The sequence below is a fragment of the Flavobacterium sp. BFFFF1 genome (assembly GCF_002256285.1).
Classification (GTDB): domain Bacteria; phylum Bacteroidota; class Bacteroidia; order Flavobacteriales; family Flavobacteriaceae; genus Flavobacterium.
Genome location: NZ_NKJE01000019.1, coordinates 1 through 57,671 on the forward strand (window position 1 = coordinate 1; position 57,671 = coordinate 57,671).

The 57,671-nt window shown below is 44.3% G+C and carries 44 protein-coding genes (1 of these 44 running past the window's edge); 26 read left to right on the top strand and 18 right to left on the bottom strand.

Features of this window, described 5'->3' with window-relative positions:
• Positions 1 to 845 (top strand): serine hydrolase (locus CFE23_RS11870; protein WP_291088289.1); only part of this gene is annotated, 845 nt, incomplete at its 5' end.
• A 99-nt stretch (positions 846 to 944) separates the two neighbouring features.
• Here CFE23_RS11870 and sufD read toward each other — a convergent pair.
• The 4 genes from sufD to CFE23_RS11890 form a co-directional block, all read right to left on the bottom strand.
• Positions 945 to 2,261: a Fe-S cluster assembly protein SufD gene (gene sufD / locus CFE23_RS11875; protein ID WP_291088291.1), complete on the bottom strand. Its 1,317-nt coding sequence runs from the start codon at positions 2,259 to 2,261 to the stop codon at positions 945 to 947.
• Positions 2,261 to 3,004, bottom strand: coding sequence for a Fe-S cluster assembly ATPase SufC (sufC, locus tag CFE23_RS11880; RefSeq protein WP_291088293.1), 744 nt, complete (start codon positions 3,002 to 3,004; stop codon positions 2,261 to 2,263). The genes sufD and sufC overlap by 1 nt, the downstream gene beginning before the upstream one ends.
• Positions 3,005 to 3,042: 38 nt before the next feature.
• Complete coding sequence (gene sufB, locus CFE23_RS11885; RefSeq protein WP_291088295.1) at positions 3,043 to 4,491, bottom strand: Fe-S cluster assembly protein SufB; 1,449 nt, start codon at positions 4,489 to 4,491, stop codon at positions 3,043 to 3,045.
• A gap of 142 nt (positions 4,492 to 4,633) precedes the next feature.
• The gene (locus CFE23_RS11890; RefSeq protein ID WP_291088297.1) at positions 4,634 to 4,963 is read right to left on the bottom strand and encodes an iron-sulfur cluster assembly accessory protein; all 330 of its coding nucleotides are present in this window, start codon (positions 4,961 to 4,963) and stop codon (positions 4,634 to 4,636) included.
• 186 nt (positions 4,964 to 5,149) lie between these two features.
• Between CFE23_RS11890 and CFE23_RS11895 the strand changes: the two genes are divergently transcribed.
• The 5 genes from CFE23_RS11895 to CFE23_RS11915 all read left to right on the top strand — a co-directional run bounded on the left by CFE23_RS11895 (position 5,150) and on the right by CFE23_RS11915 (position 13,081).
• Positions 5,150 to 6,007: an MBL fold metallo-hydrolase gene (locus CFE23_RS11895; protein ID WP_291088299.1), complete on the top strand. Its 858-nt coding sequence runs from the start codon at positions 5,150 to 5,152 to the stop codon at positions 6,005 to 6,007.
• 220 nt (positions 6,008 to 6,227) lie between these two features.
• Positions 6,228 to 7,817, top strand: a complete 1,590-nt coding sequence (locus tag CFE23_RS11900) for a S8 family peptidase (RefSeq protein WP_291088301.1) — start codon at positions 6,228 to 6,230, stop codon at positions 7,815 to 7,817.
• Positions 7,818 to 7,901: 84 nt separating this feature from the next.
• On the top strand, positions 7,902 to 9,776 hold the full coding sequence (locus CFE23_RS11905; RefSeq protein WP_291088303.1) for a M1 family metallopeptidase: 1,875 nt from the start codon (positions 7,902 to 7,904) through the stop codon (positions 9,774 to 9,776).
• Between the two features lie 315 nt (positions 9,777 to 10,091).
• Positions 10,092 to 12,557, top strand: a complete 2,466-nt coding sequence (locus CFE23_RS11910) for a glycoside hydrolase family 3 protein (RefSeq protein WP_291088305.1) — start codon at positions 10,092 to 10,094, stop codon at positions 12,555 to 12,557.
• Between the two features lie 113 nt (positions 12,558 to 12,670).
• Positions 12,671 to 13,081 (top strand): hypothetical protein, encoded by a 411-nt coding sequence (locus CFE23_RS11915; protein WP_291088307.1) that lies wholly within the window; start codon positions 12,671 to 12,673, stop codon positions 13,079 to 13,081.
• Here the strand turns inward: CFE23_RS11915 and CFE23_RS11920 are convergent, their stop codons facing one another.
• Positions 13,082 to 13,618 (bottom strand): acyloxyacyl hydrolase, encoded by a 537-nt coding sequence (locus CFE23_RS11920; RefSeq protein ID WP_291088309.1) that lies wholly within the window; start codon positions 13,616 to 13,618, stop codon positions 13,082 to 13,084.
• A gap of 175 nt (positions 13,619 to 13,793) precedes the next feature.
• On the opposite strand from CFE23_RS11920, the gene CFE23_RS11925 reads away from it, so the two are divergent.
• From CFE23_RS11925 to CFE23_RS11940, 4 genes are all read left to right on the top strand, one after another.
• Positions 13,794 to 14,195 carry a ribonuclease P protein component gene (locus tag CFE23_RS11925; protein WP_291088311.1) on the top strand — a complete coding sequence of 134 codons (402 nt, stop codon included), beginning with the start codon at positions 13,794 to 13,796 and terminating at the stop codon, positions 14,193 to 14,195.
• A gap of 139 nt (positions 14,196 to 14,334) precedes the next feature.
• On the top strand, positions 14,335 to 15,972 hold the full coding sequence (locus CFE23_RS11930) for a S41 family peptidase (protein ID WP_291088313.1): 1,638 nt from the start codon (positions 14,335 to 14,337) through the stop codon (positions 15,970 to 15,972).
• Positions 15,972 to 16,787, top strand: a complete 816-nt coding sequence (locus CFE23_RS11935) for an OmpA family protein (protein WP_291088315.1) — start codon at positions 15,972 to 15,974, stop codon at positions 16,785 to 16,787. Before CFE23_RS11930 ends, CFE23_RS11935 begins: the two co-directional genes overlap by 1 nt.
• Entirely contained in the window at positions 16,787 to 17,626 is an 840-nt protein-coding gene (locus tag CFE23_RS11940; RefSeq protein WP_291088317.1) for an OmpA family protein, read from the top strand. Before CFE23_RS11935 ends, CFE23_RS11940 begins: the two co-directional genes overlap by 1 nt.
• On the opposite strand, the gene CFE23_RS11945 is transcribed toward CFE23_RS11940, so the two are convergent.
• From CFE23_RS11945 to CFE23_RS11970, 6 genes are all read right to left on the bottom strand, one after another.
• On the bottom strand, positions 17,623 to 18,069 hold the full coding sequence (locus tag CFE23_RS11945; protein WP_291088319.1) for a GNAT family N-acetyltransferase: 447 nt from the start codon (positions 18,067 to 18,069) through the stop codon (positions 17,623 to 17,625). The two genes, CFE23_RS11940 and CFE23_RS11945, sit on opposite strands and share 4 nt — an antisense overlap.
• A gap of 72 nt (positions 18,070 to 18,141) precedes the next feature.
• Complete coding sequence (locus tag CFE23_RS11950) at positions 18,142 to 20,145, bottom strand: LysM peptidoglycan-binding domain-containing protein (RefSeq protein ID WP_291088321.1); 2,004 nt, start codon at positions 20,143 to 20,145, stop codon at positions 18,142 to 18,144.
• A gap of 204 nt (positions 20,146 to 20,349) precedes the next feature.
• Positions 20,350 to 21,537, bottom strand: coding sequence for a phosphoglycerate kinase (locus CFE23_RS11955; protein ID WP_291088323.1), 1,188 nt, complete (start codon positions 21,535 to 21,537; stop codon positions 20,350 to 20,352).
• Between the two features lie 530 nt (positions 21,538 to 22,067).
• Positions 22,068 to 23,360, bottom strand: a complete 1,293-nt coding sequence (locus CFE23_RS11960) for an aminopeptidase P family protein (protein ID WP_291088325.1) — start codon at positions 23,358 to 23,360, stop codon at positions 22,068 to 22,070.
• 90 nt (positions 23,361 to 23,450) lie between these two features.
• Positions 23,451 to 24,047, bottom strand: coding sequence for a Crp/Fnr family transcriptional regulator (locus CFE23_RS11965; protein WP_291088327.1), 597 nt, complete (start codon positions 24,045 to 24,047; stop codon positions 23,451 to 23,453).
• A gap of 25 nt (positions 24,048 to 24,072) precedes the next feature.
• Entirely contained in the window at positions 24,073 to 25,407 is a 1,335-nt protein-coding gene (locus tag CFE23_RS11970) for a hydroxymethylglutaryl-CoA synthase (RefSeq protein WP_291088329.1), read from the bottom strand.
• Positions 25,408 to 25,589: 182 nt separating this feature from the next.
• Between CFE23_RS11970 and CFE23_RS11975 the strand changes: the two genes are divergently transcribed.
• The 6 genes from CFE23_RS11975 to CFE23_RS12000 all read left to right on the top strand — a co-directional run bounded on the left by CFE23_RS11975 (position 25,590) and on the right by CFE23_RS12000 (position 33,941).
• On the top strand, positions 25,590 to 26,441 hold the full coding sequence (locus CFE23_RS11975) for a ChaN family lipoprotein (protein WP_291088331.1): 852 nt from the start codon (positions 25,590 to 25,592) through the stop codon (positions 26,439 to 26,441).
• Between the two features lie 101 nt (positions 26,442 to 26,542).
• On the top strand, positions 26,543 to 27,208 hold the full coding sequence (locus CFE23_RS11980) for a succinate dehydrogenase cytochrome b subunit (RefSeq protein WP_291088333.1): 666 nt from the start codon (positions 26,543 to 26,545) through the stop codon (positions 27,206 to 27,208).
• Positions 27,209 to 27,220: 12 nt separating this feature from the next.
• Positions 27,221 to 29,221: a fumarate reductase/succinate dehydrogenase flavoprotein subunit gene (locus CFE23_RS11985; protein WP_291088335.1), complete on the top strand. Its 2,001-nt coding sequence runs from the start codon at positions 27,221 to 27,223 to the stop codon at positions 29,219 to 29,221.
• An 89-nt stretch (positions 29,222 to 29,310) separates the two neighbouring features.
• Positions 29,311 to 30,057: a succinate dehydrogenase/fumarate reductase iron-sulfur subunit gene (locus tag CFE23_RS11990; RefSeq protein WP_291088336.1), complete on the top strand. Its 747-nt coding sequence runs from the start codon at positions 29,311 to 29,313 to the stop codon at positions 30,055 to 30,057.
• A gap of 237 nt (positions 30,058 to 30,294) precedes the next feature.
• The gene (locus CFE23_RS11995) at positions 30,295 to 33,111 is read left to right on the top strand and encodes a GH92 family glycosyl hydrolase (RefSeq protein WP_291088337.1); all 2,817 of its coding nucleotides are present in this window, start codon (positions 30,295 to 30,297) and stop codon (positions 33,109 to 33,111) included.
• A 65-nt stretch (positions 33,112 to 33,176) separates the two neighbouring features.
• Complete coding sequence (locus CFE23_RS12000; RefSeq protein WP_291088338.1) at positions 33,177 to 33,941, top strand: amidohydrolase; 765 nt, start codon at positions 33,177 to 33,179, stop codon at positions 33,939 to 33,941.
• On the opposite strand, the gene CFE23_RS12005 is transcribed toward CFE23_RS12000, so the two are convergent.
• Positions 33,942 to 35,537 (bottom strand): Ig-like domain-containing protein, encoded by a 1,596-nt coding sequence (locus CFE23_RS12005; RefSeq protein ID WP_291088339.1) that lies wholly within the window; start codon positions 35,535 to 35,537, stop codon positions 33,942 to 33,944.
• Between the two features lie 75 nt (positions 35,538 to 35,612).
• Entirely contained in the window at positions 35,613 to 36,296 is a 684-nt protein-coding gene (locus tag CFE23_RS12010) for a phosphoribosyltransferase family protein (RefSeq protein WP_291088340.1), read from the bottom strand.
• A gap of 176 nt (positions 36,297 to 36,472) precedes the next feature.
• On the opposite strand from CFE23_RS12010, the gene CFE23_RS12015 reads away from it, so the two are divergent.
• The 4 genes from CFE23_RS12015 to CFE23_RS12030 are packed head-to-tail and all read left to right on the top strand — an operon-like array spanning position 36,473 to position 42,438.
• Positions 36,473 to 38,017, top strand: a complete 1,545-nt coding sequence (locus tag CFE23_RS12015) for a glycine--tRNA ligase (protein WP_291088341.1) — start codon at positions 36,473 to 36,475, stop codon at positions 38,015 to 38,017.
• A gap of 27 nt (positions 38,018 to 38,044) precedes the next feature.
• Entirely contained in the window at positions 38,045 to 39,340 is a 1,296-nt protein-coding gene (locus tag CFE23_RS12020) for a M48 family metalloprotease (protein WP_291088342.1), read from the top strand.
• Positions 39,337 to 40,884, top strand: coding sequence for a DUF6770 family protein (locus CFE23_RS12025; protein WP_291088343.1), 1,548 nt, complete (start codon positions 39,337 to 39,339; stop codon positions 40,882 to 40,884). Before CFE23_RS12020 ends, CFE23_RS12025 begins: the two co-directional genes overlap by 4 nt.
• A gap of 18 nt (positions 40,885 to 40,902) precedes the next feature.
• A complete protein-coding gene (locus tag CFE23_RS12030; RefSeq protein ID WP_291088344.1) occupies positions 40,903 to 42,438 on the top strand; it encodes a DUF6770 family protein in 1,536 nt (511 codons plus the stop codon).
• A gap of 556 nt (positions 42,439 to 42,994) precedes the next feature.
• On the opposite strand, the gene galA is transcribed toward CFE23_RS12030, so the two are convergent.
• The 3 genes from galA to CFE23_RS12045 form a co-directional block, all read right to left on the bottom strand.
• The gene (gene galA, locus CFE23_RS12035) at positions 42,995 to 46,423 is read right to left on the bottom strand and encodes a beta-galactosidase GalA (RefSeq protein WP_291088345.1); all 3,429 of its coding nucleotides are present in this window, start codon (positions 46,421 to 46,423) and stop codon (positions 42,995 to 42,997) included.
• Between the two features lie 78 nt (positions 46,424 to 46,501).
• Positions 46,502 to 47,029: a hypothetical protein gene (locus CFE23_RS12040; RefSeq protein ID WP_291088346.1), complete on the bottom strand. Its 528-nt coding sequence runs from the start codon at positions 47,027 to 47,029 to the stop codon at positions 46,502 to 46,504.
• Between the two features lie 43 nt (positions 47,030 to 47,072).
• Complete coding sequence (locus CFE23_RS12045) at positions 47,073 to 47,663, bottom strand: riboflavin synthase (protein ID WP_291088347.1); 591 nt, start codon at positions 47,661 to 47,663, stop codon at positions 47,073 to 47,075.
• 50 nt (positions 47,664 to 47,713) lie between these two features.
• On the opposite strand from CFE23_RS12045, the gene pdxA reads away from it, so the two are divergent.
• The 6 genes from pdxA (at position 47,714) to accC (ending at position 52,725) form a co-directional block, all read left to right on the top strand.
• On the top strand, positions 47,714 to 48,760 hold the full coding sequence (gene pdxA, locus CFE23_RS12050) for a 4-hydroxythreonine-4-phosphate dehydrogenase PdxA (RefSeq protein ID WP_291088348.1): 1,047 nt from the start codon (positions 47,714 to 47,716) through the stop codon (positions 48,758 to 48,760).
• 95 nt (positions 48,761 to 48,855) lie between these two features.
• The gene (locus CFE23_RS12055) at positions 48,856 to 49,401 is read left to right on the top strand and encodes a DUF177 domain-containing protein (protein WP_291088349.1); all 546 of its coding nucleotides are present in this window, start codon (positions 48,856 to 48,858) and stop codon (positions 49,399 to 49,401) included.
• 9 nt (positions 49,402 to 49,410) lie between these two features.
• Positions 49,411 to 49,605: a 50S ribosomal protein L32 gene (gene rpmF, locus CFE23_RS12060; protein ID WP_108902930.1), complete on the top strand. Its 195-nt coding sequence runs from the start codon at positions 49,411 to 49,413 to the stop codon at positions 49,603 to 49,605.
• 161 nt (positions 49,606 to 49,766) lie between these two features.
• Complete coding sequence (locus CFE23_RS12065) at positions 49,767 to 50,756, top strand: beta-ketoacyl-ACP synthase III (protein ID WP_291088350.1); 990 nt, start codon at positions 49,767 to 49,769, stop codon at positions 50,754 to 50,756.
• Positions 50,757 to 50,786: 30 nt separating this feature from the next.
• The gene (gene accB, locus CFE23_RS12070; protein ID WP_291088352.1) at positions 50,787 to 51,281 is read left to right on the top strand and encodes an acetyl-CoA carboxylase biotin carboxyl carrier protein; all 495 of its coding nucleotides are present in this window, start codon (positions 50,787 to 50,789) and stop codon (positions 51,279 to 51,281) included.
• Positions 51,282 to 51,378: 97 nt separating this feature from the next.
• Positions 51,379 to 52,725 carry an acetyl-CoA carboxylase biotin carboxylase subunit gene (accC, locus tag CFE23_RS12075; RefSeq protein WP_291088354.1) on the top strand — a complete coding sequence of 449 codons (1,347 nt, stop codon included), beginning with the start codon at positions 51,379 to 51,381 and terminating at the stop codon, positions 52,723 to 52,725.
• A 349-nt stretch (positions 52,726 to 53,074) separates the two neighbouring features.
• On the opposite strand, the gene CFE23_RS12080 is transcribed toward accC, so the two are convergent.
• A complete protein-coding gene (locus tag CFE23_RS12080) occupies positions 53,075 to 54,979 on the bottom strand; it encodes a S9 family peptidase (RefSeq protein WP_291088356.1) in 1,905 nt (634 codons plus the stop codon).
• Positions 54,980 to 55,070: 91 nt separating this feature from the next.
• On the bottom strand, positions 55,071 to 57,671 hold the 3' portion of the coding sequence (locus CFE23_RS12085) for a GEVED domain-containing protein (protein ID WP_291088358.1). Its footprint extends 1,344 nt past the window's final position; only the last 2,601 of its 3,945 coding nucleotides appear in the window; its start codon lies off the right edge, out of view; its stop codon occupies positions 55,071 to 55,073.

The following is a 57,671-nucleotide window of genomic DNA, read 5'->3' on the forward strand; positions in this document are numbered from 1 at the left end:
ATCATATCGTTGCCGAAAAATACGTTACCGGCTTCAATAAAGATTCCAAAATCCTGGGCTGGTCCATGACCAAAAGCATCACTGCCACGATGTTCGGGGTGCTGCAAAAACAAGGCAAAATGGACATTAATAAGCCGGCGCCCATCGCCGACTGGCAACAGGACAAACGCGCCAAAATCACGATTAACGATTTACTGCACATGAACAGCGGCCTGGAATGGGAAGAAAATTATGAGAAAATCTGCGACGCCACTCCCATGCTTTTCCAGGCTGAAGACATGGGAAAGGTACAGCTGGAAAAGCCAGCGATTTTTGAACCGAACGCCCATTGGAACTACTCCTCGGGAACTACGAATCTGCTGTCGCGTATTTTGCGAAACCAGTTCAAAACCCATCAAGAATACTTAGATTTCTGGTATGGTGCCTTTATTGATAAAATCGGAATGAACTCTATGATTGTCGAAAGCGATATGGCCGGTAATTTCGTCGGATCTTCGTATGGCTGGGCAACGACAAGGGACTGGGCGAAATTTGGTTTGCTTTACCTGCACAAAGGAAACTGGAACGGCGAACAGCTTTTTGACAAAAGCTGGGCCAAATATGTAGCCACGCCAACCCGTGATTCTCATGGCCGATATGGTGCGCATTTCTGGCTGAATGCCGGCGGGAAATATCCTGACGCGCCGAAGGATTTGTATTCCTGCAATGGATTTCAGGGGCAGATGATTTTTATCATTCCGTCAAAAGACCTGGTGATTGTCCGGATGGGTTTAACCGACGATAATACGTTTGATTTTAATAATTTCCTGAAAGGGATTTTGGGGAGTTTTACGACAAATCCCTAGCCCCGCCCCGAAGCGTCGGGAGCAGCGGGCATCCTTTTCCTGCTTCTTTAGCATGAAAAAGATACAGCATACAGCGGGATTAAACTCCTGAAAAAAAAATTACAAATCAAATCCCAGGTTTACGCCCAGCTTTGTCGCGATAATCTTGTTGATGCGCTGCTTCAGTTCCGGGATGCGGACACTTTCAATGACTTCATTCGAAAACGCATACATCAACAATGCCTTGGCTTCTTTCTTTGGGATGCCGCGCGCCTGCATGTAAAACATCGCGTTTTCGTCGAGCTGGCCAATCGTGCAGCCATGCGAACATTTTACATCATCGGCGAAAATCTCGAGTTGCGGTTTGGCGTTGATTGTTGCTTTGTCGCTCAGTAAAATGTTGTTGTTCTGCTGGAACGCATCGGTTTTCTGGGCTTCTTTCTCTACGAAAATCTTACCGTTAAAAACACCTGTCGCGCTGTCATTGAGGATGCATTTGTAATTCTGGTGGCTTTCACAATGCGGTGTCGCGTGGTTGACCAACGTATAATGATCGACCAGTTGCTTGCCGCCGATAATCGTAATGCCCTTTAATGTGCTGTCTATGCCTTCGCCGAAGTGGTAGAAATTCAGGTTATTTCGTGTAATGTTTCCGCCGAAAGAAAACGTATGGACAGCAACGCGCGTCGACCGTTGTTGTGAAATATAGGTATTGTCAATCAGGTTCGCCGACATCAGGTCGTTCTGGATCTTGTAATAATCGACATTGGCATTTGGTTCTGCGAAAATCTCCGTCACTGAATTTGTCAACACCGGATTCTCATACAAGCTTTGGTGCCTTTCGATGATTTGCACCTGCGCATTTTCGCCGACCACAATCAGGTTTCTCGGCTGAACCATTAACGCATTTTCTTTTCCTGTTGAAAAATAAATAATCTCAATCGGTTTTTCAACGACTTTGCTTTTAGGGATGTTGACATATGCGCCCTCGTTGGCGAAAGCCGTGTTCAACGATGTTAACGATTCCTCTCTATTGGCAATTTTATTGAAATATTTTTCGATAACTTCCTTGTATTTCGGCTTATTCAATGCTGATGACATCAAACAAACATCCAGTCCGTCATGGGTCGTGGATGACAAGAACGAGCTGAAAACGCCGTCTACAAAAATGACTTTATAAGTGTCGATTTCGTGCAGGAAATATTTTTTCACCTCACTGAATTCGATTGCATTTTCGCTTTTCGGGAAGACCGAGAAATCATTTTTCAGGATGGAATTCAGCGACGTATATTTCCAGGCTTCCTCTTTTTTGGTCGGGAAACCTTTGTGTTCAAAATTCTTAATGGCCGAAGTGCGGATGTCATGCAGCGCTGAATGCACATCAATCCTTTCTTCGAAGGCCATGAAGGACGATATGAGTTTTTCTTTTAGTTCCATTACGCCTCGATTTCCTGTTTAATCCAATCATACCCTTTTTCCTCGAGTTCGTACGCGAGTTCTTTTCCGCCTGATTTTACGATTTTTCCATCGTATAAAACGTGTACAAAATCAGGAACGATATAATCCAGAAGCCTTTGGTAGTGTGTAATTACAATCACAGCATTGTCGGCACTTTTTAATTTGTTCACCCCGTTGGCAACAATCCTTAATGCATCAATGTCCAGTCCTGAATCGGTTTCATCGAGTATCGCTAATTTTGGCTCCAACATCGCCATTTGGAAAATCTCGTTACGCTTCTTCTCTCCGCCGGAAAATCCTTCGTTTAAAGACCTGGACAAAAATTTGCGGTCGATTTCAAGCAATTCTGATTTCTCACGGATCAGTTTCAACATTTCATTCGCCGGCATTTCGTCTTTGCCGTTCGCTTTACGCGTTTCGTTGATGGCCGTTTTCATGAAATTGGTTACGGACACACCCGGAATTTCAACAGGATACTGAAACACACCTTTGTGCGCGCGCGCTTCCGGAGCCAATTCTGAAATATCTTCGCCATCGAGTAAAATCTGCCCGTCGGTTACTTCGTAATCTTCCTTTCCGGCAATGATTGATGCGAGCGTACTTTTCCCGGCGCCATTCGGCCCCATAATCGCATGCACCTCACCGGCATTGACGGTTAAATTAATTCCTTTTAATATGTCTTTGTCTTCTATTGAAGCTTGGAGGTTTTTGATTTGTAACATGGAAATTTGAAAATTTGAAAAATGAGAGAATTTGAAAATTATCCGACCGAGCCTTCTAATGAAATCTCAAGCAGTTTTTGCGCTTCAACGGCAAATTCCATTGGTAATTTATTGAGAACGTCTTTACTGAAACCATTCACAATCAGCGCGATGGCTTTTTCAGTAGGAATACCGCGCTGGTTGCAATAGAAAACCTGGTCTTCCCCGATTTTGCTGGTTGTAGCCTCGTGCTCTATTTTCGCTGTCGTATTTTTGCTTTCGATATATGGGAAAGTATGTGCGCCGCAGCTGTTACCCATCAATAAGGAATCACATTGTGAAAAGTTCCTGGCATTATCAGCACGTGCGCCAATCTGAACGAGTCCGCGATAGCTGTTCTGGGATTTTCCGGCAGATATTCCTTTGGAGATAATGGTCGATTTGGTGTTTTTACCAAGGTGAATCATCTTTGTACCTGTATCCGCCTGCTGGTAGTTGTTGGTTACCGCAATGGAATAAAATTCACCTACCGAATTGTCGCCTTTCAGCACGCAGGAAGGATATTTCCAGGTTACAGCAGAACCGGTCTCCACTTGCGTCCAGGAGATTTTGGCGTTTTTTTCACACAAGCCACGTTTGGTAACAAAGTTGAACACGCCGCCTTTACCTTCCTTGTTTCCGGGATACCAGTTTTGGACCGTAGAATATTTGATTTCGGCATCATCGAGTGCTATAAGTTCAACAACTGCAGCGTGCAATTGGTTTTCATCACGGCTTGGTGCGGTGCAGCCTTCAAGATAAGAAACATAACTTCCGGCATCAGCGATCACCAAAGTCCGCTCGAACTGTCCTGTTCCGGCCTGATTAATACGGAAATAGGTAGAAAGTTCCATCGGGCAGCGAACGCCTTTTGGAATATAACAGAAAGAACCGTCAGAAAAAACCGCCGAATTCAACGCGGCGTAAAAATTGTCTTTCTGCGGAACGATGGTGCCAAGATATTTTTGCACCAATTCCGGGTGTTCTTTAATCGCCTCCGAAATAGGGCAGAAAATAATGCCTTTTTCAGCTAAAGTCTTTTTGAATGTTGTCGCTACCGAAACCGAATCTACGACAATATCCATAGCGACATTGTTCATCATTTTCTGTTCGTCGATTGAAATCCCTAACTTTTTGTACATCGCCAGCAGTTCAGGATCAACGTCGTCAAGCGTTTTGGAAGGGTCGACTTGTTTTGGCGCGGAATAATATGAAATCGCCTGAAAATCCGGCTTTTCATAATGCACGTTTGCCCATGTTGGCTCCGTCATTTCAACCCAGGCACGGAAGGCCTCAATGCGCCAATCGGTCATCCATTGTGGTTCGTCTTTCTTTTTGGAAATGGCACGAACGATGTCTTCATTCAGCCCAATGGGAAACGTCTCGGATTCTAAGTCTGTGTAAAATCCGTATTCGTACTCTTTATTTTCGAGTTCAATTTTTAAATCGTCCTCTGTGTATTTTGACATATTTTAGTCGAAAGTTGAAAGTCAAAAGTCGAAAGTGGTGACCACTTTGTAATTTAACTTTCTGAATTATTAGTTAACATTTGCCAATCTTTTTGACTTTAGCTCCGTTCGGCTGCGTCGGGGATTTTCTTTATACGTTAGACTAGAGCGAAAACGATTCTCCGCAACCACAAGTCCTGCTGGCGTTTGGGTTATTGAAAACGAAACCTTTGCCATTCAATCCGCCTGAAAACTCTAGAACAGTTCCTGCCAGATAAAGAAACGACTTTTTCTCCACTGCGATGCGTACCTGGTTGTCTTCAAATACCTTATCCGTTTCACCAAGTTCCTTGTCAAATTTCAATTCATAAGACAAACCGCTGCAACCGCCGCTTTTCACGCCTACCCTGACATAATCTTTCGCCGCATCAAAACCATCGTCTTTCATCATCTCAACGATTTTTCTGCTGGCAGAGTCTGATACTTTTATCATCGCTAATTATATTTTGTCTAAATTAATGTGCAAAGATATTACATTTAAAACTTTTTGCCCTATCGGCTAACATTTTTATAACGAATACAAGCATAGAATTTGGTTATGCTTTCGCAATTGAAATATAGATTTACTAAATTGCGGGGGTCTTTTGAGACTTTAGAAAACTTTAAACTTTAAACCAAAATGAAGTTATATCCAATCGAAGCCGGAAATTTTAAACTTGATGGCGGCGCGATGTTTGGCGTAGTGCCAAAAACCATCTGGAACAAAACCAATCCAGCGGATACAAACAACCTGATAGATATTGCGGCGCGCTGTTTACTTATCGAAGACGGCGACCGTTTGATCCTGATTGACACCGGAATGGGCGAGAAGCAATCGGAGAAATTTTTTGGCTATTATTCGCTTTGGGGCACCCATTCATTAGACAAATCATTGGCGAAATATGGCTTCCATCGCGACGATATTACCGATGTTTTCATGACACACCTTCATTTTGACCATTGTGGCGGTAGTGTCCAATGGAATAAAGACCGGAGCGGCTATGAACCGGCTTTCAAAAATGCAAAGTTCTGGTCAAACGAAAACCACTGGCAATGGGCCACGAAACCAAATCCCCGGGAAAAGGCTTCGTTTTTACCTGAAAACATCTTGCCGATGCAGGAAAGCGGGCAGCTGCACTTCATTCAAAAGCCGGAAAATGATTTCGTAGCCGACTCGGAATTGGGGTTTGGGATATTTTTTGCGGATGGCCACACTGAAAAAATGATGCTTCCGCAGATAAAATACAACGGTATTACAATTTGCTTTCCAGCTGATTTGTTGCCTACTGCGGGGCACATTCCGCTTCCTTATGTAATGGGTTATGATACCCGGCCTTTAATGACCATGCCTGAAAAAGAAAAATTTCTGAAAACAGCCGCCGACAATCATTACTATCTATTTCTTGAACACGATGCCCATAACGAGATTATTACTGTTGAAAACACGGAAAAAGGCGTCCGGCTGAAAGAAGTTTTTAAATGCGATGATTTGCTGTAACCTATTTAGTTTGCACATGCTATTATAGCTGGTACGCTTGAAGACCTATTGATTTCCCCGAAAAGAAACAATTCCTGAAAACGCTTTTCTGAGGACGCGACCGCAGAGGCCTTGCGGGTCATCGTAAAACAACTAAACCTTCGCTAAAAGAAAGTTAATTGTTAATCGGAAATGCTATTCTTGAATTACTTTTGAGCCGTTTCAAAAAATTATTTTCCATATGAAAACATTGAAGTCATTCTGGCTTTTAGCCTTTTCGCTCGCGCTGGCACTACCTGCGTCAGCACAAACTCCGACAAAATACTTTGGTAAAAAAAGTCCGCTTGCTGAAACGGAGCTGCAAAGATGGAGCCATCTTGATCTCGTTAAAGATAGTGTGCCGGGAATGAGTGTTGACCGGGCTTACGCGCAACTTTTAAAAAATAAAAAAGGAAAGCCCGTAATTGTAGGCATCGTTGATTCAGGAGTCGATATCGAACACAACGACCTGAAAAATGTCATCTGGACAAACAAAAAGGAAATACCGGGAAACGGAATTGACGATGATAAAAATGGTTATGTCGATGATATCCATGGCTGGAATTTCCTTGGAAATGCCGTCAACGAGAATCTCGAAATGACCCGAATTGTACGTGCTGGTGACGATGGGTCTCAGACCTATAAAGATGCAAAAGCGGAATTGGATGGAAAAATAAAAAAGGCAAACGCGCTAAAACCTACCGCCGACATGCTTTATGCCGCCCACAAGATCGTGAGCGAATACCTGAAGAAAGACAATTACACGATTGACGACCTCAAAAGCATTCAGACTACAGACCCCGCGTTGAACAGAAGTATCAGAACAATGATTGGCATGGCGCGTCAGTCGGGACCTGGATTTGTTAGTGAGGTCACCGAATATAGAAAATACGTATATGACCAGCTTGACTATAACCTGAATACCAATTTCGACGGAAGAAAAGTAGTTGGAGATGACCCAAACAACATAAAAGAAAAGTCATATGGGAACAACATTGTTTATGGTCCCGACAAGGAAGAAGCACTGCACGGAACCCATGTTGCCGGCATTATCGCGCAGGAACGGGGCAATGGATTAGGCGGTGATGGCATTGCTAATAATGTTCAGATCATGGCAGTACGCGCGGTTCCTAATGGTGACGAATATGACAAAGACATCGCCCTTGCGATTCGCTACGCTGTTGACAACGGCGCGAAGGTGATCAACGGCAGTTTCGGAAAAAGCTATTCTCCGCACAAAGAATGGGTTTACGACGCGATAAGATATGCTGAGAAAAAAGATGTGCTGATTGTCCACGCCGCCGGAAATGATTCTGAAGACATCGATGTAGAAAGCAACTTTCCGAATGATTCTAAAGACAACAAAACCGAATATGCTGACAATGTCCTGACAATCGGGGCAATCGACGTAACCTATGGCGATAAACTTGTAGCTGACTTTTCGAATTACGGAAAGACAAACGTCGATGTGTTCGCACCTGGAGTTCAAATTTATGCGACCGTGCCAAACAACAAGTTCAAATTCGAACAGGGGACGTCAATGGCTGCTCCAAATGTTGCGGGAGTTGCAGCGCTAATCCGTTCTTACTACCCTGGACTCTCTGCGAAACAGGTAAAACACATCATCATGGATTCCGGAACAGCAATCGATGAGGACGTAAATGTTGGTACAGACGGGGATAAAAAGCCATTTTCTTCTTTGTCGAAATCCGGAAAGATCGTAAACGCATATAACGCGCTGATCATGGCAGCAAAATTATCAAAAGGAAAGGCTAAAAAGCTAAATGGCTAGACGGCAACTAATGTAACCATGAGGAAGCCTGCAAATATTTTTTATATATTGGCAGGCTTATTCGTTTTATCTAATTCGCAGCTAATGAAAAAAGAAATCATTTTCGCCATCTTATGGCTCACCGTAATTAATACCTACGCACAAAAAAATTCGGGCTACTGGCAACAGCACGTCAATTACAAGATGGACGTATTCATGGACGTTTCCAATTACAATTACAAAGGTTCGCAAAAACTGGTGTATACCAACAACTCGCCAGACACCCTAAAACGCGTATTTTTCCATTTGTATCCTAATGCTTTCCAACCGGGCAGCGAAATGGACGCACGCATTCAGAACATCAAGGACCCCGATGGCCGTATGGTGATCAAAACTAAGGTCGACGGCAACGAAATAAAAACGAGCCGCATTAAGAACCTGAAGTCGGATGAAATCGGATTTTTAAATGTGACTGATTTTAAACAGGATGGTAAAGCTGCCTCGGCAAAAACCGTCGGCACAATTCTCGAAGTCACACTGGCAAAGCCTATTCTACCCCATAAAAAGACAACATTTACCTTAAATTTTAACGGCCAGGTTCCGGTACAAATCAGGCGTTCCGGCCGCAATAATGCCGAAGGCGTCGAATTATCCATGTCGCAGTGGTATCCAAAAATCGCCGAATTTGACTTTGAAGGCTGGCATGCAGATCCTTACATTGCACGCGAGTTCCACGGCGTTTGGGGCGATTTTGACGTAAAAATCACCATCGATAAAAATTATATTTTAGGAGGAACGGGTTACCTTCAAAATCCAAATGAAATTGGTTATGGTTATGAAGAAAAAGGAAAAAAAATAAAAAGGCCAAATACCCCAACATTGACCTGGCATTTTAAAGCGCCAATGGTACATGATTTTACCTGGGCCGCCGATAAAGATTACATCCATGACATCGCGCAGGTCCCAAATGGCGCCACGATTCATTTTCTTTATAAAAACAATCCGAAAATCATCGAAAACTGGAAAAAACTACAGCCAGAAACGGTCAAAGTGATGGAGTTTTACAATGATTTTGTTGGGAAATACCCTTACAAACAATACGCTGTAATCCAGGGCGGCGACGGCGGGATGGAATATGCAATGTGTACCCTGATTTTAGGCGAAGGGAAATTCGACGGGCTATTAGGGGTCACCACACACGAACTCGGCCACTCCTGGTTTCAGCACATCCTCGCATCAAACGAAAGCAAGCATGGCTGGATGGACGAGGGATTCACATCGTTTATTGAAGACAGCGCGTTAAATATGCTGGCGGCTAAACCGGTTGACAATCCGTTCCTACCGTCATACAACAGCTATATCAACATGGCCAATTCAGGAAAAGAACAGCCGCAGTCAACCCACTCAGACCGATTTGACGAAAACCGTGTTTACAGCATCACCTCCTACAGCAAAGGCGAAGTATTTCTCGCGCAATTGGGATACCTTATTGGTAAGTCAAATCTCGAAAAAACGTTAAAAAAATATTTTGCGGATTTTAAATTTAAGCACCCCACTCCAAACGACATCAAACGCACTGCGGAGCGCGTATCAGGAGCCAATCTGGACTGGTATCTCACCGATTGGACAGCAACCACAAACACGATTGACTATGGTATAAAAGAGGTAAGGGACCTAAACGGATCTACTTCTATTTCCTTGGAAAGGATTGGCAGAATGCCTATGCCGATAGACCTCACTGTAACTTACATTGATGGAAGGACAGAGAATTTCTATATTCCGCTGCGAATGATGAGTTTTACGAAAGAAAATGAAACTCCTTTGGTTAAACGAACCACGCTGCCTGACTGGGCATGGGCCTATCCCACCTTTGAATTTGAAATCCCCGCCGCTAAAAACACTATAAAAAAGATTGAAATTGACCCTACCGGATTTATGGCCGACATCAAACGTGAAAACAATATTTATGAACTGAAGTAGACTTCATTCGTAGCCTAAAAAAAACTCCCAGTGCACATTGGGAGTTTTTTTCTTTAATGCCAGCGCATTAAAATATATAGTTATTCGCTTTTTCCGGCAGTTGTTTCTTCAACTCGCGAATAGTGCTTCCTTTTCCATATTCCAAAGATAACACATTGGTTTCCAATTATATTTTCACAATTCCAATCAATATTTATAGGATTTAACACCCGTTTTTGGTTTTACATTTCACATCAAAAGCTTATCAAAGAGAAATTTTGAAAAAACGAAGACCTTAAATCACTAGTTTTATTCGTTGTAACCAATACCATAATCATGCGCCATTTTGCTTTCCTGCTTTTATTCGTTCCCGCTACGCTTTTTTCCCAGATTTATAAGAATCCTAAGGCTTCCGAAGATGACCGTGCCAACGACCTGCTTTCGAGGATGACACTTGAAGAAAAAATCGATTACATCGGCGGTTACAAGGATTTCTACATCCGTGGCATGGCAAGATTTGGCCTTCCCGAAATTAAAATGACGGATGGACCAGTCGGAACACGAAATTACGGCCCAACTACCGCCTACCCTGCCTCCATTTTAGCCTCAGCAACCTGGGACACTACGTTGGCCTACCGTTTTGGCGAGGCGCTGGGAAAAGACGCCAGGGAACGCGGCGTACACATTCTACTGGCGCCCGGCGTGAATATTTACCGGTCGCCCATGAACGGCAGAAACTTCGAATACCTTGGCGAAGACCCATTCCTTTCCGGAAAGATGGCCTCCAACTATATTCAGGGCGTGCAAAGCCAGCACGTTGTGGCGACGGTTAAACATTTTGCAGCCAACAACCAGGAGTGGGACAGGAATAATGTGAGCTCTGACATGGATGAACGCACCTTACGTGAAATATACCTCCCTGCATTTAAGATGGCGGTTCAGGAAGGAAAAGCCGGTGCAGTGATGAACAGTTACAATCTTGTAAATGGCCAACATGCCACGCAGAACGGCCACCTGAACAATGACATCCTTAAAGGCGAGTGGCAATTTGATGGCATGCTGATGTCTGACTGGGTGGCCACATATGACGGTGTTGGCGCGGCGAGTGGTGGCCTGGACCTGGAAATGCCTTCAGGCGCGTTCATGAATAGGGAATCGCTTTTGCCTGCCATTAAGTCCGGAAAGATTCCGGAATCTGTTATTGATGATAAAGTCAGACGGATTTTAAGGATCATTTTCCGTTTTGGATTTTATGACAATGCCTATGTCGCGTCCGAAACAAAACCAAATGCTGAAAATGCACAGGTCACCCTGGATCTTGCCCGAAACGGAATCGTGTTGTTAAAAAACGACTCAGCCATACTTCCGCTGAAAAAAAGCATAAAAAGCATCGCTGTGATTGGTCCGAATGCAAAGCAATGTGTCGCCGGCGGTGGAAGTTCATACACCACGCCTTTTGAGTGCGTTTCATTGCTTGACGGCATCACAAAATATGACAAGTCTATCAGCGTAAAGTATTTTGCCGGGGCCGTCCCGCCGATGGAAGAGTACATCACACAGTCGCCTTTATTTATTAGTGCCGATTCTAAAACAAAAGGCTTAAAAGCAGAATATTTCCTAAACCAGAATCTGAGCGGCTTGCCTTTTCTGAAAAGGAATGAAGCCGAAATAAACCACAATTGGAGTGATGCCACAAAGGATGAAGGCATTCCCGCAGACCACTTTTCTGCGCGTTACACCGGTACTATCCGCCCGGAAAAAACCGCGGTCTATAAACTTGCAGTACGTGGAGATGACGGCTATAATCTTTTTGTCGATGGTAAAACAGTGATTGATATGTGGGCAGATCATGCGTCCACTTTGAAAACTGTCGAGCTGTCACTCGAAGCCGGAAAAACCTATGATGTCAAACTTGAGTATTACGAGAATGCCGGCGACGCACAAATTGAATTTGCCGTGTATCATGAAGTAATTGATTTCACTGAAGCTGAAAAAATGGCTGCTTCCGCAGATGTTGCTATCGTATCGGTTGGATTCGACAACAATTCTGAAGGCGAAGGATTTGACCGCAGTTTTGAGCTGCCGCCCTATCAGGAAGAATTAATTAATGTTGTTGCTAAGGCGAATCCGAATACCATCGTTGTGCTGAATGCTGGCGGAAATGTGTACATGCAAACCTGGCTGCCCCATGTAAAAGGACTGCTACATGCTTGGTTTCCGGGTCAGGAAGGCGGCACTGCGGTTGCAGAAATCCTTTTCGGCAAGACAAATCCGTCCGGGAAATTACCGGCAAGCTTTGAAAAAAAGTGGGAAGACAACCCAACGTATAACAACTATCATGATCCGGATGGTGATAAAAAGGTGTTTTACGGCGAAGGGCTGAACATTGGTTACCGTTATTTTGATCGGGCGGCGGTAAAACCGGAATTTCCGTTCGGATTCGGGCTTTCGTACACCACTTTTGCTTATTCTAACCTAAAGATAACGGGTTCAGGAACAACCTTTACGGTTACATTTAACATTAAGAATACCGGGGAAATCGCCGGAGCCGAATCAGCTCAGGTATATGTACACCAAAATGTGTCGCCGGTCGAACGTCCGTTTAAAGAACTGAAAGGTTTTGCAAAAGTGTTCCTGAAAGCCGGCGAAAGCAAAACCGTCTCTGTAACATTAGACGCAAACGCATTCTCTTATTTTAAAACCGAAAAAAATGCATTCGGGTATGACGCCGGAAAATTTAATGTCTTAGTCGGTGCCTCTTCCGAAGACATCAGGCTGGAAGAAACGATTCAGGTGAAATAAAACGCCTGAAACAAAAGCGTTGGTTTTGCGTTTTGGAATCAGTGTAAAAAAAGCAATAATTTCCTGTTTTAAAATCGGATTTTGTAGCTTTACAACCTGTAAAAAGACCCAAAATGAAATTATTGAAATCTTTCGCTGTCTGTTTATTTTTAGTGTTGGCAACCCAAAACACCGTCGCACAAACCTATCGGTTTAAGGCCACAAGTTTCAGCCTGGTTGAAAAAAACGAAGACGGTACCTGGGGAAAGTGGACCGAGCCTGAGGAATCAACCGTTGTCATCACGCTCGACGGAAAAAAAGACCGGATCGTTATTGGCTCCAAAGAGCTCCAGGTTTATAAAATCATGAGCTATGGTGAAAAAATCGTCAGCGGTGACGACGAAACGATTCCGTTAAACTGCATGATGCTGGATGGAAGGGCTTGTACGATTTTGATCATCACCCGAAAAAGTCAGGGAAACCGCAAGCAATTTTATGTCAATTTCGAAGACGTGAAATTCGTTTACAATGTGTATGTGAACTGATTAAAGCGGGACTGCAACTCCGAATTCTACATTCGCGGTATTGAATCCGGCGTTGGAACTCTGGAGCCCGGCATTTGAAATATGCCTCAAATTCGGCCGGAAATCCACACTGAATTTTTTAAATTTATAAGACATTCCCAGGGAGAACACGTCCGAGAAAGCGAAACCTTTGGAAAGCCTTTCCGTTTCTGTATCGGTAATCATCGGTCCGACGCTTCCCATGGCATACACATTGAATTTTGGTGTAACCTTGTAGCGCACCTGGAATCCCACGCCAAGCACATACTCGCGAATGTCTTTTAACTTCGTAAAAGCTTCCCTTTTTTCCTCAAAATCCGGCTCATCAGGTGTTACAAAATATAAATTTAACAGCTGGTGTGTGGCAAAATTGATTTCAGGCTGCAGTACAATCACATAGGTGAAATGTTTTGTTTCGCTCAATTGCCAATATAACTGCCCTTTGATATAATGATTAGTGTAAGTATAATCTGTGTTTTTAATTTCATCTCCGAATCCGTAATTTAATCCTACCTGCATCGGGTGTTTTTTATTTTCCTGTGAAAAAACGCTAACTGAAATAAAAATCGACAGCAATAAAAATCGAAATTGTTGATGCATATTATGGGTTTATTGGTGGTCCGGATAAAAGTACTTAAATTTTAAACACGATCGTAAACATGGTTTTGTAACTTTGAGCCATAAAAAATATTTCATGGATTTCAGCTATCCGAAGAAGGAAAAACTCAAAAGCAGGACGACGATAGATTTGCTGTTTTCGGAAGGGAAGTCGGTATCAAAATATCCGCTGCGGCTGGTATACATTCCGATAAATGCTGTTGATGGGAGTGAACCATTGTTTAGCGCCGGGGTATCGGTTGGCAAAAAATATTTTAAAAAAGCGGTAGACCGCAATTACTACAAACGCGTTTTGAGGGAAACATATCGTTTAAACAAACACATCCTTACTGAAAACCTGAAAACTCCTTATGCTTTTATGCTTTTTTACCAGACGAAGGACAAGCTCGATTACCATCAGATCAATGTGAAGATGGTTCAATTGCTGGAAAAATTCCACGCGCAGGTAGATCCCGGCACTCAAAATTCTCAGACGTAATAATACCGTCTCTTTTTCGTTATTAAATACCTCAAATTAATGGCACCTGCCTCTTTTATTTGGTGTTTTATTACTATTTTAGTCGCCCCTGATCTTCTTCCGGAAGACTTTTGGATAACAATTAACTTGCTTACATAAAATGCGTAAATATTTTAAAAGAAAATATGTCCTCACGGTTGTTGCAGCTGGATTTCTTTACATTGGCGCGAGTTTCAAAGATGACTTTTTTGAAATTGCAAAACAGATAGAAATTTTTACTGAGGTTTTCAAAACAGTCAACATGAATTATGTTGATGAGACCAACCCTGGTGAAATGATGGATAAAGCCATCAAAACCATGCTTGCCGACCTCGATCCGTACACCAATTATTTTAATGAGCAGGATGTGCTTAAATTTAAGATCAACAGCACGGGCGAATATACGGGCATTGGCGCCATCATAACAAGAAAAAATGGCCACGTCATTATTAAAGAACCTTACAAAGGTTATCCCGCTGACAAAGCCGGATTAAAGGCAGGAGACGAAATTGTGCAGATTGGTGACATCATGCTCGCCGATTACAAGGATGATGCATCACAGTTGCTAAAGGGCAGTAAGAATGCGAAATTCGATATCAAATTTAAACGACAGGGAAAAATCAATTCAACGCAATTGGTGCTTGATGAAGTCGACATCAAAGCGGTACCTTATTTCGGAAAAATAGATGACAAAACCGGCTATATTGTGCTTTCACAATTCAATAAGAAAGCATCATACGAAACCAAAGAAGCCCTCGAACAGCTGAAGCGCGATGGTGCACAGCGGATTGTGTTGGATTTAAGAGGCAACCCTGGAGGACTGTTGGGCGAAGCCGTGAACATCTGCAATTTATTTGTGCCTAAAAACGAAGTGATCGTCACGACAAAATCGAAAGTTGAGAAACACAACAACATCTACAAGACTTCGAAAGACCCGGTAGATCTTGACATTCCTTTGGTCGTCATTGTTGACGGTAAAAGCGCGTCGGCATCTGAAATCGTTTCCGGCGCTTTGCAGGATCTTGACCGCGCAGTGATTATTGGCAGCAGGAGTTTTGGAAAAGGACTCGTACAAAGGCCTATTGACCTCACCTACGGCACCCAGGTGAAAGTAACGATTTCCCGTTATTACACGCCTTCCGGCAGGTGTATCCAGGCTTTGGATTACAGCCATAAGGATGCTGACGGCAAAGCCATCCGTACCGATGCTTCCAAATACAACGCTTTTAAGACCCGGAAAGGCAGGACGGTTTATGACGGAGGCGGAATCCAGCCTGACGTTGAGCTTGACGAAACCAAACTCAGCGCCATTACACAGGCATTGCAGAAGAATGATGCGATTTTCGACTATGTTACCGCGTATTACTATAAAAACCCAAATCCCGGCGATAAAATCCCGACGCTTACGGATAGTGACTATGCCGATTTTAAACAATTTCTGAAAGCTCAGAAAATCACCTATGAAACTGAGACTGAAATTGCACTGAAAAAGACCCTGGAAGCAGCAAAGAAGGAAAAGCTTGATGAGAGCATTACCGCAGAATACCAACAATTGCTGGCCTCGTTACAGAAATCAGAAGACGCACAACTGACACTTTACCAGAAAGAAATCAGGAAACTTATCCTTGACGAAATCATTATGCGCTACCAGTACAAAGAAGGTTTGTACCAATATTACACCAAAAATAATTCCGAAATAAAGAAAGCAGTAGCCCTTTTGGACAACACATCGGAGTATAATAAAATACTGAAAAAATAATGCTGAAGGTTTTAAGGTTGCTTCCGTTTTTTATTTTCGCTACAATCCATGCCCAGGAAGAAGTTGTCCAGTCTGTTTATTTTCAGAGCAGCAAATACAATTTAAATGAAAAGCAGGCCAAAGAAGTGGTGGATTTCATCAAAAAAACCGATTCGACACGCATCGAATCCGTTCAGATTTTCGGTTATACCGACGATTTAGGTAAGGAATCTTACAACAGGAAACTCTCGACAAACAGAGCCAATACGATTAGGGATAAGCTTATTGAGCAAGGCATCAAAAATAAGATTATTGTAACAATAGAAGGCAAAGGCCGCATCCTTATCGATGATGATATTGTCGATAATTTACCGGAAGTGCGCTCTAAAAACCGGCGCGTCGATGTCGTTTTAAACCTTAAACCGTTGCCGGCAATAGAACTTCCGGGTTTCTTTACGACCATCCAGAAAAAACACGTCATCGGAGATCATATTTATCTGGAGAACCTACTGTTCGAACGCGGCAGCAGCAAGCTTACGTTTAAATCGAAAACCGACCTTGATAAATTGGCAAAGTTACTATTGAAGTACAAGAATCTGGAATTTGAGATTCAAGGGCACGTTTGCTGTACACCACCCTACCAAAAAGAAGCGATCGACCGTGATACTAAGAAACGGCAGCTTTCCCAAAATCGTGCAGAAAGCGTCTATAAGTACCTAATTTTGAAGAAAATTGCCAAAACACGGATGACTTTCAAGGGGTATGGAAATACCGTTCCACTCGGTAAAGGCCAGGAATATGACCGTCGGGTTGAATTGGTAATCACCAAAATCTGATGCGCGCCGCCACGCTCTTACTGTTATTTATTTTCATGACGTCTTCTGCGCAGGAGCAGGCTGAATTATCGGTTTACTTTGATTCGGGCAGCCATTCCCTGTCGCTTCAGGAAAGTGAAAAGATAAAATCCTTTTTTACCTCAGACACAATTTCCATCAACAATATCGCTGTAAGTGGGTATTGTGATGACATCGGGAACGGGGCAGACAATCTTTTGTTATCAGAAAAACGGGCAGCAACAGTGTCAGAATATATTTTGTCATTGACCGATAGCGCAGGGCTTGAGCAATCCGGTAAAGGAGAGTTGCCTTTAACGCCATCCGCAAACGCCGATCACCAACGTGAACTCCATCGAAAAACAGTAATAAATGTTTCTTACTCAATAAAACCCAAAACAGCTGTCGTTGTTTCACCGCCAAAAGATGAAGTTGACCACTATATTGGGTATAAGGAATTAACCGAACCATTGGCCGAGGGTGATAAATTAATCCTTCGGCGGTTACAATTTATCAGTAGCACGACGACATTTGAATCACCAGAAATTGCTGAGTCCGAATTGAACGAATTCGTGGACTATCTAAAAAGAAACCCACAGACACGTTTCGAAATTCAGGGCCACGTTTGCTGCATTACAAAATCATTTTTTGACGCCCGTGATATTTACACCGGCAAAAACAACCTTTCAGCAGCAAGGGCGAAAAGGATTTATGACTATTTTATCGAAAAAGGGATTGCTGCATCAAGAATGACCTATCAGGGATTTGGGCGGAAATTCCCGAGGGAAGGCGTGCAGGAACGGATGAATAAAAGGGTTGAAATAATCATCACACAAATCTAGCCGCGGACCATCCGGATATGCGGAATATCATCTTCAAGATACACGTCGCTAATGGCCCTGAAACCGTTGTTCTCATAAAATCTTTGCAGATATAACTGCGCAGAAATCATGATCTTATTGTCGCTGAAGTATTTCGAAATTCCAGCGATGGATGCTTCCATTAATGGATAACCCCATTTCCGATCGCGGTATTCCTGGTCAATTACGACTCTTCCTATCGATGCCCATTCAAAATAGTCTCCCGCTTTAAACAAACGCGAATGCGCGACAATTTTCCCATTGTACGCACCAATTACATGGAGTGCCTTTTGGTCTTTGTTATCAAGGTCCTGGTAAATACAATTTTGTTCGATAATGAAAACCGACTCCCGAAGGCGAAGCAATTGGTAAAGTTCGGACACGGAGAGTGTATCAAACGCCTTAATGGTGAATTGTAAATCCATACTTTTTATTTTTCGCATAAAAAAACCCTGATAAATTGACTCTACCAGGGTTTCCTCTATATTTTAATCGAATTAACCGTTGATTTTAAGTTTCATTCCCGGCCTTAAATTGTTACCGCTGATGCCGTTCCATTTCTTGATGTCGGAAACGGTAACACCAGGATACTTTTGTGCAATGGTAAAAAGTGAATCGCCTTTCTTAACAAGGTAATGACTTTGCCTGATCGCATTTTCCTTTTTTACCCTCGCAGCCACCTGGTTGTCATCAGACTCTATTTTCATAATGGTTAACTTACTGCCCAATTGCACATTGCTATCAGTCATGTTGTTCCATTCCTGAAGCTGCGCTACGGTTACGCCATTCTTTTTTGCGATAGCGCCCAGGTTGTCCCCTTTCTGCACGACGTAATATGTCGGGGTCATTCCAGCCGACTCTTCCTTAAGGTCCTCGACAGCCTTCCTGTTGATCTTAAGTTTTGTATCGAGCAACACATTGGTATCTTCCATATTGTTCCAGTCTTTCAACTCGGCAATAGTCACACCGTATTTTTTTGCAATGGTACTCAGGTTATCCCCTTTCTGCACGGTGTAAAACTCTGGTGTCTCCGTCGACTCAGCCGCCTTAGGCTCTCGTTGTGAGGCAGCGACTGTTTTTTCTTCCTTCGCTGCAGCCAACTTCGTCTCTTTCTTCACATTAGCCGCAATGGCTTCATTTTCTGAAACGACGATCCTTAATTTCCTTCCGAGTGGTGCGTTATTACTTTTCAGCCTGTTCCATCGCTTAATATCCGAAACCGTCACACCATATTTCGAAGAAATTTCACTTAAATTATCCCCTCTCCTTACGGTATGGTATTTGGTGCGGGATCTGGGCGTCATCGTAGAATCTGCGGAAGCGATTGCTGTAGAATCCCTGGAAGTATTCATGCGGATACGATCAATGAATGGCCTTTCGCGTTTTTCATTTTCATGTGTCACGTAGGCATAGACTTTATCTTCATTAGAAGCAAACATTGCAATCTTCTCCGCAGGCAACCTCAGGAAGTGACTTACATTAGCATAATAAGGTATCACGTTCATCTTATACGAAGGGTTCAGCAATTGCAATTGCGCTACGGGAACATCCAAGAGATCAGACAACTGCTTGAAAGTAATCTGCTGTTTAATCATAATGGTGTCTGTGGCAAAATGCTTGATTATGGCGCGATTAGGAACAATTCCGTGTTCTTTATGGTACGTATAAATGTACATCGTTGCCAAGAATGCCGGCACATATCCCTGCGTTTCCTTCGGAAGGTTTTTCCGGATATTCCAAAAATTCTGTTGGCCTCCGGAACGGCGTATGGCTTTGGCCACATTTCCTGGTCCGGAATTGTAAGACGCTAAAACGAGGTCCCAATCGCCAAAGATCTTATACATATTGCTCATGTATTGCGCCGCCGCATCACTTGCCTTCTGCGGATCGCTTCTTTCGTCTACATACGAATCAATGTTCAGGTTGTACTGTTTCCCAGTTTGGTACATGAATTGCCATAATCCGGTTGCTCCAACACGGGAAACGGCTTTTGGATTCAACGCCGACTCGACGATCGCAAGATACTTGATCTCCAACGGCACGTTTTGTCTGGCAAGGGACTCTTCAAACATAGGAAAGTAATATTCAGAAATGGCCATGAGCCTTTCGTACGATTTCTTCCTGTTTTTAAGGAATGACTTGATGATGTTTTCCAATCCCTGATTCCACTCAATATTGAATGGCGATTTCGCATCCATTTCCTTCAACCGTGCTTTCAGCAATTCTGTTGGCAATTCGTAATCTACCTTCTGGTCAAGATTGATGTTCTTGATGTCTGCAGAAAGGTTGTCAAATAAATCGAGGTTGGTCAGTTCCTTCATCCACAGGCTGTCTACGCAAGACGCAACGGCATCCCTTCGGAATGTAGATTTAATAGAATCTAAATAGGAAATTTTAATTTGAGGTTTCAGCAGATTAGCTGCTGTTTTGGTTGTGTCCTGGGCAAATATTGTTCCCGACACCAACAGGAGAGCAGATAAGGTGATGTTTTTTATATTCATATTTACGTTTTTATCGTTTTTGCATGAAGGGGCTCATGTGCTCAAAAACTTCAATTCGTTTCATTAAATTGTTCCTGTAAAAGAACGTACAATGTCAAAATGCTATATTTCAAACCATTGCAATTGCAAACATAGTAATCTTATAACAAAGTCCACTTAACATATAACTTAAAATTATGTGAAAAATTGTTAATTGTGATTTCACTAATCCAGTATGGCCGCGATTCCGGGAAGCGTTTTTCCTTCTAACATTTCAAGCATAGCGCCACCTCCCGTAGATACATAGCTCATTTTTGATTCCAATCCGAATTGTTTGACAGCCGATACGGAATCTCCTCCACCCACCAATGAAAACGCACCATTTTGCGTCGCCTCATCGATATAATGACCGAGTGCGATTGTCCCTTTTGCGAAAGGTTCCATTTCAAAAACCCCGAGCGGACCGTTCCAAAGAATGGTCTTGGACGCTAAAATTACCTTCCTGAATATTTCCAATGACTTGGGTCCCGCATCCAGACCCTGCCATCCATCGGGGATTTCGCGTACGTCAACAATCTTAGTATGGGCATCCTTAGAAAAAGCATCTGCCGCTACTACATCTACCGGAAGGTGTATCTGGACATTTTTGGCTTTGGCTTTTTCCAGAATCTCTAACGCCAGGTCCAGTTTGTCGTCCTCGCAAATCGAATCTCCAATTTTTCCACCCAGCGCTTTTATAAAAGTAAATGTCATTCCACCGCCTATAATCATATGATCCACTTTATCGAGTATGTTCTCAATAACCGTAATTTTGGATGACACTTTACTGCCGCCCAAAACTGCCGTAACCGGCTTTTCGGAATCTTTTAAAACCTTGTTGAGGCTTTCGATCTCCTTTGCCAACAATGCCCCAAAACACTTGCTGTCCGGGAAAAACTGGGCGATGATCGTCGTTGAGGCGTGGGCGCGGTGTGCCGTACCAAAAGCGTCATTTACATACACATCTCCAAGAGAGGCGAGTTGCTTCGCAAAATCTACATCGCCTTCTTCCTCTTCCTTGTGGAAACGCAGGTTTTCAAGCATCAGTACTTCACCTGGCTTTAGCTCTTGCGCGGCGGATTTTGCCTTATCACCAATGCAGTCTTCAACAAATTTGACCGGTGTCCCTAAAATTTCAGAAGTCTTATCAACAATATGCTTCAGCGAATATTTTTCTTCTACGCCTTTCGGCCTGCCCAAATGCGACATCAGTATAACGCTTCCACCGTCGGATAAAATCTTGTCGATGGTTGGCTTTGCTGCCTCGATACGGGTGTCATCGGTTACATGGAAGTTTTCATCCAGTGGCACGTTAAAGTCGACGCGGATGAGTGCTTTTTTATCTTTAAAATTAATGTCGTTCAGGGTTTTCATTATACTTGGTTTCGTTTGTTGGTTTTTTTTAGCTGTGCAAAGATACGGTTTTTTGCCAATGAATATGCTTAAAGAGCCTGTCTACAGGCTTATTACATCAGCGCAATCGATATCATTTCTAATTTTAAAAGGAAAGCCCCGCGGGGGAGCGGAGCTTTGCCTAACCAAAAAAACCTTAAAATCACGAAATTACTTTACAAGCATTGCTGCTTTGGTAAAAGTGACACAAAGGAAAGTGAATCACATGCTCTCTGAAAATTAATGAGGTAAATACTCAAAAGTTGGCGGTAAAAAAGTTAAAATCCAATTTTGGCACCTTGACCGCCCGGCAGTCCATCTTTTAAAAAGCAGAAGTCATCAAAAACAAAAAACGGCCTGCCGAAGCAAACCGTTTCTCAAAAACTATTTATCTTAAAATCTAAATCGGTCAAATCTAAAAAAATTTCTGATACGTTTTATAAATATGGGGCCTTTATTTAAAACTATTATTTAAAAATCCGCAGACTTGTGCACTAAAATCACGAGTTGTCCTACGTATTCATCAGGCTTTCAATTTCATCGGCTTCAATCGGAATGTTGCGCATCAGATTAAACGGTTCGCCTTTCTCCTGAACCACAACATTATCCTCAAGCCTGATGCCAAATCCTTCGGCCGGAATGTAAATTCCCGGTTCTACTGTAAAGACCATATTCGCTTTCATGGGTTCATGCAGCAAACCGTAGTCATGCGTATCTAATCCCAGGTGATGCGATGTGCCGTGCATGAAATACTTTTTGTATGCCGGCCAGTCCGGATTTTCATTTTGAACGTCTGCCTTGTCGATCAGTTTCAGCCCGAGCAGTTCTGACGTCATCAATTTACCGACTTCAACGTGGTATTGTTTCCATAAGGTTCCCGGAACCAACATTTTGGTGGCTTCGTTTTTTACGCGTAAAACGGCATTGTACACTGCCTTCTGCCTGTCTGAATATCTCCCGGATACCGGAATCGTACGGGAAAGATCGCTGGAATAGTTGGCATATTCGGCGGCGACGTCAAGCAGAATCAAATCTCCCGCCTTACATTGCTGGTTGTTTTCGATATAATGCAATACGTTGGCATTATTCCCGGATGCAATAATGGGTGTGTAGGCAAAACCCTTGGAGCGATTGCGGACAAACTCATGGATCAGCTCGGCTTCGATTTCATATTCCGTGACATTTGGTTTGACAAACGACAACAGCCTGCGGAAGCCTTTCTCGGTAATGTTACAGGCCGTTTGCATCAGGTCGATCTCTTCGCTTTCCTTTACAGAACGGATGCGTTGCAAAATCGGGTTGCTTTTCGCCACGGCATGCGCCGGATATTTTTCCTTCCACCATTTTACAAAACGGGCTTCCCTGGTTTCGGTCTCTACGGACTGACGGTAATGTTCATTTGTATTGATGTACATCGTTTCAGCATACGTCATCAACTCAAATAGGATTTTTTCAAAGTCCTGAAGCCAATAGACGGTTTTAATTCCGGACACTTCAAACGCGCGTTCCTTCGTCAGTTTTTCACCTTCCCAAATCGCAATGTGCTCGCTCGTTTCTTTCAGGAATAAAATTTCCTTTTGATGTGCATAAGGTGCATCGGGAAACAATACCAAAATGCTTTCTTCCTGGTCTACGCCTGATAAATAAAAAATGTCCCGATGCTGGGCGAAGGGCAAAGTCGAATCAGCGGAAACTGGGTAAATGTCATTCGAATTGAATACGGCAACGCTGTTCGGTTTCATCTGCGCGGTAAACTTGGTGCGGTTTTTTATAAAAAGATTACGGTCAATCTGGTGGTATTTCATTTTTTTAGTGGTTAGTAGTTGCCTATCGGCAATCGTTATTTGCTATACAAAGCTACTCAAACTAAAAAAACAACAACCAGCCAAATGGCGTTATTTTATATTTTTACGGATGCGGCTCATGTGCCGGTCAGAAATCCCCAAAAATGAGGAAAGATAATGCAGTGGCACTTCCTGTAAGAGTTTCGGCTCGGTCTGCAGCAATTTTTTATAACGCGCTTCCGGCGTCATGGTCAGCAGGTCGATGCGGTAATCATCGATCAGGCAGATTTGCTTTTCGATTAAATTATAGTATGCGCGGTGAAAAGCGCTGTTGTGTTGGATAAGGTACTTAAACGCATTCAGGTCCACCACATACAAGCGACAGTCGGAAATGGCCTTTACGCTTTTGCGCGAAGGTTCCCGGCGTAAGAAACTATTCAGCGAGGTGGTAAACGAATGCCGCAGAGCGAGATAAGTTGTCACTTCGTTTTCGGAAATCAGTATCGCATGTTGTAAAATCCCGCTTTCAATAAAGCAGAAATACGGGCAGATGCCACCTTCTTTTACGAGAAATTCATTCTTTTTCAGCGTCAAAACGGTAAACGCGGCGCTTGTGGCCTGAAGCTGCGCAGAAACCTCCAGTGAATTTTCACCGATAAATTGCTGCAAAGCGTTTAGAAAAATTTCTGAAGCGTCCTGTTTGTCCATAACACAAAGCTAGCCATTTTCCGGCTTATGGAATCCATTTGTAATAACGCGCACCGATCAGGTTCGGATGCTCCTTTTCTATGCGTTCCAGAATCCATTCGGCTTTGGGTTGCCGGACACTTTGCTTTTGTTCCTTCTTGTGCAGTGCTTCATAGGTCAGAAAATCAATTTCCACACTTTGTTCCAAAGTTTCAAAAAGCTTTACCAAACCAATAGCGGCCTTCCAATTTGGCTGAATTGTACCTTCAAAAACCTTTGATTTGGAACCGCTGCCGTATGCCATAAAACCAAATGTTGCGCCCGAAATCTCGCCATCGGAATCATAAAAATGGCAAAGTGTGGAAAGCAGGCCCATAAATATAGAGCCGGTGTACAGATTCCCTATTAACGAAGACGCTCTTTCCGCAGGCTGTAATTTAGTTGCCACAAAATCAAGATAGGCTGCTGATTTCGCTATTGATTTTAAATCGTCGGGAGATGTGCCCGGGTTGGCATCCAGCGCGTAAATCTCAGGAAGCATTCGACGTCCCTGAAACGAGTATGGCAGGTGCATGATAATACTGCGCCAGGAATTGTAAAGCGGCCCTTCACGCCTACTCATCTCTTTTAACCGAAAATAAGCAGTGCGCGTGCGGTCCATATAACATTGGTTGGAATACTGCCCGTCAAAAACCGGCTGGTCTTTGTGGATTTCGATTTCAGCTTCAAGATTCCCGAACCATTCCTCATTATCCGCTTTTTTGATAATTTCCGATTTAGCAATGGTCCGATAGGGTTTAAAAAAGTCATAAACACCCTTTGTATCCACCGCCCAATCCTGCGAAAACGAAATGATCTTTGGATCTGACGACACGAGCATGGCCACCGCGCCCGCACCCTGCGTATATTCACCGGTAGAATTCAGGTCGTATTTTGCAACATCTGTACACACGACAATCGCCTTTTTATCCGGGTTTAACCGAACGAAATCAATACAGTTTTGGAGCGCATCCACGCCACCAATACAGGCAAAGGTAAAGTCGACCACATCACAATGGCCCAGACTGCCTTCGCCGAACTGCTGCTCCATCAACGAAACCAGGAATGAGGCAATCGGTTTAGAGTTGTCAATACCGCTTTCTGTTCCGACATAAATACGCGAAATGGATTTTGGATCCGCTTTGCTTTGAAGCATTAGTTTCGTCAACGCATTGGCCCCAAAAACCACGGTGTCCTGATGCACATCCGGTAAAGTCATTTTTAAAAGGCCAAGGCCATTTTCGAGTTTTTCAGGTTCAATCCCACGCGCCTCAGCAAAGGATTTTATACGTAAATGTATTTTGGCAACATCAAACGCGATGGCGTCAATTCCGATAGTCATAGTTCTATTTTTGGAGGAGTAAAATTACAATTAATGAACGTCGATACTTTCAAAAACATATTTGCCGAATCACTTTTACGGATATCAAAATTCTGTACGAAGTAAATTACCAATTATTCAAAAAATATTTTTAAAAAGGCATTATAATGGTTATTTTAGCGTGATAACCTTTTCGAATGCCGATGAAACAACTTATAAATCTTGTCTGTGTCCTTTCTATATTCACATCTGCTGCCCAGCAGAAGCCAGCCTACCGGATTGTTGACAAAAACGGAAAGCAAACTACCTACGCCAAACTCGTTAAGGCGGCGTCAAATTCCGAAGTGGTGTTGTTTGGCGAATTTCATGACAATGCCATTGCACACTGGCTCGAACTGGAGCTTACAAAAGATCTCGCGCAGCGGAAAAAACTTGTTTTAGGCGCAGAAATGCTTGAAGCTGACAACCAAAAGCAGCTGGACCAGTATCTTAAAGGTGAAATCGATGATAAAAAACTTGACAGTACCGCCCGGCTTTGGCCTAATTTCAAAACCGATTATAAGCCGTTGGTGGATTTTGCAAAAGAGAAAAACATTCCGTTTATCGCAACCAACATTCCGCGCCGCTATGCCAGCCTCGTCTATAAAAAAGGTTTTGAGGCCTTAAGTGGGCTGACAGCTGAAGAAAAAACCTGGATGGCCACTTTGCCAATTGCGTACAACGCCAATTTGCCGGGCTATGTAAAAATGGTTCAGGAAATGGGCGGGCACGGAGGAGAAAACCTTCCAAAGTCGCAAGCAGTAAAAGACGCCACCATGGCTTACTTTATCTTTAAAAACATAATCCGGGATGCTGTTTTTCTACATTATAATGGTGCTTACCACAGCGATTACTTTGAAGGCATTTCCTGGTACCTGAAACGAAGCGACGCAACACTGAAAATATTGACGATTTCGACGGTGACCCAAACCGATATTTCAAGGCTTGACACCGAAAATCTTTTGAAAGCAGACTTCATTATCGTCGTTGATGAGGACGTGACAAAAACCTATTGAGTTCAACACTTTATATTGATTATAAATAAGCCTAAAATGATTGTGGCAAATACCAAATACCACTATTTTTGTATGATTTTTAAAAACAATTAACCTGACTTATGGCACAAACTGCACTATTAAAGTCCTCCATTGCCAGGAAAGTTGCAATGGCACTTTCCGGAATGTTCCTGGTCCTATTTTTAGGACAGCATTTTTTCATAAATTTTACTTCCGTTTTTGGTCCTGACAATTTCAACGCCATTTCCCAATTCATGGGGTATAATCCATTGGTTCAATACATTATCCAGCCGATTTTGATCTTTGGCATTGTATTCCACTTCATTATGGGTATTTACCTTGACATCCAGAACAAAAATGCAAGACCCATAAAATATGCGAAAAATAACGGCGCTGCCAATGCATCGTGGGCTTCCAGAAATATGGTGCTGACAGGGCTAGTCGTATTGGCATTTTTAGGATTGCACTTTTACGACTTCTGGGTTCCGGAAATTGCTTACAAATATGTGTCCGTCAATGAAATCGTCACAGACAGGTATTACGATGAATTGGTACATAAATTCCACGATCCGATCCGGACCGGAATCTACTGCTTGTCATTTGCCGTTTTAGCGGTGCATTTGTGGCATGGCTTTGCCTCCTCTTTTCAATCCGTTGGCTTTAGCAATAAATACTCTCGCGGATTGAGCAAATTCGCCTATGCTTTTGCCGTAATCGTACCCTTAGGATTTATTTTCATCGCTTTGTTTCACCACTTCAATCATTAATATCATTTCATAATGGCATTAGATTCAAAAATACCAGAAGGTCCTATTTCTGAGAAATGGACACACTATAAAGACCACATCAACTTAGTTAATCCAGCCAACAAGCGTAATCTCGACATTATCGTTGTTGGGACGGGACTGGCGGGAGGCTCCGCAGCGGCTACGTTGGCAGAACTGGGTTATAACGTAAAAGCTTTTTGTTTCCAGGATTCCCCACGTCGTGCGCACTCGATTGCAGCACAGGGCGGAATCAACGCTGCGAAAAACTACCAGGGTGATGGAGACTCTACTTTCCGTCTTTTCTACGATACTGTGAAGGGGGGCGATTATCGGGCTCGCGAAGCAAATGTGCACCGTCTTGCAGAGGTTTCAGCGAATATTATTGACCAATGCGTTGCCCAGGGCGTTCCTTTGGCACGTGAATACGGCGGATTATTGGACAACCGTTCTTTTGGTGGTACTTTGGTTTCACGTACCTTTTATGCCAAAGGACAAACCGGACAGCAATTGCTGCTCGGTGCTTATTCCGCAATGAACCGCCAGATTGGCCGTGGAAAAATTAAGATGTTCAACCGCCATGAAATGCTTGATTTGGTCATTGTAAATGGCAAAGCCCGCGGAATCATTGCGCGGAACTTAGTCACCGGAGAAATCGAAAGGCACTCAGCACACGCAGTGGTCATCGGTTCCGGAGGATATGGAAACGTATTTTTCCTTTCCACAAATGCAATGGGCAGTAATGCCACCGCAGCCTGGAAAATCCATAAAAAAGGAGCGTTTTTCGCCAATCCGTGCTACACACAAATTCACCCAACCTGTATTCCTGTTTCAGGCGATCACCAGTCAAAACTGACATTAATGTCCGAATCTTTGAGGAATGACGGAAGAATATGGGTGCCAAAATCATTGGAAGACGCCAAGGCAATCCGTGAAGGCAAAAAGAAACCAACCGATTTAACCGAAGACCAAAGGGATTACTACTTAGAAAGAAGGTATCCTGCTTTTGGAAACCTTGTGCCACGTGACATTGCGTCGCGCGCCGCAAAAGAGCGTTGTGACGCCGGTTTCGGAGTAAACAAAACAGGTGAGGCTGTATACCTCGATTTTGCTTCGGCGATTGAGCGATACGGCAGAGACCAGGCAAGGATCAAACATTTGGATGAAAATGATGCTGCTTTGGTGAAAAAATTAGGAACAGAAGTCGTGGCAAGCAAATACGGAAACCTGTTCCAGATGTATGAAAAAATCGTTGACGAAAATCCATATGTGACCCCAATGATGATTTACCCGGCGGTACACTACACCATGGGTGGAACCTGGGTTGATTACAACTTAATGACTACGATTCCGGGCTGTTTCTCTATCGGAGAATCCAACTTCTCTGATCACGGGGCCAACCGCCTCGGAGCCTCTGCCCTAATGCAGGGATTGGCCGATGGTTATTTCGTTTTACCATATACAATCGGTGACTACCTTGCTCCGGATATTAAAATGGGCAAAATTCCCACGAATACACCGGAATTTGACGAGGCTGAAAAAGCGGTTCGCGATCAATTGGAGAAATTCATCAACAACAACGGCAGCCATTCTGTAGATCACTTCCACAAGAAATTAGGAAAAATCATGTGGAATAAAGTGGGTATGGCACGTAATGCAAAAGGACTAACGGAAGCCATTTCAGAAATTGCCGCACTGCGCGAGGAATTTTATAAAGACGTAAAAGTTCCGGGAACAATCAACGGTTTCAACCAGGAATTGGAAAAAGCGATGCGCGTAGCCGATTTCCTTGAATTGGGAGAATTGTTCGCCAAAGATGCCTTACACCGAAATGAAAGCTGCGGCGGGCATTTCCGTGAAGAATACCAAACCCCTGATGGCGAAGCACAGCGTGACGACGAAAACTTCGCGTATGTTGCTGCCTGGGAATACAAAGGCAAGCCTAGTGACGCGGTTTTGCACAAAGAGCCGCTCGTTTTTGACAATGTGAAACTGGTACAAAGAAGCTATAAATAAGATATTAGATGTGAGCAATTAGAATTGAGATAAGACAGCTTTAGTTCTCTCCTCAATTCTCACCTCTAAATATTCAATACTATTAAGTTATGAAACTTACACTTAAAATATGGCGTCAGAAAAACGCCCAGGATAAAGGAAAAATGGTCGATTATCCAATCGATGGTATCGAACCTGACATGTCTTTCCTCGAAATGCTTGACGTACTCAACGAAGGGCTTATTAACAAAGGTGACGATCCCGTATCGTTTGACCACGACTGCCGCGAAGGAATTTGTGGCATGTGCTCCCTTTTTATCAATGGAGAAGCACATGGTCCGGATCGTGCTGTAACCACCTGCCAATTGCATATGCGCATGTTTAAAGATGGCGATACCATTTACATCGAACCGTTCCGCGCGAAAGCCTTTCCGGTAATTAAAGATTTGGTGGTCGACAGAAGCGCTTTTGACCGCATTCAGCATGCCGGTGGGTTTATCTCCGTAAATACATCCGGAAATACAATTGATGCGAATACGATTCCAATCCCTAAACACGATGCCGACCGTGCGTTTGATGCGGCCACCTGTATTGGTTGTGGCGCCTGCGTCGCTTCGTGCAAAAACTCCTCGGCCATGCTATTCGTTTCTGCAAAAGTTTCCCAGTTCGCCTTATTACCCCAGGGTAAAGTCGAGGCGGCAGACCGCGTATTGAATATGGTGCGCCAAATGGATTCAGAAGGTTTCGGGAATTGCACCAATACCGGTGCCTGCGAAGTGGAGTGCCCAAAGGGAATTTCTCTGGAAAACATCGCCAGGATGAATCGCGAATACTTATCGGCGAGCCTGAAAGGATAAAAGACATTATAAGTTGGCAAGTCTTGCCATCACTCAGTAACCGCGTTCATTTGGATGCGGTTTTTTTTATGGCGTTGCCTTCGGCCAGACTTTTCGCTGTATCTTTTTTTGTCACCGAACTGGGATAAAAAACATTCCGATAACAAAAAAAAGGATGCCGATTCTCCAGAATCTTCGGGACTAACGCCGTTTTCCCAAATTGATAAATCCGTATATTTGGGAACCAAAACCTTTTCCATGAAGTTTTCGCTTTCCCTCGCCTTCCTTTTCACATTCCCGGCCATGTTCGCCCAGCAGCCATCACAATTCGTAAACCCTTTAATCGGTACCGGAGGCCATGGACACACTTTCCCCGGCGCAACATTACCATTCGGCATGGTACAGCTATCACCGGACACCAGAATCGACGGAAGCTGGGACGGTTGTTCCGGATATCATTATTCAGATAACGTGATTTACGGCTTTTCACATACCCACCTCAACGGTACCGGCGTGTCTGATTTCGGCGACATCATGCTGATGCCCACAATGGGAGAACCGTCACTGGTTAATACAGCATATTCATCCGCTTTTTCTCACAATACCGAGAAAACTTCAGCAGGATTTTATGCCGTAAAACTCGAAAAAGACAATATCGATGTCGCGTTAACCACCACCAACAGGGTTGGTTTACACCAATACACATTCAATAAAGACGGACAGGCAAACATTATCCTCGATTTAAACCATCGCGATAAGCTGCTGATGGGCGAAGTGCGTGTTATCAATAAAAAGACCATTGAAGTGTTGAGAAGAAGCGAAGTGTGGGCCCGCGATCAGTATGTTTACGCACGCATCGAATTCAGCAAACCGATGAAAATCACCAAAGTCAATAACAATGCGTTTGCACCAGCCAAAACCACGGATAAATTTTTCGCAGGCAGCTTATTGGCGCTGAGTTTCTCCAAAGAGGTAAAAAAAGGAGACAAAATTTTAATCAAAGTATCAATTTCACCTACGGGCTACGAAGGTGCTGAAAAAAACATGTCGGAGCTCAAAGGCTGGGATTTTGAGAAAACAAAAAAAAGCGCCGAAACCACCTGGAACAAAGAACTATCAAAAATCGAAGTAACTTCCGGCGATAAAAATAAGAAAACAATCTTCTATACAGCATTGTATCATACGATGGTGCAGCCGAACATTGCGCAGGACGTAGACGGCAAATACCGTGGCCGTGATAACGAAATCCACACCGCCGTTGGTTTTGATTATTATTCGGTATTCTCGCTTTGGGACACGTTCCGTGCAGCGCATCCGTTGTACACATTAATTGAAAAGAAACGCACCGCCGACTTCATCAATACGTTCATCAAACAGTATGAGCAAGGCGGCAGATTGCCTGTCTGGGAACTGGCGTCTAATGAGACTGATTGCATGATTGGCTATCATTCTGTTTCGGTAATTGCCGATGCGATGGTCAAAGGAATTTCAGGATTTGATTACGAAAAAGCCTTTGAGGCCGCAAAGCACAGTGCGATGCTAAACCACCTTGGTTTAGATGCCTACAAAAAAAATGGTTTTATCGCGATTGACGATGAACATGAAAGCGTCTCCAAAACACTCGAATATGCTTACGACGATTGGTGTATCGCACAAATGGCGCTGATCCTGAACAAGCCAAAAGACTACAGCTATTTTGAAAAACGCTCGCAAAACTGGAAAAATATTTTTGACAATAAAACCGGGTTTATGCGGCCAAAGAAAAACGGCGGCTGGGAAACCCCTTTTGACCCACGCGAAGTGAGTAACAATTTCACCGAAGGCAATTCCTGGCAATACTCCTTTTTCGTGCCGCAAAACATCTGGGGCATAATCCGCGCCTACGGTGGCGCTGATAAATTTGAAGCCAAACTTGACGAAATGTTTGCCGCGCCTTCCGCAACGACCGGGCGCGAGCAGGTGGATATCACAGGATTAATCGGTCAATATGCGCATGGTAACGAGCCAAGCCATCATATGGCCTACTTGTACAATTACGTCGGAAAACCGGAAAAGACGGCAAAAAAAGTAGACTTTATCCTCAATAATTTCTACAAAAACGCGCCTGATGGACTGATTGGCAATGAAGACTGCGGCCAGATGAGCGCATGGTATGTTTTAAGTTCAATGGGTATTTACGCGGTCTCGCCGGGATACCCGAAATGGAGTGTTACGGAACCAAATTTCGAAATCATAAAAGTAAATTTCGAAGACGGTACATCAGCAAGTATTTCAAAACACTTGGGAATCAGTTACATGGAAACATTTGGCATTTTAGACGCCAAAAGAGATCTTGGTAAAGGCGCTGCATCGGTAATAAACATCACACCGGTTCCTGTTTTTAATGCAAAAGCAAAGACATTTTCTGATAAAATGCAGGTTGGCATCAATGCTAACGATGGGGAAGACAAGGTCTTTTACAATATCCAAAACGCGAAAACCAATAATTCCGCTTTCAAACCCTTTATAGGACCGTTCGACATCGAGGAAAGCAGTACGGTGAGCGCTTACACCATAAGAAAAGGCGTTTCCAGCGACACGATTTCAGCACAATACTTTAAAAAACCGAACAATTACACCGTAAACATTATCTCCAAATACAACAGCCAGTACAATGCCGGCGGACCTGACGGACTAATCGATCGTGTATTCGGCAATGAAAACTGGCGCAAAGGCGACTGGCAGGGTTATCAATCTCAGGATTTCGAGGCGGTTATAGATCTGCAGGGCAAAAGAAGGGTTTCTGAAGTTTCAGCAAATTTCCTCCAGGATTCCCGTTCATGGATTTTGATGCCGGTTAAAGTAGACTTTTATACCTCTGACGACAACATCAATTTTACGCTGGTAAAAACGATTGACAATACACTCGATCCCAAAATCTCAGAAACAAAAATTATAGATTTTAAAAGCGCCATTGCTCCCGCGATTACACGCTATATTAAGGTTAAGGCATATAATTATGGCCCGCTTCCAGAATGGCATCAGGGTTATGGCGGGGATGCTTTTATTTTCGTGGATGAGATTACTGTAAAATAGTCAAAAGTCGAAAGTCAAAAGTCGAAAGTCGAAAGTCGAAAGAAATAGAAAATGGAGTCTGTATCATGAAAATAGCTTTAATGCAATCATCATTGGCCTGGGAAAATGCTGAAACCAACAGGAAGCATTTCGAAGAACAAATCAGTGGGATTAATGAAGATATAGATTTAATCGTTCTTCCTGAAATGTTTACAACGGGTTTTTCCATGAAACCTCGGGACATTTCAGAAACCATGGATGGTGAAACGGTCCATTGGATGAAAGATTTGGCAAAAGCTAAAGACGCCGCAATTACGGGAAGCGTGATCATCACTGAAGAGGGCCATTTTTACAACCGTTTGCTCTTTGTTTTGCCTTCCGGAGAAATCTACACCTATGACAAGAGGCATTTGTTTTCGCTCGTTGGTGAAGACCGGATATATACGAAAGGGGCTAACCGCTTAATCATTGACTACAGGGGATTTAAAATTTGCCCATTGATATGTTATGACCTTCGCTTTCCTGTTTTTTCAAGAAATACCGACCATTTTGATCTGTTGCTGTATGTGGCCAATTGGCCGAAACCGCGTATGGCAGCGTGGGACATTTTACTTCAGGCACGTGCCATCGAAAATATGTGCTATACTATTGGCGTAAACCGCGTCGGCGAAGATAATAACGGCCTCGAATACGCGGGCCATTCTCAGGCATTTGATTTTCTTGGAAATTCCTTAACAACCATCTCTGAAAAAGAAACGGTCCTGATTGCGACATTGGAAAAAGGACAGATGCTGGAAGTACGCAGCAAACTACCATTTCTCAACGATCGGGATGATTTCATTATTTTATAATTACCCTCCCAAATCGACATCCTCGTTGACGTCCCAGTTAGACCGTACCTCTAACGGCGTACCAAAATAAATAACGTCTTCAGGCTGTGTCTTCTCAAGAAAGTTTCCCGGATCCCATTGCCTGTTTTTATTGGCATCATAAATGACCCGCAACACAAATTTATTGGGCTCCAGCCCGAGGAATTCAACTGTAGAGGCACTTTCTGAATATTCTTCAGCAAGCACTTTTCCTATTTCGTCCGTAAGTTGCACCATCACGGGGAACTGCTTGACATTTTTGAGGTTAATGATCAGGTTCCCATATTCAGACGACTGCTTTGTAGACAAACGGTAATCCAGCGAGTCGTTTGCCTTATCGAACAAATCAGTCAAAGCACCCGGCAATACGGATATTGCATACTTTTGTTCGGGTTCCCTGTTAAAACGAAATTTCAGCTGCTGCAGAAATGCGTCGTATTCAGTTTTAAATGGCACTGCCTTGTTATTCAGATCAAGCACGGTAATTCTTGTAGTGTCAATCTTAACCAGGGGCGTTACCGATTTAAGGCTAAATTCCTGTCTCGGATGAATGGTCCCATTTATAGACGGGCTGATACTGAGCGAGTCCGTTTTCTGGCTTTTCAGTTTCACAAAAAAATCCTTTGCAAAATTGTCTTTTACTACGCTCACCGCAATCGAATCCGCTTTTACCGGTTTAAACCAAACCTGAACCGAGTCTTTGTCGGGCATTTGAGTCACAATAGACGGTAGCATTTCGTCGCCGTTTTTTAATGTGGCTTTAATATTCCTTGGATCCCCCTCATAGCCCATGATTAAACGGCCGCCGGCTGCCTGTGTCGGCTTTAGTGCTTTAAATGACGGAATTTGTTTGGATAATTTCAGTGCGTAACGCTGCGCTGTGGGAATGGTAATGGGTTCACTGTAAAAACCCAACTTGTCTTTTTTAGGGTCGAACTTATAATTTGCTACAACATCCTTTAACGCTACAAGCAGGTACTTCCCTGCTTTAATATTTTCAATCCTGAACGTGGAAAGGCTGTCTAAGGTATTGGTGACGTATCTCGGCTTTTCTTTATAAATAATCGAATCGTTGTATTCCTCATCCATTTCATACAACATCACATTTACAAAATTATCCGTTTTGGTTTCGAGAGCGTCCTGGATCGTCCCCTCAATCTTTAACGAATCAATGTAACTCCCGGTAGAAAACACATATTTAAACTGCGACACGGGATTCCCTTCGTTGTTGTCCTGAATGCTCTGCCCGAAATTCAGGCTGTAAGTGGTATTTTCTTTTAACGTATCTGTCAGGCGGATCGAAATGAATTTACTGGCTACGGTAGGTGTAATGTCAGGCGTGCTGGCCATCGGAGGCGAAACGACAAGCTGTTTGTTCACATCCTTTAATTTCACGTACTCGTCAAAATACAATTTTATCGTTTTGCCTTTAAAATTGACCGAACCATTCCTTGGCTCGCTCAGTTGCAGTACCGGTGCAATCGTGTCCTTGGCGCCTCCTGTAATCGTGCCCCGCTTCGCGCAACCCACAATCGCTAAACCCAGTAGTAAAAACAATAAAGGAAATCTCTTTTTCAACGCATATAATTTAACTGTCACAAAATAACGATTATATTTAGTGTTGGCGAAATGTTTTAAGAAAATTATGGCTGGTCAGGAATGGGTAATTGCCATCGTAACAATACTTAATTTCGCGCCCGGGATTTTCAGGATCGCCCTCCCGCAGGCTTCGAGCGTAGCGCCGGTTGTGAGCACATCGTCGATCAACAGGAAGTGCCTATTGTGGTGGTGTTCCGTATCAATGACGTCAAAAACATGTTCAGTGTTATAAGCGCGTTGCACCAGATTCTTCTTCGACTGCGTTTCAGAATATACTTTTCGGATCAAAATACCGCTATCGTAATCTACCTGCAGCTTTTGGGCCAACGCCTTTCCAAAAGTTGTCACCTGATTAAACCCGCGCTGTCGCATTCTCTTCTTATGTAATGGTACGGGCACAATCAGGTCAATTTGGGCATTACGTAAAACGGACTTTAAGTCTTCACCATACCAAAGACCGATCACTGTCCCGATTTCCTCATGACCGCGGTACTTTAGGCTATGGATCATTTCCTGTACAATTCCCTTTTTATGAAAATATAAAAATGACGAGGCATGCTCCAAAGGAAGGCGCCCATAAAATTTCTTCACCACTTCATTTTCCGGGTTATTGTAAAATTCTGTGAGTGGCAGTTCATGGCGGCAAACCGTACAAATCACATATTCGTGCTGCAACAGCAGACTTTTGCAACCGCAGCATACCTTAGGAAATAGGAGATTAATGAGAAGTTTAAACATCGTCGGGAATTTTGCTGTTAAAAATAATGAAGCCCAAAACTTCATTTTACGTATAATCCGTAATTTTTCTTAAATAAATTATTGGAAACCCAACCCTTAAATCAAAAGCCAAAGATTAACCTCATTTTTATTCCCGTTGCTTTATTATTAAGAAAAACTGCTATTTTTGCACCACTATGGCAAAACAGGAAGATTTATTTAAGAATGTGGTTTCGCACGCAAAGGAGTACGGTTTTATTTTTCCGTCCAGCGAAATCTACGATGGTTTGAGCGCAGTATATGATTACGCGCAAAACGGTGTCGAACTGAAGAAAAACATCCGCGAATATTGGTGGAAATCAATGGTACAGATGCATGAGAATATCGTAGGCCTTGATGCCGCAATCCTGATGCACCCCACTACCTGGAAAGCTTCCGGACACGTCGATGCCTTTAACGACCCGTTGATTGACAACAAGGATTCTAAGAAAAGATACCGTGCCGATGTCCTTATAGAGGATTACGCCGAAAAACTGAACCAAAAAGCTGAAAAGGAAATCGAAAAAGCGGCCGCCCGTTTTGGCGCATCTTTTGACCGGGAACAATATACCACGACCAATCCACGTGTGATGGAATACCTGGCGAAAAACAGGGAAATCCTTGAACGGATGGGCCGCTCCTTAGGTTCCGGCGACCTCGAAGATGTAAAAAATCTGATTGAAGAGCTCGAAATCGCAGACCCAGAAACCGGTTCCCGCAACTGGACTGATGTAAAGCAATTCAACCTAATGTTTGGGACGAAGTTAGGCGCTTCCGCAGAAAACGCTATGGACTTATACCTGCGCCCGGAGACGGCACAGGGAATTTTCGTAAACTTCCTGAACGTACAGAAGTCCGGCCGTATGAAGATTCCGTTTGGGATTGCACAAACCGGAAAAGCGTTCCGTAACGAGATCGTTGCGCGGCAGTTTATCTTCCGCATGCGCGAATTCGAACAAATGGAAATGCAGTTCTTCGTAAAGCCCGGAGAGGAAATGAAATGGTACGAATATTGGAAAGAAACCCGTTTAAACTGGCATTTATCGCTTGGTTTGGGCAAACAAAACTACCGTTTCCACGACCATGAAAAACTCGCGCATTATGCCAATGCCGCTGCCGATATCGAATTTAACTTCCCGTTCGGATTCAAGGAATTGGAAGGCATTCATTCCAGGACCGACTTTGATTTAAAAGCCCACGAAGAATTTTCAGGCAAGAAAATGCAGTATTTCGATACCGAGGAAAATAAGAATTATACGCCATACGTGGTGGAAACCTCCGTAGGTCTTGACCGTATGTTCTTAGCGGTGTTCTCCAATTCCTTAAAAGAAGAAACTTTAGAAGATGGCTCCGTAAGGACCGTATTGCAATTGCCATCCGTATTGGCACCGACAAAAGCAGCCGTATTGCCGTTGGTGAAAAAAGACGGGCTGCCTGAAATTGCACGCAACATCATCGAAGAACTGAAATGGGACTTCAATATGGCCTATGATGAAAAAGATGCTGTTGGGCGTCGTTACAGAAGACAGGATGCTTTAGGCACACCGTTTTGTATCACTGTTGATCACCAGACACTGGAAGACAAGACCGTAACCATACGCCACCGCGACAGCATGAAACAGGACCGTGTGGCCATTTCGGAATTGAAATCCATCATTGAAAATGAAGTTTCGATGAAAAACTGGTTATTGAAAATGAAATAATTCATTTATTTTAATAATATTTGGGCCATGAGAATTGGCCCTTTTTTATGTCTTGTCCTTTCGGTTTTTGGCTTTTGCCAAATGGCCGCACAGGATTTGCCTATAGACACCACTGACACGGGCTATCGCACCGAGCTGGAAACGCTTTTCCTAAAACGCACTGCCGCTACCAAAGCCGTACTGTCCAAAATCGACAACCGGCAGGTACGCCGCGAGGTCCTTGAAAGCTATACGGAACACGCGGGAGAATTCCTGGAACTGATCCAAAAAGGCGTCTTTATTCGGGATAAGAAATATTCAGGCCTACTGGAAAACATCCTCGAAAAAATAAAACACGCCAATCCCGACCAGCATTTTGACGACATGAAACTCCTGATTGCCGCCAGCAACAATTCGAATGCCTATAACATCGGTAACGACTTTGTCGTGTTCAATCTGCCCATCATCTTTGATATTGTCAATGAATATGAACTCGCTTTTATCCTAAGTCATGAAATGGCACACCAAAAACTGAACCATGTCCTGCAATCCTTGGTCCGCAGCAAGGAAATCAGCAATTCTGACGAAGTAAAATCCAGGACCAGGGCGATCGCACGGCAGAAGTACAACCAAGGAAAACAGGCATCCGAACTCTACAAGCAAATCATTTACGGCAGCCGCGAAGAAAGCCGTAAAAAGGAGGTACAGGCCGATTCACTGGGCTATATATTCTTTAGCAAAACGTATCCTGATTACAGGTACCAGGCCGTAAAAACGCTCGAAGTCTTAAAGAATATCGACACCCCAAAAGATTCATTGTTGTTGGCCGATTACCAGGAAATTTTTGCAAAACACCAGTTAACCTTCAAACCGGAATGGATTGCCGATGGTGAAAACCACTACAGCTACCAAAAGGACAAGTCATGGAACGTTGACTCGTTACGCACCCATCCCAACTGCGATCAACGCATCGTTTTCCTGAAGGAACGCTTTAAAATTAACGACAGCGATGTGAAGGATGTCAGCCCGGCAACTTTCCAAGACCTGAAAAAAGACAGCGCCAGCGAGTATATCTTCGCACTGTATTTTATCGAGGAATATGGCGAATCGCTTTACAACACATTATTATCCCTGAAAAAAAATCCCGATGATGCGTTCCTGAAAAAAATGCTGCACGATAATTTGTTGAAGATCAGCATCGCCCGAAATAATTTCACCGCCAACAAATATGTCAGGACCGAAGATCCCGAGTATTCAGACAGTTACAACCGCTTCCTGCGATTCGTCGGAAACCTTAGAAAAAGCGAACTAAACCAAATTATAGAAACATTTAAACAACCATGATGAGAAAATTACTATTGCTTTTATTTTTCGTAACAAGCGTGACGGTTTCGGCACAGACCACAAAACTAAGCGCACTTTCCAGCGCCGATTTCCTGAGTTCAAAAATCGTCTATGACGACAACGGCAACGATGTCTACGGCTATTTCCTGCTCTATCAAAAAGACAAAAAAAGCAAGGGTAATTTTGAGCTCGAATATGTATTGCTTGATAAGAACCTGAATAAAATGGCATCCGGAACGTTTGCGCAGCAGCGCGCCACCTCCATGTTCGTCGATTTTACGACGGAACTGCTGTACGTGAAAAAACTCGGCGACAAGATTTACTTCAGCCTTGGTGATGTCATGAAGGGTTATGAGGACATTTACGATATGTTCGGGTTGTACGGCTTAAGAACATTGGACCTCAAGGATTTCAAGGTTTCTGAAGTCACGTATATGCGTAATTTCGCGCCTGCTTACGGCGATATTACCAAAATGAAACGAAAGGAAATGGACGAATTTCAATACATGAAGCCGACGCAGAACAACGGATTTGTCGTATTTGAAGAATCGGTAATGGACATTTCCATGCGCGTCTTTATGGGTAAAAGAAATGCCAGGAACATCCGGAAATTCCGCTTTTACGACATGGACCTGAAGGAGAAATGGAGTTATGAATACAAGGAAACCGGTGACAAGTCCTTTTATGAATACAACTATTTCGGGGGTGAAGGCAATGACATGGTGTTTTTCAAGGAATTTTATGAGAAAGCGAGCGACCGCCACAGCGACATTTCGTATGAATTCTTTGATGTACAGAGCGGAAAAAAGAAATTTGAAATCCGTGTAAACGATACACAAAACCTGCTGCGCGTCAGGAGGATACTGTTTGAGGAAAACAAGGTGATCGTTTTTGCTGCAACGAACGATTTCAACAACAAGGATAACTTTGCAGCGGACAAGATTACGGGCTACGCTAAAATCACTTACGACCGCGCTACAGGAAAAGAGTTGGGCAGGAGCTATTTCAAATGGGAGCAACTGGCTGACAAACTGGAAATCGATGCCTACGGAAAGATTAAGTCTTATGGTTTCATCCACTTCCTGGACTACAAACGCACGACGGACGGCAAAACGATCGTCATCGGCGAAGGCTTTTCGGTTAAGGGTGGTTCTGAAATCCGCGACCTGTTTACGTTTGTTTTTGACGACAACATGAAATTGGTCGATTACCAGGTTATCAACAAACTTAAAAACGGGGTACCGGCAATCGGTTACGGAACGTACCTGCAGTCCATCGGAGCATTTGATTATATGTATTCGCAAAAGCTTCCCGGCGATGGCTATGTCTTTTATTATGCCGACAATGAAAAGAAATCAAAGAAAAATCCGTCATGGGTACTGGGGATTGTGACGTATGTCGATGGGGCTTTCAGCACCCAGAAGGTGACACTGACCACCCAAAAAGGCCAAATCTATCCGCTAAAGGCCAAAAACGGTTACATCTTACTGCGCGAAGACACCGATAAGGATTCGGAATTGCGCCTTGAGAAAATCAACTACTAAAAAGACGCCGCCACTCCAATGAAAAAAATCGTAATGCTATATCTATTGGCGGTAAATGTCTGCTCCTTTGCACAAACTGCAAAGCTTAGTGCGCTTTCTAACAACAAATTCCTTGCGTCAGAAATTGTCTATGATGAAAATGGCGATGATGTTTATGGCTATTTCCTGCTGTATGACGCGGGCGATGAAAGCAAGGGGATGTACCGATATGAATATGTATTGCTGGATAAAAACCTGAACAAGATGGCATCGGGGGACTTTTTGCAGGAAAGGGTTGATTCGATTTCCATCATGGCCGACTATGTGACCACTAAACCCCTGTACGTGATGAAGAGGGGCGAATTCTTGTATTTTAACTTTCCCGACACCATCAAGGGCGATGAGATCATGTATTCCTTAAGGACCCTTTCCCTGAAAGATTTCAAGGTTTCCGAACCGACATACATCAGGAACAATTCCCGGGTCCAGCAAAACGTCGGGCGATTTAAACGGAAGGACATGGAAGAATTTCAATACCTCGTCCCTACAAAAAATGGCGGCTTTTTAGTTTATGACGAAACGCTCATGGACGCTTCTATGCGTATTTTCATGGGTAGGGGTGCTGCCAAAACCGTAAAGTGCTTCCGTTTTTTCGATGTGGATTTAAAGGAAAAATGGCGGTTCGAATATGATCATTCCGATGAAAATACCTACTACGATTATTACTACCTCAACGGAGGTGGAAACGACATGGTCTTCGTAAAATCGCAATTCCAAAAATCCGGAAATAAACGTAAGACACATGAATATGAAGTTATTGATGCACAAACCGGCATTAAAAAATTCAGCTTAAGCTCATCCGACCCACAAAACCTGTTGCGCTTCAAGAAATGGATCTTTGAGGACGATAAAATCGTTATTTATGCTGCCATCACCAACTTGAATGACAAAGATGTCTTTTTGGATAAGGAAGTAATGGGATATGTTAAAATCATGTTTGACAGGAAAACTGGAAAGGAACTCGGAAGGGATTATTTCAGGTGGACGGATCTCTCTGATAAGTTCCCCATCGATGCGTTCGGTAAAATTAAAGACTATGGCTTCATACAGTTTTTAGACTTTAACCGCACAACGGACGGAAAAACGATTGTTATCGGAGAAGGATATTCAAAAGAGCGCAACTCCATAATCAAGGACTTATTCGTTTTTGTATTTGACGACCAAATGAAAGTAGTGGACTACCACAAGGTTGAAAAACACCAAAACGACGGACCGATCAGTGCGCATGGCGGATACCTTCAGCAAATCGGTGCATTCGACTACATGTACTCCCAAACGCTACCCGGCGGCGGTTCTGTGTTCTATTATACGGATAACGAAAACAAATCGGTTCGTAAACCGTCGTGGGTTTTAGGCGTCATCACCTATTCCGAAAATAAGTTTGATTTTCAAAAAGTTACCTTAACCACCCAAAAAGGCCAAATCTATCCGCTAAAGGCCAAAAACGGTTACATCTTACTCCGCGAAGACACCGATAAAGATTCGGAGTTGCGGCTTGAGAAAATCAACTACTGATTGTCGTTTCAAAACAATAAAAGGCTTTCCGATTGGGAGGCCTTTTTAATACTATGGCTTCCCGATCTCTGCAGTAACATGTCAATTCAGCACTTAAAACTGAAACTTTAACAAAATATCCGGATTTCCCGTATTGAAGACATTTCGCTATTTCGTAGGGACCGCAATGTCCCCTTCCCTGAAGGCAAAGTACAATTTCCGCCCGACATATCTTTACGCGAAATCCATACTTTTTCTTAAATTAAGATGAGAGGCTATGCCACTTATGACTACAGGATAATAGCAGACCATAGAAAACGAACCAACCGGAAAGCGCTTGTAGTTAAACCTTAATCTGAAGTCACTGCTTTCCCCACGGAAGTGCAACCTGCCGACACGGAAGCATTCGACTTTGACACGGAAGCATTTGTCGGGCAGACGGAAGCATTTGTCGGGCAGACGGAAGCATTTATATTTCACACGGAAGCATTCATCAGGGCATGTTTATGGCTTCCCACCCGAAAAAAACCTTTTCCTTCAGCACGTTGCCCCTAACCGAAGTATTTTCACAAACGGATTACTTTTGGCTTTGGCCCTTTGGCGTTCCTCCAGCGGATAAAAACTGCCCGCTCAACGCATCATAGACCAGTAGCAGGTCATTTGAATGCCCCTCGTCATCGAAAAATTTTTCCCACGTGCTTAAGGGCTCCCAGATGCAGGTGCCCTTGCCCCTGCCGTTGGCTACTTCAAATCCAATTTTGTTAACCTCACGCTTCAATTGGGAATATTCCACCACAATCAGATCTTTGTTGTAACACGCCGCCAGGTCATTCATATTGTCGCGCAAATCGTCCAGCGTCCCGTGCCATTTGGGGTAATAAGACAGTCCAATCACGTCAAAACGCGCGCCGCGCTTCAGCATTCCGTCCAGATACTCCACACATTCATGGTTTTGTCCGCCCAGCGCGAGGTGCAGCATCACCGGGGTTTTCGGGTCTACCGATTTTACCGCAGCGGTACCGGCCTTGAACAACTGTGCCATGCCATCCGGGTTGTTTACATTGCCATCCGGCCAGACGAGCCCGTGGTTAATTTCGTTGCCCACCTGCACCATATCGGGTAAGGTACCCTGTGCTTTTAATTCCGTAAGAACCCGAACGGTGTAGTCATACAACGCCTTCTTTAGCGCTTCGAAAGACAGGTTTTCCCACGCCTCCGGCTTGTACTGCTTGCCCGGATCAGCCCAATAGTCGCTGTAATGGAAGTCCAGCAACAGTTTCATACCAGCAGCTTTCACACGCTTGGCCATGGCTTTGGTATTTTCAAGATCGCAAAAACCCTTCCCAGGTGAATAGCCCTTCGCGGTAGCGGGATTGTTGAAAATCCTAAGGCGGACATAATTCATTCCGTGGTCTTTCAGGATCTGTATCGCATCCTTTTCTACCCCTTTATCCGAAAATTTCATGCCGCGCGCTTCGAGCTCCGGAAGGAAAGAAATGTCTGCGCCTATCATTTTGTCAATAGTAACCGCGTTCAAGGCAGCGCCTTTCAGCTCATACTTTTGATCCACCGTAACCACGGCCGCTTTTTGCGGAAGAACCGTCACAATGTCTGTCGACCCGGTGTATAAGCCTGCCGCTTTTGCGTCAAAATGGATCAGCCCCTCTGTTTTCCCCGACTGTACGATGACCTGGCATTTGCCGTTGAATAGGGAACGCTGCCAGGCGCCGTCCGGACATTGGTCCGGCTCATGGCTGCTCGGGTCGCCATTACCTACCCCAATGATCTTCGCATCGCCGGTTAGGTAAAACCGGATCATATTGTCGGCATCAGGCACTTCGCGGCCTTCCCGGTCTACTGCCGAGATATTAATCACGGTAACGTCTTTTCCGTCGGCCATCATCGTCGTTTTATAAGGTGTCATCACCACTTCCACCGCGGATCCGGTGGTCTCGACGGAAGCGGTGAGTTTTTTGCCTTTTTTATACGCGACAGCTTCCAGTTTTCCAGGCTGGTACTGTACCGTCCAGTTCAGGTGCCCATTGCGGGGCATGTCCTTTTTGCCAAGGGTCTTGCCATTCAGGAACAATTCGACGTTGTCGGCATTGGAGTTCACCCAAACTTCCACATCGTCATTCGGTTTGTCCCAATGCCGCTTGTCCGGCCAGTTCCAATGCGGGGAAATGTGCAGTACATCTTTATCGGTCCACCAGCTTTGGTAGTAGTAATAGATGTTTTTTGGAAAACCACAGACGTCCATGACCCCGAAATGTGAGTTCACATTCGGCCATTTATATGGGGTCGGTTCCCCGCGGTAATCCAGGCCTGTCCAGATAAAACCCCCGAGCCAATAGTCGTTTTCGGCGGCGAGTTTCCACCAGTCTTCCGCCTTACTGGCCCACCATGGCGCCGTAATGTCCTGGTCCGGGACATACGCACGGATGGTGTCTTTTTCATAAATGCCTCTCGTGGTCACGGTGCTGCCCATCTCTGTCCCCAGCAACGGTTGGTCAGGATGGTCTTTGTGGTAGGCGGCCACATCAAACTGCCGGTAGTTGAATCCGCGCACGGGAATTACCTCGTTGACGCCTTTAAAGACATTCGGGAGGTCAGCGGCATAAGTACTGGTCCGTGTCGGGTCATATTGTTTTTGTTGTGCCAATAGCGTCTGGGCAATTTTCCGCCCTGTATCATTGGCCTGTATCATCCCTTCCTCATTGCCGATGCTCCAAAGAAATACAGAAGCGTGATTGCGGTCTCGTTTTAACAGTCTGGTGAACTGGTCCCTTGATTCCTTGCCGCTGTTCAGCAAACGCTGCTCATCGAGGACCAGCATCCCCAGTGAGTCGCAGGCGTCAAGCAGTTCCGGCGTCGGGGCATTGTGGCTTGTGCGGTACGCATTGCTGCCCATGTTTTTCAACAGGTTGATGCGGTAGTATTGCAGGTAATCCGCCAGTGCACTGCCCACACCGGCATGATCCTGATGGTTGTTCGTGCCCTTGATCTTCACGTTTTTCCAGTTCAGGAAGACGCCCTCTTTGCGGATTTCAATATGGCGGAAGCCAAATTTCACCGTCTTGGAGTCCGTTGCTTTCCCGTTTTGGGTAACTTCAACCACCACGCGGTACAGGTAGGGATTTTCCAGTGACCAAAGTATGGGTTGGGGCACGTTAATGGTTTGTGTAATGGTCATTTCACCATTCACGTCCAGCGTAAAGTTTTCAGGCTTTGAGCGGCCAACGACTTTGCCGTTTCGGTCTTTTAAATAGGCCGTTACCGCGGCGGTGGAAGCCGTGAAATTTTCGTTGATCACTTCCGTACGGACGGTTAAGGTTGATTTTCCCGGTGTCACATCTGCGGAAGCGAAAACGCCATCGTTCTTGATATGCAGGTTTTTAAAACTGTTCAGCCATACGTGGCGGTAAATGCCGGCGCCCTCATAAAACCAGCCTTCGTATTGTGTGGCATCGACCCGCACGGTAACGACATTGTCGCCGTCAAAGTTCAGGACATCGGTAATGTCATAGTGTTCGCCTACGTAGCCGCTTTTGTTGTTGCCCAGGTAAAATCCGTTGACCCAAATGTTCGCATCGCGGAAAATCCCATCGAACTGCAGTTCAAACCGCTGCCCGTCCTGAGGCTTTGCCACCGTAAAATGCTTGCGGTACCACCCGATACTGGTTTCGGGAAACAATCCGCCGACGGGCTTGTACCCGTGCGACTGTACATCAAAGTTGTCTACATTGACAAATGGAAGGTGGACCGCCCAATCGTGCGGCAGGTCTACTTTTGCCCATGCCGTATCGATAAACTTCGGATCGATTGCGGTGCCGGCGCCCTTTCCTGACTTGGAAAAGACCGTGGCGATGGAATAATTAAAATCTTTTTCGGCATTCGCAGCATGTCCAAAATGGAACTTCCACCCCTCGTCAAAATTGAGGTGGGTGCGCTGGGAAACGGAGCTTATGGAAAAGCAAAGGCAAAGGGATAAAATAAAGTACCGCATTGGAAATCGTTTGGTTTTGGGTAAAGGTAACGATTTCGAATGCGGCTGTTTTTAGATACCGACCAGTTTTAGAACGGATTAGAACCGGTAGCCAAGGTTTAAGTCACCCCGGAAAATGGCGTCGGGCATGGCATCCGAGTTGCCCAGTGTGCGCCCTACTCCTACCAAAACCTCAAAAACGAAACCGGTACGGTTGATCCATTTTTTGCCAAGGGAAAGCCCCAGCGCAGCGGCGTTATATTTCACTGAATTGCTGTCGTAGTAGTCATTCGTCGTGTTCCGGCCTGAACTGTATTTGGCAAAGCCTTCCACGAAAAAACCTTTGGCGCCAAACTCCTTCGTCTCCTGGAAATAGAAACGCGCAAATGGCGTTACCGAAAAATCTTCATAATAGTCGTTGCCGGAATCAAGGTTTCCGAGCAGCGAAACCCCATAGGTAAAATCCTTGCTTTGGATGTATTCATACGTCCCTTCAAAAATAGGTCCGGCAAGCAGTTTGATCGCACCGATCTTCACTTCATGCTTTCGGGAAAAAATGTCTGCCCTTTCTTCCTGTGCATAGGAGATACAAGTAGCGAGTAAAAACAGCGTAATAATCTTTTTCATAGGTAATGGTTTTCTTTTTTTGAGATAAACGTACACTTTTATTTTAAATTGTCAGTGCGTGCAATCGGGAAACATATTTCCCGATGACGTCAAACTCAAGGTTTACCCTGGTTCCGATTTGGAAGTCCTTAAAATTGGTATGTTCATAGGTGTACGGGATAATCGCCACGCTAAAGCTGCTGTGGTGCGAGTTGACTACGGTGAGGCTTACGCCGTTTACCGTGATGGATCCTTTTTCAATGGTGATGTTGTGTAGCGCGGGATCGTATTCAAACGTATAATACCAACTACCATTAGCATTTTCGACGGCGGTGCAGGTCGCGGTTTGGTCTACGTGCCCCTGGACGATATGTCCGTCGAGTCGGTCGCCGAGTTTCATCGCGCGTTCGAGGTTCACGGCATCACCTTCCTTCCAGTCGGTCAGGTTTGTTTTATCGAGCGTCTCGCGGATGGCAGTTACGGTGTATTCATCGTTGTTGATTCCGACAACCGTCAGGCAGACGCCGTTGTGTGAAACACTTTGGTCAATCTTCAGTTCATGGGTGATCGGTGCGGAAACGGTGATGTGGAGGTTGTCATTTTCTTTTTTCAGTTCGCGGATGACGCCTATTGATTCAATAATTCCTGTAAACATTTGTAGTTTATTTTACTTAGATTTGCAGTTCAAAATTAGCGATAAATACCATGAAAAAAGCAGAAAATATCATCGTCGGCATTTCCATCGGGGACCTGAACGGAATCGGGAGCGAAATTGTGCTCAAGACTTTCGAGGACAGCCGCATGCTGGAAATGTGTACACCAGTGATATTTGCTAACGTAAAGACGCTATCGCATTTGCGCAAAAGTTTTGAATCGACCGCGCCTTTTCACGGCATTGACAAACTCGAACAGGTATTGACGGGAAAAATCAATGTGCTGAATGTGTGGCGTGAAAACATCGAACTGGCCTATGGCGTGAATGATCCTGTTGTCGGGGAATATGCGATAAAGTCGTTTGTCGCTGCCACGAATGCGTTAAAAGATGGCGGAATCGATGTTTTGGTCACCGCACCTATAAATAAGTATAACATCCAGTCTGAAGAATTTAAATTTCCCGGACATACCGATTATCTGGCCAAAGAACTGGAGGGCAATGCCCTGATGCTGATGGTGCATGACAAACTTCGGGTTGGATTGCTGACAGACCATGTTCCGGTCAACGAAGTGGCGTCACATTTGACCGAGGCGCTGATCAGGCAGAAAATCGAAACCGTAAGGCAGTCGTTAATCCAGGATTTCAGCATCAACAAACCAAAGATTGCGGTTTTGGGGCTGAATCCGCATGCGGGCGACGGCGGTGTCATCGGGAAGGAAGACGAAATGATTATCCGTCCGGTGATTAAAAGAATGTTTGAAAAAGGGACGATGGTTTTCGGTCCGTATCCTGCCGATGGATTCTTTGGCAGCGGGCAATACGAGAAGTTTGACGCGGTGATTGCCGCGTATCACGACCAGGGACTGGTGCCTTTCAAGACGCTTTCGTTTGGTAACGGGGTAAACTATACGGCGGGATTGAACAAAATCCGGACGTCTCCCGACCACGGCACCGCTTATGATATCGCCGGGAAAGACAAAGCCGACTTTAATTCGTTTAAGGAAGCCGTTTATCTGGCCATTGACATTTATAACGCGCGGCACCAATACGCGGAAATCAGTAAAAAACCGCTGAAAACAAAGGAAAAGCACTTATAAACAAAAAAATGTTTATAACCCTTTTGTTATTACGATAAATTTATATCTTTGCACACCCGTTTTGAATTTCAGGATTGGGTCAAATTGAGGTTACGATGAAAAAGCTGAATGAGTTCTTGATTCCTTTTATAGGATTAAAGTTAGGAAAACACCAATTTGAATATCAAATAGATAAAACGTTCTTTGCCGCTTATGAATATGATGACTTTGAAAGCTGCGACATTAAGGTAAATGTGGTGCTGGAAAAGAAAAGTACGATGCTTGAGCTGAATTTTAAGCACAAGGGTACGGTGCATGTTCCCTGTGACCTGACGGGCGAAATGTTTGATTTGACCGTAAAAGGAAAATTGAGGCTTGTGGTGCAGTTTGGGGAGGAATTCAACAATGACAATGAAGAGTTGCTGATCCTACCGCACGGAGAACACCAGATTGACATTTCGCAATACATTTATGAAATGATTGTATTGTCGATTCCGCTGAAAAGGGTGCACCCAGGCATTAAAGATGGCACATTGCAATCAGAAGCATTGGACAAGCTCAGGGAATTGAGCGTCAAGGAAATGAAGAAGGCAGAAGAAATAAAAGAAGAAAATACAGATCCCCGATGGGACAAATTAAAGCAACTATTAACGGATAAATAATATAGTAAAATGGCACATCCTAAAAGAAAAATCTCCAAAACAAGAAGAGATAAGAGAAGAACTCACTACAAAGCAACCGTTGCAACAATCGCTACATGTCCTGTAACAGGAGAAGCACATTTATACCACAGGGCTTACTGGCATGAAGGGAAAATGTATTACAGAGGACAGGTTGTTATTGACAAATCAGTTGCTGCTGCCTAATAATTTTTCGGTATAAAAGATACGAACTCTCACCTGGTGAGAGTTTTTTTGTTGGGCCAAATTTTACAAATAGCCTTGGCAACAGCATCAGGTTATGAATTTTTTTTGTAATTTCCACCTCTTTTAAAACTTCTGTTTTTGAAAGAAAATAATTGAATCCTATGAACACAATAACAGCCGCGATTACAGCAGTTGGGGGCTATGTCCCGGATTTTGTACTGTCTAATAAAGTACTGGAAACCATGGTTGATACCAACGACGAGTGGATCACTTCCAGGACCGGTATTAAAGAAAGAAGGCTGCTGAAAGGAGAAGGCCTTGGCACTTCTTATCTCGCTATAAAAGCGGCAGAGAACCTTTTCTCCAGAAAAAATATTAATCCGGCGGAGATTGACATGGTGATTGTTGCCACCACCACTGCCGATATGCCTGTGGCTTCTACCGCAGTATATGTTGCCACACAAATTGGTGCCGTAAACGCTTTCGCTTATGATTTGCAGGCGGCATGTTCCGGTTTTTTATACGGAATGTCAACCGCTGCGGCGTATATCCAGTCCGGACGTTATAAAAAAGTACTGCTGATTGGTGCCGATAAAATGTCATCGATTATTGATTATACAGACAGGGCCACCTGCATCATCTTTGGGGATGGCGCAGGTGCCGTTTTGTTTGAGCCAAACCATGAAGGCCTTGGATTGCAGGATGAATACCTGAGATCAGACGGAATCGGAAGGGAATTCCTTAAGATTGATGCGGGCGGGTCTATCCTCCCTCCATCAAAAGAAACAGTCGAGAACAGGCAGCATTATGTTTTCCAGGATGGAAAAACGGTATTTAAGTATGCGGTTTCCGGCATGGCTGATGTCAGTGAGAAAATTATGGAACGCAATGGATTGTCCAAAGACGACGTGGATTTCCTTGTAGCGCACCAGGCGAATAAACGGATTATTGATGCGACGGCCTCAAGAATGGGTGTCGATGAAGAAAAGGTTTTGGTCAACATTCACCGCTACGGCAACACGACTTCAGGTACGCTGCCATTGCTGCTGAGTGATTTCGAAGACCGGTTTAAAAAGGGCGATAACCTGATATTTGCCGCGTTCGGCGGTGGATTTACTTGGGGATCGATTTACCTAAAATGGGCATATTAAAACAAACGATAAACTAAAACGACTAATATTATGGATTTAAAAGAAATTCAAAGCCTGATTAAATTTGTGGCCAATTCAGGAGTTGCTGAAGTGAAGCTGGAAATGGATGATGTGAAAATCACAATCAGGACGACTTTGGAAGGCAATGCACATGAAACCACTTATGTTCAGATGCCTGCACAAAACATGCTGCAACAAGCTGCACCGCAACAACCGTTGCCACAAGCTCCCGCTGCCGCTCCGGCTCCTGCCGCTGCTGCTCCAGTTGCAGACGAATCTTCAAAATATATTACAATCAAGTCGCCAATCATCGGTACTTTCTACAGAAAACCCGCTCCGGATAAACCTATGTTTGTAGAAGTGGGTTCGTCTATTAAAAAAGGAGATGTGCTTTGCGTCATCGAGGCGATGAAACTTTTCAACGAAATCGAATCGGAAGTTTCAGGTAAAATCGTAAAAATACTGGTAGACGATATGTCGCCCGTTGAATTCGACCAACCTTTATTCTTAGTAGATCCATCTTAATAATTAAGAATTAAAAATTATAAATTACGATTAAAGGTGTAATGCCGTCAATTGTAATAATTTGAAATTTAAAATTCCTAATTTAAAATTTATAAAGATGTTTAAAAAAATACTAATAGCAAATCGTGGTGAGATTGCACTTCGTGTCATCAGGACCTGCAGGGAAATGGGTATCAAGACGGTAGCCGTATATTCTACTGCCGATGCAGAGAGCCTTCACGTTAAGTTTGCTGATGAAGCGGTCTGTATCGGGCCTCCTCCAAGCAATTTGTCTTACCTTAAAATGTCCAATATTATCGCTGCGGCAGAAATCACCAATGCTGATGCGATCCATCCAGGCTATGGCTTCCTTTCAGAGAATGCCAAATTCTCGAAAATCTGTCAGGAGCACGGTATAAAGTTCATCGGGGCCTCTCCTGAAATGATTGACCGTATGGGTGATAAGGCTTCCGCCAAATCGACTATGATTGCCGCTGGAGTGCCTTGTGTACCCGGTTCAGTCGGGATTTTGGAATCGTATGAGCAGGCTTTGCAACTGGCTAAGGAATTCGGTTTTCCAGTCATGCTAAAGGCTACCGCCGGAGGTGGTGGAAAAGGAATGCGTGCGGTTTGGAAAGAAGAAGATTTGTTGAAAGCCTGGGAAAGTGCGCGTCAGGAATCTGCTGCGGCTTTCGGGAATGATGGCATGTACCTTGAAAAACTGATTGAAGAGCCAAGGCATATTGAGATTCAGGTTGTCGGTGATTCTTATGGAAAAGCCTGCCACCTATCGGAAAGGGATTGTTCTGTCCAAAGAAGGCACCAAAAGCTGACGGAAGAAACACCATCGCCGTTTATGACCGATGAACTTCGTCTCAAAATGGGTGAAGCGGCTGTAAAAGCGGCAGAATATATTAAATATGAAGGTGCCGGAACGGTAGAATTCCTTGTGGACAAACACCGCAACTTCTATTTCATGGAAATGAATACGCGTATCCAGGTAGAGCACCCAATTACCGAGCAGGTGATTGATTATGACCTGATCCGTGAGCAGATCTTAGTAGCTGCTGGTGTGCCGATTTCTGGTAAAAACTATTTACCGCAACTGCACGCCATAGAATGCCGCATCAATGCGGAAGATCCTTACAACGATTTCCGTCCTTCTCCGGGTAAGATTACGACCTTACACACGCCTGGAGGACACGGTGTCCGTTTGGACACGCATGTGTATTCCGGCTATTCTATCCCACCGAACTATGATTCGATGATCGCGAAGTTAATCACGACGGCGCAAACACGCCAGGAAGCCATCAATAAGATGAAAAGGGCGCTGGATGAATTCGTAATTGAAGGCATCAAGACGACAATCCCGTTCCACAGGCAGTTGATGGATGATCCAAGATATGTCGCCGGAGATTATACAACGGCGTTTATGGATACTTTTAAAATGAACGATCCAGAATAAATAAGAAACCCGCTGTAAGGCGGGTTTTTTTATCGATTCCATTTGTGGATTATTGTATGATTATTGAACTCTTCGGCTAAATCGCTACTGGCCTGAGGGATGGAAGCGGCATCCTTTTTTGAGGCACCCTTCGGCCTCGCTCAGGGTGACAACACCGGCGGTCCGGGCGGCGAAAAAAAGATATAGCGGACAGCCCGACGCTGTTGCACTAGCGATTTATTTTTAGAGAGATCGTTCCGCAACAGGGGCGCGCCCACATTAAAAGCATTCGGTGGACAGTAGCAGTTGGCAGTAAAGAAGTCGTCATTACCGTACAAACTGCCTACTGAGACTGAGACTGCCTACTAACTTAAAGCGTCTCTTTTAACCACTTATAAAATTCCCGCTGCCATACCATGCCGTTTTGCGGCTTTAACACCCAGTGGTTTTCTTCAGGCAAATACAAGAAACGGCTTTTGATGCCACGAAGCTGTGCTGCCTGGAATGCTTCCTGCGCCTGGCCGATGGGCACCCGGAAATCCTTACCGCCCTGAATGATCAGAATCGGCTTGTTCCAATTTTGGACAAAATTGGCCGGATTGAATTCGTTGTAGGTTTTTTGCGCTACGGCATTGTCTTTTTCCCAATACGCACCGCCGAAATCCCAGTTGTTGAAGAACACTTCCTCAGTCGTGCCGAACATACTTTGGGTATTGAATACGCCGTCGTGCGCGATAAACGTCTTGAAACGGTTGTTGTGGATGCCCGCAAGGTAAAACACAGAGTAACCGCCGTAGCTCGCGCCTACGCAGCCCAAACGGGACTTGTCAACGTATGGTTCTTTAGCGACATCGTCAATCGCAGCAAGATAGTCTTTCATCACCTGGCCACCCCAGTCTTTGGAGATTTGCTCATTCCATTCCACACCATGTCCGGGCATGCCGCGGCGGTTTGGCGCGACAACTACATATCCATTGGCGGCCATGAGCTGAAAATTCCAGCGGAACGAATAAAATTGCGTCAATGCAGATTGTGGGCCGCCCTGGCAATACAACAGTGTTGGGTATTTTTTAGACGGATCGAAGTTCGGCGGGAGGATCACCCAAACCAACATTTTTTTGCCATCGGTGGTGGTGACGTATCGTTTTTCCGTTTTGCTTAGGGAGAGTTTCGAATAGACCGCGTCGTTAACATGCGTCAGTTGTTTCCAGGTTTTCTTCTTCAGGTCAAACGAAAAAATATCTGCAGCATGGTTCATGTCTGTCCTCGTCAGGATGATGTTGTCGCCGGAGAACCCAACCAAACCTGACACGTCGAAGTTGCCATCGGTTACTTGGTTTACGGTGATTGCGATTTTCGTCAGTCCCGGAAAATTGACTTCGAACAATTGTAATGTGCCATCAATTGGCGCCTGGAAATACACTTTTTTCCCATCGGGGCTCCAAAGAAAGCTCTCGACAGTACCATCCCAATTCGCAGTAAGGTTTATTTTCATGCCTTTAAAATCGACGATGATGTCGTTCTTATCGGCTTCATAACCATCGCGTTTCATCTGCAGCCAGCTAAGACTGCCTGAAGGTGAGAATTGCGGTGCAACATCATAGCCTAAATTGCCTTCGGTACGGTTGATTGTTTTGCCTGTGGCGAGATTGTATTCGTAGATGTCCGTATTGGTTGAAACGGCGTAGGCTGTTCCCGATTTCTTCTTGCAGACATACAATATGCTCTTGCCATCCGGCGCCCAGATGTAGTCTTCGTCTCCGCCAAAAGGCTTTTGCGGGGAATCGAACAATTCGTCCTTCATGATGTCGTAGCCTCCAGCTTCTGCTATTTTGGTTTCCTTATAAAAGACATGGTTGTATTTGCCTTCATTCCAGGTATCCCAATGGCGGTAATCGAGGCCGTCGTAAATCTGTACATCCGATTTTTCGAGTTCAGGATAGAAGTCCTTGCCGTGAACGTTTTGCAGTTTCACTTCTTCGCTGTAGATCATATGTTTTTTATCGGACGAAATGTTCTTGTCGTTTAAAAGTGATTTGTAATCTGTAACTTCTACAGCCGGGCCGCCCGAAACGGGAATACTGTAATATTTCGAATTGGATTTATTTTCTTCGACAGATGGGTACGATACTTTGTATATGATGCTTTTGGCGTCCATTGAAATACCGAGTGGCGTCACCCTTCCCAGTTTCCAAAGGGTTTCCGGTGTCATGACGGATTGTGCAGCGGCAGTTGCGCTCATGATGATCAGCGTTAAGAATAAGATTTTTTTCATTTTGAAGTTGTTTTCAGGGTCTAAAAGTAACGATTTATTCCAAAAAAAAAGCCGCCCCGAAGGACAGCCTTTTCATTTTTAACCCAACCTATTATTGTTTTACAAACCTTTTTACAGTTGTTTTTCCTTCGTTGCTCACTTCAAGCAGGTACGTTCCGGTATTGATGTTAGAAACATTGATCGTCCCGTTCTCAATTTTTCCCTGAGCTACTAGTTGCCCCAACGTATTGATAACGCGGAAATCTGAGCCTTCTTTTACATTAGAAACATTCAATTGACCGCCTGTAACCGGATTAGGGTACAAGCTCATCGTCACTGATGGCGCGTCATTCATTTCAATTTCTTTAGCCGTAGAAGTGATGTTTATGGTGTAATCTTCCACCTGCCCATAAGAGAAAGCTTCACAGGCCGTCGGCACACCACTGTACTTCATGGAAACCCTCATTCGCGTAGCGCCTAAAGTAGCTGTACCAGGAATGGTAATGCTTCCCGAAGCAGGAGTCGCAGTAGAAGCCGCTTTGGTAAATACGGTTTCTCCAGCATCTGCAAAATCGCCATCCTGATTGTAATCAATGAAAACTGCATAACCTTCGCTGTAAACAGTGCTGGTCCATGCTGGTGTAATGGTGATGGTGTAAGCTGTTCCGCGTACGGCACTAGTGGATTGTGCTGTAAAATTCTCATATCCGGCAGTACCTGTAGAGGTGTTACTGATCGTGCCAAACACCACTTTGCCAATTTTCTCGTCTGCAGTACTGTTCCCCTGTGAGGTACAATATGTGACTGTTCCTGCCAGTGTCGTTACACTGACAGTATTGCTCGCAGCAGAAACGTTTCCTGCGGCATCTTTGGCTTTAACCGAGAATGTATAGGCTGTTGCAGCAGTAAGTCCGGTAACGGCATAAGACGTTGTGGCTACAGTGGCTTTTAATGTGGCACCCTGATACACGTCATACCCTGTTACACCCACATTATCTGTGGAAGCGGTCCAACTTAAGTTTGTAGCGGTTTGTGTCGTGCCTGAAGCGGTCAAGGTTGTTGGCGCTGTTGGTGCTGCAGTATCGGCTGAACCTGCCTGTATGTTTACAGTATAATCTTCAACTTGTCCATAAGAGAATGCCTCGCATGAAGTTGGGACTGCATTATATTTCATCGATACCCTCATTCTGGTGGCGCCCAAAGTTGCAGTAGCAGGCACTGTAAACGATCCGCTAACCGGCGTCGTAGTTGATGCTGCCAGGGTCCAAACCTGTTCTCCTGCATCAGCAAAGTCACCGTCTTTGTTATAATCGATCCACACACCATACCCTTCAGGATAAGCAGTGCTTGTCCATGTCGGCGTTACTGTAATGGTGTAGGCTGTATTTTGAGAAAGATTCGTTGAAACTGCTGTAAAATCAGTATAACCTGTTCCGCCAGTTGAAGCGTTGTTGATGGTCCCCAGCTGCACGCGTCCGATTAACTCGTCGGCCACGCTGCCGCCTTGTGAAGCACAATATGAAATTACAATCGCAGATGTTGTTACGTTAACCGTATTGCTTGCAGTCGAAACATTCCCTGCGGCGTCTTTAGCAACCACATAGAAAGAATAAGCTGTTGAAGCGGTCAATCCGGTTACGGCATAAGTTGTCGTTGTGACAGATGCTTTAAAAACACCTCCTTGATACACATCATAACCTGTTACACCAACATTATCCGTAGAAGCAGTCCAGGAAAGGTTTGTCGTTGTTGCGGTTGTTCCTGATGCAACAAGCGATGTGGGTGCAGAAGGCGCCGTGGTATCGGTTACAGGTGCTAAAGTAGTTACATTCGCCGTATTACTTACTGCAGAAACATTTCCGGCAGCATCTTTGGCTTTCACGGTAAATGCATACGCAGTTGAAGCGGTTAATCCAGTTACAGCATAAGAAGTAGTGGTTACAGAAGCTTTCAATACGCCATTCTGATACACATCATAACCGGTTACTGCAACGTTATCCGTAGATGCAGTCCAGGAAAGATTAGTCGTGGTCTGTGTGGTTCCTGATGCAGCCAATGCGGTTGGCGCAGTTGGTGCAGTGGTATCAGTTGAACCAGCAGTTATGGTAAAGTTTGTATTCGATACATCAAAGAATATGTGGTTCGTTCCTTTGATCATGATCCTGTTTGTCGTGCCCGGAGTGTTTGGAATCGTAACAGCCTGTGTGCCGTCGTTTGGTGTAGCAGCCAACAATGTGCTAAAAGTACTTCCGCCATCTGTAGACAATAAGATGTCAACATTTGCACAGTTTACCCCATTAGCGGTTGTTCCTGCAACAGACCATGTAACGGTTTGCGAAGAATTTCCGGCATATGAAACCGCGGTATTTGGTACCGTAACAGCAAATGGTCCGGCAGTTGCATTAACCGTAACAATCATGTCATCACTATTGTTTCCGGACCCTCCTGCCCTATTGTCACGGACAGTCAGCCTGAAGTTTTGTGTTCTTGCCACAGACGACAGCGCTTCCACGGTCAATTCGCTTCCGGCAGTGGTTGTAGCACCGGTTAAGACGGAAGACATTTTTGGGAAGTAACGCACATTGGATGTTGTTGGGTTGTATGAACGGTAGTTTACGCCGCTCGTCTTAGTAGCATTGGGCGCAGTAGCATTCGTTTGTGAATCAAACTGTTCCCAGCAATAGGTCAAAGCATCGCCATTGGCATCAGTTGC

Coding starts and splice junctions, on each gene's coding strand:
- accB (WP_291088352.1), top strand. CDS start 50,787: ATGGATTTAAAAGAAATTCAAAGCCTGATTAAATTTGTGGCCAATTCA.
- CFE23_RS11945 (WP_291088319.1), bottom strand. CDS start 18,069: ATGGATTTACAATTCACCATTAAGGCGTTTGATACACTCTCCGTGTCC.
- CFE23_RS11950 (WP_291088321.1), bottom strand. CDS start 20,145: ATGAATATAAAAAACATCACCTTATCTGCTCTCCTGTTGGTGTCGGGA.
- pdxA (WP_291088348.1), top strand. CDS start 47,714: ATGAAAAAAGCAGAAAATATCATCGTCGGCATTTCCATCGGGGACCTG.
- rpmF (WP_108902930.1), top strand. CDS start 49,411: ATGGCACATCCTAAAAGAAAAATCTCCAAAACAAGAAGAGATAAGAGA.
- CFE23_RS11930 (WP_291088313.1), top strand. CDS start 14,335: ATGCGTAAATATTTTAAAAGAAAATATGTCCTCACGGTTGTTGCAGCT.
- CFE23_RS11910 (WP_291088305.1), top strand. CDS start 10,092: ATGCGCCATTTTGCTTTCCTGCTTTTATTCGTTCCCGCTACGCTTTTT.
- CFE23_RS11905 (WP_291088303.1), top strand. CDS start 7,902: ATGAAAAAAGAAATCATTTTCGCCATCTTATGGCTCACCGTAATTAAT.
- CFE23_RS12020 (WP_291088342.1), top strand. CDS start 38,045: ATGAGAATTGGCCCTTTTTTATGTCTTGTCCTTTCGGTTTTTGGCTTT.
- CFE23_RS11975 (WP_291088331.1), top strand. CDS start 25,590: ATGAAACAACTTATAAATCTTGTCTGTGTCCTTTCTATATTCACATCT.
- CFE23_RS12000 (WP_291088338.1), top strand. CDS start 33,177: ATGAAAATAGCTTTAATGCAATCATCATTGGCCTGGGAAAATGCTGAA.
- CFE23_RS11915 (WP_291088307.1), top strand. CDS start 12,671: ATGAAATTATTGAAATCTTTCGCTGTCTGTTTATTTTTAGTGTTGGCA.
- accC (WP_291088354.1), top strand. CDS start 51,379: ATGTTTAAAAAAATACTAATAGCAAATCGTGGTGAGATTGCACTTCGT.
- CFE23_RS11970 (WP_291088329.1), bottom strand. CDS start 25,407: ATGACTATCGGAATTGACGCCATCGCGTTTGATGTTGCCAAAATACAT.
- CFE23_RS11985 (WP_291088335.1), top strand. CDS start 27,221: ATGGCATTAGATTCAAAAATACCAGAAGGTCCTATTTCTGAGAAATGG.
- CFE23_RS11920 (WP_291088309.1), bottom strand. CDS start 13,618: ATGCAGGTAGGATTAAATTACGGATTCGGAGATGAAATTAAAAACACA.
- sufD (WP_291088291.1), bottom strand. CDS start 2,261: ATGGAACTAAAAGAAAAACTCATATCGTCCTTCATGGCCTTCGAAGAA.
- CFE23_RS12045 (WP_291088347.1), bottom strand. CDS start 47,663: ATGTTTACAGGAATTATTGAATCAATAGGCGTCATCCGCGAACTGAAA.
- CFE23_RS11895 (WP_291088299.1), top strand. CDS start 5,150: ATGAAGTTATATCCAATCGAAGCCGGAAATTTTAAACTTGATGGCGGC.
- CFE23_RS11980 (WP_291088333.1), top strand. CDS start 26,543: ATGGCACAAACTGCACTATTAAAGTCCTCCATTGCCAGGAAAGTTGCA.
- CFE23_RS11990 (WP_291088336.1), top strand. CDS start 29,311: ATGAAACTTACACTTAAAATATGGCGTCAGAAAAACGCCCAGGATAAA.
- CFE23_RS11955 (WP_291088323.1), bottom strand. CDS start 21,537: ATGAAAACCCTGAACGACATTAATTTTAAAGATAAAAAAGCACTCATC.
- CFE23_RS12040 (WP_291088346.1), bottom strand. CDS start 47,029: ATGAAAAAGATTATTACGCTGTTTTTACTCGCTACTTGTATCTCCTAT.
- CFE23_RS12080 (WP_291088356.1), bottom strand. CDS start 54,979: ATGAAAAAAATCTTATTCTTAACGCTGATCATCATGAGCGCAACTGCC.
- CFE23_RS11935 (WP_291088315.1), top strand. CDS start 15,972: ATGCTGAAGGTTTTAAGGTTGCTTCCGTTTTTTATTTTCGCTACAATC.
- CFE23_RS11965 (WP_291088327.1), bottom strand. CDS start 24,047: ATGGACAAACAGGACGCTTCAGAAATTTTTCTAAACGCTTTGCAGCAA.
- CFE23_RS11960 (WP_291088325.1), bottom strand. CDS start 23,360: ATGAAATACCACCAGATTGACCGTAATCTTTTTATAAAAAACCGCACC.
- CFE23_RS12025 (WP_291088343.1), top strand. CDS start 39,337: ATGATGAGAAAATTACTATTGCTTTTATTTTTCGTAACAAGCGTGACG.
- CFE23_RS12010 (WP_291088340.1), bottom strand. CDS start 36,296: ATGTTTAAACTTCTCATTAATCTCCTATTTCCTAAGGTATGCTGCGGT.
- sufB (WP_291088295.1), bottom strand. CDS start 4,491: ATGTCAAAATACACAGAGGACGATTTAAAAATTGAACTCGAAAATAAA.
- CFE23_RS12065 (WP_291088350.1), top strand. CDS start 49,767: ATGAACACAATAACAGCCGCGATTACAGCAGTTGGGGGCTATGTCCCG.
- CFE23_RS11995 (WP_291088337.1), top strand. CDS start 30,295: ATGAAGTTTTCGCTTTCCCTCGCCTTCCTTTTCACATTCCCGGCCATG.
- CFE23_RS12055 (WP_291088349.1), top strand. CDS start 48,856: ATGAAAAAGCTGAATGAGTTCTTGATTCCTTTTATAGGATTAAAGTTA.
- CFE23_RS12030 (WP_291088344.1), top strand. CDS start 40,903: ATGAAAAAAATCGTAATGCTATATCTATTGGCGGTAAATGTCTGCTCC.
- CFE23_RS11890 (WP_291088297.1), bottom strand. CDS start 4,963: ATGATAAAAGTATCAGACTCTGCCAGCAGAAAAATCGTTGAGATGATG.
- CFE23_RS11925 (WP_291088311.1), top strand. CDS start 13,794: ATGGATTTCAGCTATCCGAAGAAGGAAAAACTCAAAAGCAGGACGACG.
- CFE23_RS11940 (WP_291088317.1), top strand. CDS start 16,787: ATGCGCGCCGCCACGCTCTTACTGTTATTTATTTTCATGACGTCTTCT.
- sufC (WP_291088293.1), bottom strand. CDS start 3,004: ATGTTACAAATCAAAAACCTCCAAGCTTCAATAGAAGACAAAGACATA.
- CFE23_RS11900 (WP_291088301.1), top strand. CDS start 6,228: ATGAAAACATTGAAGTCATTCTGGCTTTTAGCCTTTTCGCTCGCGCTG.
- galA (WP_291088345.1), bottom strand. CDS start 46,423: ATGCGGTACTTTATTTTATCCCTTTGCCTTTGCTTTTCCATAAGCTCC.
- CFE23_RS12015 (WP_291088341.1), top strand. CDS start 36,473: ATGGCAAAACAGGAAGATTTATTTAAGAATGTGGTTTCGCACGCAAAG.